Genomic DNA, 57,671 nt, shown 5'->3' with positions numbered 1-57,671 from the left:
TCTAAAGAAAAAACATTCCCTCCACCCGTAAGGATAGGCAAACGAATGAAAAAGGGGTTCCATTATGAGATATAACTATGATATGAAGCGGATAGGATGGATGATCTTTGCCTTTGGGGTATTTGTTTTCGTGCTATTCAAAACCGTTGAGAATTTCCAAGAATATAAAGAGCTGAAGCGTGAGGATGAAAGCGAACCGATGACGGCCGTGGTTTATGAAAAAACGGCGGCACAGGACCTATTGTATGGAAAAACGTATTACATGGTTTTACTCAATGAAAAACTCACAGGTAAGGTTGCTTGGAATTTGGATATTGGACAGAGAGCGTATGTGGAGAAAGAGGAATTTGACAAACTCGAAATCGGAGATACGGTTAGCGGGTTCAAAATCGATGGTACTTTTCATAATCAGGAGGATTTAAAGGGGGAGTATTCTTCCTATTATATTGGCCTGGCTTTCGTCAGCATTTATATCTTTGGTTATATCTCGTATTGGTTGAGTAAAGTTAAGTTTGTGGTAACCTTTTTTCAGCGGATGGAGAGAAAAAAACTTTTCAATTCATTCCTAGGTTTCCTTCTATATGGTTTATTTTACGGAGGCATACTAATAGGTCTATTATTCGGTTTCTATTATATGGGGCAAATGGTGATGAACGCATATGATAAATATTCGGACGAGGGTCGAATCGAAACTACGGCTGTTGTGACCGATCATTTTGCCGACCGGAATTTAGGCCGTTATGCAGATAGTGAGTATTTTTTGGCACTCAGCTTTGAGAATCAAGCAAACGAGACCGTGTACCTGACGAAGGAAGTCACAAGCCATGCCTATTATGCATATAAAGATCAGCGGGTCCCGATTTCTTACAGTGAAGAAACTCCATACAAAATATATCTGCAGGAAACGAGCTGGAAAGACGTTTTTCAAATTATGACCACTAATGAGTTGATGATGTATTATATTGTATTGTTTATTACGGTGGCACTGATTTACGTGTTCATATGCTGGAGACGCTTTAAAAAGACAGGTTCCTATTTTCCTGTAAAGAAGGGAGATCCCCCACTTTCTAAGTGAGGGGATTTTTGGCCTGGTACTTTTTCAAGCGATATTGGAGGCTTTGCCGGCTTATATTCAAGGCTTTGGCTGCTTGGGAGATATTCTGGTTATGTTCTTTTAACACCTTTTCTAAATAGAACTTTTCTGTATGCGCCATATAATCATCAAGAGGGAGGGTCCCTTGATGAGAGGGAGGGGAAGGCGCTTTGGTTTCCATCTCCTCTTCTTCCCTATTCGCTTTCTTTTTGAAGAGAGTGGGAAGGTGCGAGATTTTTATGTGCTTATCGCCAGGTTCTAGCAAATTCATGGCCCCTTCGATGATATGTTCAAGTTCTCTTACGTTGCCATGCCATTCATAATCATAGAAAAGTTCGTAGGCTTCTTCGCTGATTCCTTCGATGTCCAATTCGAAAAGCGCATTGAATTTGTCAATAAACGATTGGGCGAGCAATGGAATATCCTCTTTCCGTTCCCGTAGCGGGGGTATGAATAAAGACACAACGCTTAAACGGTAATAAAGATCTTTACGTAAATGGCCGTTTGATATGGCATCAATCGGATCTTCATTGATGGTTGCGATGACGCGGACGTCGATATTCTTATCTTTCGTATCACCTACGCGACGAATCTTCCTTTCTTGAAGGGCCCGCAATAATTTTGCCTGCAAATTGGGGTTCAGGGAATTGATCTCATCAAGAAGGATCGTGCCGCCTTCTGCTTGTTCGAACAATCCCGGTCTTTCGACGGAGCCGGTGAAGGCACCTTTCTTCGTTCCGAAAAGGATTCCTTCTATTAAACTATCGGGAAGTGCTGCACAGTTCTGGCTGATGAATGGGTGTTTGGAGCGACTGCTTCCATTATGGATGCTTTGTGCAAAAAGTTCCTTTCCCGTTCCAGTTTCCCCAACGATGAGGATGGTGGAAGAGGTTCTTGTCGAACGCTTGCTCTTTTCGATGACCTCCAAGAAATTCGCACTGACACCTAGGATGCTGTCAAAGGTATATTTGGTGTCGCCCTTATTTAATATATTATCCTTGATGATTCGTTCCAGGTTGGTAATATCCTTGGCTACTTCGATGGCCCCGATGATATTTTGCCTGGTGTCGAATATCGGATAGGTATTATTGATGGTCGAGATTTCCTGCCCCAGGCTATTGAAGTAAGTCTGTTTCGAGTTTTCGGTTGCATGGCCGGAGTGAAGGGCCCTGACCAGTGTGCTTTCCGTTTCTTCTTTGAACTTAAAGATGTCGTGAATCTTCTCTCCTAATACATCTTTTGAATCCATTCCCTCAATCTCCGCCATCTTTTTGTTATAGATGACCGTCAAGCCGTTCCTATCTATAATATGTATGCCTATATCAATCACATCCACAAGTGAATGGAGAATCGTTTGAAAACCTTCTATTCTCATAATCTGGTTTAAATCCATGAGGCACCTCCAGGTTTTTCCTTTTGTTGAAGCTAATTGTAAAGTAAATCCAATATTGGTGCAATTATTATTTGCACTGCAAGAATGCATGGCGGAAAGGTGCCAAATATTTTTGCGGATTTTATGAAAAAAATGGGTGAAACCCCTTTCCTGAAATATATTTTTTCTTTGAGTTAGGGTGTTTTTGATAGAGGCCTTTATTTTTGGCATGGAACTTGCTAGTTGATAGATAGGGGGACCTGAACTGATTTTTCAACAATGAAATATGCTACATCTTCATCTACAACGTAAATCATAGCGGAAACGTTTAAATCATAGGGGGAATTTATATGAAAACTGTGACGGAAAAGGTTATTGAACAAACTGAACAATATGGGGCAAACAATTATCATCCACTTCCCATCGTCATATCAAAGGCAGAAGGAGTATGGGTAGAAGATCCAGAAGGAAACAAGTATATGGATATGCTTAGTGCCTATTCAGCCGTGAACCAAGGTCATCGGCACCCAAAAATCATTCAAGCGCTAAAAGACCAAGCGGATCGTGTAACGTTAACGTCCCGAGCGTTTCATAGTGATCAATTGGGTCCGTGGTACGAAAAGGTGGCCCGTCTTACCCAAAAAGACATGGCCCTTCCGATGAACACGGGGGCTGAAGCAGTTGAAACGGCCATCAAGGCTGTTAGACGCTGGGGCTATGATGTAAAAGGAATCGCTGAAGACCAAGCGGAAATCATCGCTTGTATCGGCAACTTCCATGGCCGGACGATGACAGCCGTTTCTTTATCTTCCGATGATGAATATAGAAGGGGGTTCGGGCCGATGTTGCCAGGAATCAAGTTGGTTCCCTATGGTGACCTTGAGGCATTGAAAGCAGCCATCACACCGCAAACGGCTGGATTCCTGATTGAACCGATCCAAGGGGAAGCGGGCATCATCATTCCACCAGCCGGTTTCCTGAAAGCGGCATTTGAACTGTGTAAAGAAAATAGTGTATTGTTCGTTTCGGATGAAATTCAGTCGGGCCTTGGCCGGTCAGGTAAAACATTCGCCTCCGATTGGGATCATGTTGTTCCTGATATGTACATTTTAGGCAAGGCACTTGGTGGTGGGGTTTTCCCAATCTCTTGCGTGGCGGCCAACCGTGACATCCTAGGCGTCTTCAATCCTGGTTCACATGGTTCTACATTTGGGGGCAATCCATTGGCTTGCGCGGTTTCCATCGCTTCCTTAGAGATTCTTGAAGAAGAGAAACTTGCGGAACGCTCGTTGGAATTAGGCGAATACTTTAAAGAAAGCTTGAAGGAAATCAATAATCCGAAGATTAAAGATATACGTGGAAAAGGCTTATTTATCGGAGTGGAATTAACAGTGGAGGCAAGGCCTTATTGTGAAAAATTAAAAGAGGAAAACTTACTGTGCAAGGAAACGCATGATACCGTGATCCGCTTTGCTCCGCCACTTGTGATTACGAAGGAAGAACTAGATTGGGCTATTGCCCGTATTAAAAAAGTTTTAGCTTAATGTCGCTTACTGATTCTGAGTCATGAAAAAAGGGTATTCCAAAAAAAAGCGTAGGCTTATCCATTTTGGAATGCTCTTTTTCGTCTGCAAGGATAAAGGAAATCCAAAATCAAGGCGGTACAAATGAAATGTGTTCATATAGGGGGAGGAGAAAGAATGAATCATGACATCATTTATGTGAACGGAAAAATATTCACAGCCAATCCAACACAACCTTATGCAAGTGCTATGGTCATTCGTGATGGGCGCATACACTGGATTGGGGAAGAAGAAACCAAAGGGATGACTGGAGAGCGCATGAACCTTCAAGGACGCCGGGTGTTGCCGGGGCTCATCGATGCACACTTGCATCCATTGTATCTAGCCGGGTCTTCCAAGCAAATTTCCTGTATGCCGCCTGTTGTCGAATCACTGGAAGATTTAATTGACGAAGTTCGTAAGGCAAGCGAATCACAAGATTCCGGGGGTTGGATAGAAGGATGGGGATATGATGAGGGGAAATTAAAAGAGCGTCGTTCGCCTTCACGCTGGGATTTAGATCAAGCCACGACGAAGGTTCCCGTTATCATTACGCGCACATGCACTCACATGGTTGTGGTCAACAGTAAGGCACTGGAACTCGCCGGCATCACCAAAGATACACCAGACCCAGTGGGTGGAAAGATTGATAGAGATCCGTACGGTGAACCGACGGGCGTTTTACGTGAAAACGCAAAAGGTTTAGTCCAACAAGTAATGCCCGTACAAACTGTTGAGGAAGAAATAGAAGGACTTGTGGAATTAAGCCCAAAATTGCTATCGCACGGAATTACGGCCATTACGGATTTGATGGCAAAGCCTAAACCTGCGGATTATTTAGACATGTATCGTGCTGCTACGGAAAAGGGCATGAAGCAGCGTGCAGTCCTGTATTACATATGGGAAACCATGAAGGACGATCCGATTTTAGCCAAGAACAAAACGAATAGAGACCAGGACAATCATATTGGAGGAATCAAGTTATTCGCCGATGGAAGCGTTTCTGGCCAAACGGCCTGGGTCAATCCGCCATTTTTAGGGGAAGGCGAGAACTATGGCATCCCGATGACCACTAAGGAGGAGTTGCTACTTGCCGGTCAAGCAGCCGAGGAGAATTGTATCCAATTGGTCATACATGCCATGGGTGAGCAGGCGATCGATTTAATCATTGATACCTTTCATGGCAAGAAGGGCTGGATGGAAGATGGCCCTTCCATCAGGATAGAGCATGCGGCCATGCCTTCTAGGAAGGCCCTTCAACAAGCGAGTGAAATGGGAATCGCATTCGTCCCACAACCGATCTTTCTTTACGCCGAAATTGAATCGTATCTTACTAACCTTGGGGCTGAGCGTACGAAGCAAACGTATCCGATTCGTTCCATGTTGGATAAGGGGATCCTGGTGGCCTTCTCATCTGATGCACCTGCAACGGCTTGGGCCGATCCGGTCAATCCATTTATCGGGATGATGGCAGCCGTCACACGTAAGGCCTATGATGGAACGGATACAGGGCAGGAACAACGCATAGACATTGAAACGGCCATCATGCTTTATACAAAAGCGGCACAGGAAGTCACGCGCATCCCGGATGTTGGCCAGCTTGCACCGGGCTTTCATGCCGACTTTATTGTCCTGGATAGGGACATTTTGACCATCAAACCGGAAGAAATAGGGGAAGTGCAGGTTGAAGAAACGTATATGGCCGGTAAGAGGGTCTTTCAAAAAGAAATAGCAGGGTGATGTTCAAAAGCAAGAGAAGGCGCTTGTACAGTGCTCTATATCTGGGGCTTCCTCTCTGGAAGCCCCTTGTTATTAGGCGAGAGGTATCCTAAAATTCTATATAGAATGGATGGGTGCTTTCATCCAAACAGCATTCAATTCTCTGACTGAAATTCCTGAAAGTCACCATTTCCAAAGCCTGCTCAATGGGATAATACCCCACTTCCAAACTCTCTGGTGACGTTGTTACTGTTCCTCCAACTGGTTTAGCTAAAAATAGTGTATTACAGATGGACTCTTCAACATTTTGAAAGATCCCACAAAATTTCAAAACCTCTATATCCATACCTGTTTCCTCTTTCGTTTCTCTTATGGCGGCTTCTTTCAAGGACTCGCCTTCTTCAACTTGTCCCCCATGCATTTCCCAACCTCGCATGGGCCCCTTGATTAATAGAATTTCCCCTTGCTCATTGATTACAATCGTTGCTGCTGAGACGATGTGTTTTGGTGGTGAGAAGATTTTCTGCGTGCCATGTTCCAATCGACTTCCCCATTTCTATTGTTTAGTAGTCTAGCTGTTGCCCGTTCCTCGGACTTCCTGCCTGGTGCTTCCTCCATAATACCACCACATGTAAAAAAATTCCTTTTGGAGCGTAGGACTCAAAAAGAAGGCTTCGAATAAATGAAACGATATACCTATATATACTCTTGGGGATTAAATCTCATCTAAGAACAATTATGGTAGAATAAAATAATAACCCAAATAAAGTAACCTCAGTATGTTTTATGAATTTTATTGGGACATCTTACATATTCATGTAACAGTACTAAGTATTAAGAAGGAGTGTCATTCAACTATGAAAATATCAGAATTAAAAAGAGAAGCAAGGCTTTCATTGAAAGGGAACTGGGGAACGGCATTAGCACTTTCGTTAATCATGTTCTTGGTTAGCATTGTCATACCCACCACATTAGAAATCATGTTAAGTGGAGGGTGGGCAGAATGGTCAAACCAGGAAGTGACGCCGATATGGGCGTCTGCAATGGATATGCTTATATCGATTTTAATAATACCGTTCTCGATAGGTATTTACTGGTTTTATCTTGACCTGGTAAGAATGGAAAGTACATCGTTCGAGAAAACATTTTCGATTTATAAGGATGGGAAAATGTTTTCAAAAGTGATCATTGTATCCATTGTGCAAGGAATATTCGTCTTTTTGTGGTCTTTATTACTACTCATACCCGGGATTATCAAAGCTTTGGCGTATTCCCAAGTGTTTTTCTTATTAAAAGATCATCCGCACTTAACGACGCTTGAAGCGATTACGGAGAGCCGGAGAAGGATGAACGGCCTTAAATGGAAGTACTTTCTCATGTGCTTAAGCTTTATAGGGTGGGGAATTCTTTGTTTATTCACGATAGGAATTGGATTCTTATGGTTGGTTCCTTATATTGGGACAACGATGGCCGCCTTTTATAACGAATGGATAGCCTCTCAGGTTGAAAGTGAAATAGTGGAATGAATTTTTAGCCGGTAGCATAATTGCTGCCGGTTTTTTTATGTAAGGAACTTCATAAAATTATAGAATGGGTGGGTAAAAAGTGGTGGGATGGAAGGTTCATGGTTACTCTTGGGTATTTATCTTATAATGGTGTAGTTTACTATTAAAGGTAAATTTAGAAATTACATAGTGGAACATGACGATTCTAGTAGGAATTTTGAAAAGATAGGGGTCGATATCATGACTGAAGTTATTGCCGTAAAAGAAATCCCACAGTTTAAGACACGTACAGAGGAATTCAGCCCGTACGATTGGTGCAAAAAGATGCTAGAAAATGATTCTGTGATCTATCACAAGGGAACGGATACGTGGAATGCTTTTAAATATGACCATGTTAAACTTGTACTCAGCGATTACAAGCATTTTTCGAGCGTACGAAAACGGACCACGATTTCAGTTGGTGCAGATAGTAAAGAAGGGGCCATCCCTGACAAGATTAACTTGATTGGGGTGGATCCACCCTCACACAGAAAACATCGTTCGCTTTTAGCGGCTGCCTTCACGCCCAGGAGCCTACAAAACTGGGAGCCTCGCATTCAAGAGATCGTGAATGAACTGATCGAGGACATAGGGGACTCCGAAATGGATATTGTCCATTCATTGACAAGCCCCCTTCCTATCATTATTATGTCTGACTTGCTGGGGGTGCCTTCTAAAGATCGATTGCTCTTCAAAAAATGGGTCGATATCTTATTCCTTCCTTTTGAAAAGGAAAAAGAGGAAGAAGTTAATAAAAAGAAGCAAATAGCCGCAAAGGAATACTATGAATATATCTATCCTATCGTTTTGGAAAAGCGCTTGAATCCAGCAGATGATATCATTTCCGATTTATTGAAGGCGGAAGTGGATGGGGAAACGTTCACAGATGATGAAGTGGTACGGACGACGATGCTGATATTGGGAGCAGGAGTGGAAACGACCAGCCACTTGCTGGCCAACTCGTTTTATTCGCTTTTGTATGATGACCCTACCGTTTATGAAGAACTGCACCAAAACCCGGAATTGGTACCACAAGCGGTCGAAGAAATGCTGCGGTACCGGTTCAATTTAGTCAAATTGGATCGCACGGTCAAAGAAGATAACAATCTTTTGGGTGTGGAACTTAAGAAAGGTGACGTCGTGATCGTTTGGATGAGTGCGGCGAACTTGGATGAAGCCATGTTTGAAGATCCTTTCAAGGTAAACATCCACCGACCTAATAATAAGAAACATTTAACGTTTGGGAATGGCGTACATTTCTGTTTAGGGGCACCGCTCGCCCGACTTGAAGCCAAAATTGCCCTCACCACATTCGTGAAGAAATACGCCCGCATCGAACCAGTCGAATCTTTCAATTTAGAAGACAGGCTGACCGATGCCGCGACGGGACAAGCCTTGATGTCGTTACCGATGAAGGGGTATAAAGCCTAAGATAAACCGGGACTGTCGAATAGACAGTCCTTTTTCGTATTCTGGCTTTTTCCATGTTTTATGGAACGGAATGACGTTTCAATCGTATACGTAATTAAATCACTTCTTTAGGAGGCGGATAGGATGAAAATCAAGACGTTTTATGGCTGGACGGAAAAAGGAATGGATAAAAAAGTGAATGAATTCTTAGCGGCGGTCCCATCCATTAATGTTGTGGATATTAAGTTTGGTAGTCCGGTATTTTTTTTTAGTGCGATGGTCATATACAAGGAAGAGTTTCCATCACCTTAACAAATGGAAGATAGGGGGCCCACTTTTATGGAGAAAGAAGTTGTCATCGTAAAAAAAGAAAGAAAAAAGAAGTATTATAAAATAGGGATGGTCCTTCTGATGCTATCTCTGCTCACTTGGCTCATTCCGATAGTGGCTCCATTTACGCCTTTTTCGACAAACATAAAGGCGATGATCATTGGTGGAGCCATCATCATCGCCGAAATCATGTTCTGGGTAGGAGCCATTTTGGTTGGAAAAGAAGTGGCAGCGAGATATAAAAGTTACCTCCATCCAAAGAATTGGAGAAAGAAACGGGAAGGTGAGAATCATCGAAACTGAAATGCTGAAAATATTTAATGAAGACCGAACCCATATCGGTGAAGCAACGAGGGAAGAAGTGCATAGGCTCGGACATTGGCATGAGGTGTTCCATTGCTGGTTCGTCAGTCGGGAAGATGAAGTGGATTATCTCTATCTCCAACATCGCTGTTCTATGAAAAAGGATTATCCGGATTTGTTGGACATCACGGCTGCAGGTCATTTACTGGCTCACGAAACGGTGGAAGATGGTGTAAGAGAAATTAAAGAAGAGTTAGGCATCGCGTTATCTTTTGATGAGTTGGTGTCAGTAGGGGTGATGGAAGACTGTGCGATGATGGAGAATTTCATCGATAAAGAACTGGTCCATCTATTTATATATAAGAGCACGAATCCGCTGAGTGATTTCACCTTGCAAAAGGAAGAAGTGTCGGGAATCGTGAAGGTTAAACTGGAGGATTTCGAAAAGCTATGGTTCGGTCCTATAGAAGAGATACATATTCAGGGATTCGAAATGAATGATCTGGGTCAGCGCGTTACCGTCGATCAATATGTAGGCAGGGATCGATTCGTTCCGCACGAAACTTCCTATTACGAAGGCTTGATCCAGTCGATTAAACGTGAATTAAAATAAGAAAAAAGTCAGGGATTTGATGGTTTTTGTCGAAAAATCGATATATGGAGGTTTTTCGACGAAACAAATCCCCTTTGGGAAGATATCTTTCCATTTTAAGAAGATAAACTCGCTCCTTTGATAGATAAATATCTCAGCTTATATAAGTCCTAGAGGGTAGTCAGTCCCCGTTTTGCGTCTCTAATTGCAGTAAGAATTCCTTCATTTCCAATCCGCCCCGGTATCCGGTGATTGCCCCATTTTTTCCGATGACCCGATGACATGGAACGGTGATTAGCACGGGGTTGGCCCCGATGGCCGTTCCGACCGCACGAACAGCGGTGGGTCTTTGAATCATCATCGCAATTTCGGAGTAAGAAGTGGTTTTTCCGTATGGAATCTGGTTCAATGCTTCCCAAATGGCTACTTGAAAAGCGGTTCCCCTCACATCCACAGGTAATGAAAAAGTCCGTCGTGTTCCCTCGAAATACTCATATAGTTCAGTAAGATAAGGATGTAACGCTTCTTCACTCTCCAAAAGAATCGACTGAGGAAACCGTTTTTGTATCCACTTTTCCAAATCTTCATAAGACTGACCAGGTGAACCGACATAACAGAGGCCTTTCTTCGTTTTCGCTATGTATAGATGCCATTTGTCGTATTCTAAAACCGCCCAATTAATGGTTTCTTTCATATTCCTCCTCCTTTTTTTAGAGATTTCTTCTCTTTTTAGTATACAAGAAAGTGTACTGTAACCAACAGTTCAATGAAAATTTACATACACTTAAAAAACAAATGGTAGTATAGAGACACGAAGAAATTTTGATATTCAGGGGGAAGACACATTGGGTCATAGTAAACAAAACAAATGGAAGGATATCAAAATAGCGGAAGTTCTTCAACTAGCCTTGAATACGGCCTTGATCTTATTGGCTTTATCGTTATGCGTATTACTTGCTAAGGAAATCTTCTATTTCATAAAGATGGCGCTTTATAATCCGGAAATACGGATAGAATTCGAACTCTTGGAACGCATTTTGATGTTCTTTTTGTATTTTGAATTCATCGCGATGATCGTTAAATATTTCAAAGAGGATTATCATTTTCCTATACGATATTTTCTCTATATTGGCATAACGGCCATGATCCGGCTCATCATTGTCTACCATGAAAATCCGGTACATACCCTTCTTTATACGTTATCGATTTTAGTGTTGATTATCGGCTACTATATCATGAGCTCCGCGACGGCACGGAAGGGAAAACTTTAACGAAAAATCTTATAGATGAAAGCGCCGTGGGTCATACCAGGGTGCTTTTTTCTATAATTTCCAATCAATCTAGAAACCTCCTTGACAATTACAAGTTACTAAAATATAATTACTTACATAAAGTAAGTTAATAAGGAGACTAGTCATGTGGTTCTTCCTAGAATGGGTTGCGGGGCAAGAGGTGATACTAGGCTTGAGGTCCGGTAACCGGATACAAAATCAATCTAGCATACGAGCGCAGCCCTTTCACATGGGGTCAATATATATATGGAAAGATAAGGAAGGGGTGTAAGGGTATGAGTAAATTTCATAGAAAACCAGTAACGTTTGTTGGGGAAGTGAGTATCAATGTCCTGAATTTGGCGGATGCCATTGCATTTTATGAAGAAATAATCGGTTTTCGAGTATTGGAAAAGACGAATCGTAAAGCCGTGTTAACGACGGACGGAAAAACGCCTCTATTAACACTGGAGCAGCCGGAAGATGTTATTCCAAAAGAAGGACGGACATCAGGGTTGTATCATTTTGCCCTTTTACTACCCACACGTGCAGACTTATCGGTCTTTTTACGGCATTTGCTTACCACCCAATATCGTTTCGGGGCGGCGGATCATGCTGTGAGCGAAGCACTATACATTACGGATCCGGATGGAAATGGGATTGAAGTGTATTATGACCGTCCATCGTCCGAATGGGAATGGGCGAATGGGGAAGTTAAAATGGTGACAGACCCGTTAGACGGTAATAGTATTCTGGCAGAAAGTGATGCCGCATGGAGTGGTTTGCCCGCCGGAACATTGATGGGGCATATTCATCTGCATGTAGCCAATCTAAAAGACACAGAGAAATTTTATACATCGGGACTTGGATTCAAGGTCGTGACCCGTTACGAAGGGGCACTCTTTACATCAACCGGGGATTATCACCATCATATCGGGTTAAATGTATGGAACGGTGTGGGTGTACCTACTCCTAAGAAAAACAGTGTAGGGCTGAACTGGTTTACTCTTGTTTATGCAGACGAAGAGGCGCGAAATAAAGTGATCGTACAGCTGAAACAAATAGGAGTAGAGGCCATACAAAATGATGAAGGGTATGTCATTACTGATCCATCGGGAAATGAAATCCATTTAGTGATCAATTAGGCCCTCTAGAAGGATACGATCCATTCTTTAGAAAAGGAATTCCACCAATGAAAAGAAAAAAATCACCTTACCTTGAAATCTCAAGATAAGGTGATTTTTCTTTTATGGATTATTTGATTTGGACCTTTGCATCTCCGATTTGGATATACCATTTGCCTTTTGAGAACTTCTCTTTAGATATTTCATAAACCTCAGTATCCGTTACACTAATATCTGGATTTAAGTCGGATAATACCTTAGAATCGTCGACTTTAGCTTCTACAGCATATGCGGTGCTGGCCTCGATATCTGAATCAAACTTTGTTCCTTTTTCATCCACTAATTTTATCGAAGGATAACTGAACATACCAACAGGTTCATCCGAGATATTTTTCATTTTATATTGAATGGCGATGAGTGTTCCACCTTCAGATGCCTTCTTACCAAGAAACTCGGGATCGCCGATTGTATCAAACTCTTCTTGTTTAAGTACTGTGATTTCCAGTTTGTTTTGTTTGATTACGTCTCCAACCTTGTACATGTTTTCTTTGTTAGTAGCTTCTTTAGTTGAACTGGAACTAGTTGAAGGAGATTCGTCCCCTCCTACCGAGTTTGCAATGATAATGATAACAATAATAGCTCCGATAAAAGTTAAAAACTTATGTCTTCTGAACCAATTGCGTTGGTCTTTCCCGCAATTAGGACACTTTTTCACGCCTTTTGCGATTTCTTTATTACATGTCTTACATGATGTTAATCCTGCCATTGTTGAATGTTTCCTCCTAAAGTCATGTTGTCAGTTAGCCTTTATCTTATCCTGGATTCCTTTTATAATCTATAGGATATCGAGAATAACCAATCATTACCTGTTTTGAGGGTATAAATAATGGGTAGGGAAAATTCCTTCATGGGAATAAATGCATAGTAAGGTGGATAAAGGTTTTCTAAGATAGTGAATTGTTTGACTTGCAGTGATAGACAATGGGAAGTCTTTTTAAAACTGACGCAGACAGGTAAGATCGTTCGCTCAGAAAAAGAGAACTATGGTACGATTGAAGAATATGAATACATTCACCACGCACAAAAGTGTATAGGACCTCAGGAAGGAGCAAGGCATTGAATACCAAATTGAACGTGAACATCATAAAAGATATGTGCGGTACGGTCTCCTTCAAAAGAGGGGACGCTTTTTATCGTGCTAATAAAGTATTATTCGACTCATATGGCCCTAGTGGCTGCGAAGCGACGGTTGCAGGAGTGGAGGATTTTCACGTCACCATTGATGTGGATAAAACCGGGGGCTTCCATACGAAGTGCAGTTGCCCTACACTCGCCTCTTTCTCCAAGGATTGTCAGCATATTGCGGCCGTTTTACTTGCGGTATACCATCATCAGCGCCAAGGGACCGTCCCGACTATTCAGTCCGAGTCGGGCAAGGAGCTGACGGATGGATTGCTGAGCCTTTTCAATCATCAGCCGGTGCGTTCAAGCGGACATCAACTTCACTTTGAAAATAGGGAAGTGCTTGATACTGAATTTATATGTAAACCTGTGATGGTATCTAAAGGGCAGTATATGTTCGGGATTGAAATGAAGATTGGATCGATCGATGTGCCAAATATCAGGGATTTCCTGATGAGGATAAAAGAAAGAAGGCGTTCCACCGTCTCCCTATCCTTTCAATATGACCCAAGCCTTCATTGTTTTCAAAAAGAAAATGATGCCGTCATTCAGCAGCTGATCACGGTCATTTCTGATGAAAAGGTCTATCTGGATGCTTCCGGTCAATCGAGCTACACACAGATTCATTCCTTATTGCTTCTTCCGCCCTCTTCTTGGAAAAGGCTATTTCCGCTCCTCATCCAAGCTCCCATGGTGAAGCTTCGGCATGACGGGACAATCGAGGGCGGACTCCAAAAATCGGAAGACTTGCTGCCGCTCCAGTTTGATTTTGCCAAAACTGAAAGCAAGGGATACCAGCTGAATATCAAGGGGTTGGATTCGGTAATCGTGATGAATGCCTATGATGTTGTTTTGGCTGATGGCAAGCTGTTTTCTTTGAAAAAAGAAGAATGCCAACGCCTTATCGAATTGAAATCGATGCTGGAGACTTCCGGGACGAATCGAATTCCGATTGCTTGGGATCAATTGGATGTATTCCTTGAAAAAGTGGTTCCGGGGTTGAAGAAAATAGGAATTGTCCATATTTCGGATTCGATTACCGAGCAGTTTGTTAAAACTCCCCTGATTGCCAAATTATACTTGGATCGTGTAAATAACAAATTGCTTGCCGGGCTCGAATTCCACTATGGCAATATTGTGATGAATCCCTTGGAAAGCCGGGAAAACAAAGCGGTCTCCATGCTCATAAGGGATGTGGAGAAGGAAAAGGTGATTCTAACGTTGATGGAAGAAAGTCAGTTTGCCAAGAATGAGGGCGGCTACTTCTTACATAATGAAGAACTGGAATACGAGTTTTTGTACCACAGTGTGCCAAAACTGCAAAAGCTCGTCCAACTTTATGCGACGACTGCCGTAAGAAGTCGGATTGCCAGAGGGAATCCACCTCCGCAGGTGCGGATAAAAATAAAAAAAGAACGGACCAACTGGCTCGAATTCAAGTTTGAAATGGACGGGATCCCTGACAAGCAAATACGGGAGATCCTAGAAGCCCTAGAAGAAAAACGGAAGTATTATCGTCTTCGGAATGGTTCGCTACTGTCATTGGAAACAAGGGAATTCGAAGAAATTAATCGATTCTTGAATGCCCTTCCGGTTCAACATGAAGATCTGGAAAGCGGCTTGAATGTACCAATCGTGAAAGGACTTCAGCTTCTTGACTCCGCAGATGATGGCACATTCACGATGGAGGAGTCGTTCCGTCAGTTCTTGGAGAATATCCGCAACCCAAGTAATCTGGAGTTCGAGTTGCCGGAGCGTTTGCAGCCGATACTGCGGGACTATCAAAGAAACGGCTATAAGTGGATGAAGAGTCTTGCAGGATACGGATTTGGAGGGATTTTGGCAGATGATATGGGATTGGGTAAAACGTTGCAAAGCATCGCGTTCATCCTTTCTGAATTATTCGCCATTCGACAAAGGAAGCTTCCGGTCCTCATCGTTTGCCCCTCTTCTTTGACGTATAACTGGCTGAGTGAATTCATGAAATTCGCCCCGGAGATACAAGCCGTTGTCATGGATGGCAATCAAAAGGAGCGATCCAAGATGCAGAAGGAACTGGGCGAGGTGGATGCCCTAATCACGTCTTATCCGTTATTGCGCAAAGATATTCTCTGGTATGAAAAGCAGGAGTTCCACACGGTGTTTTTCGATGAAGCCCAGGCTTTCAAGAACCCTGTGACACAAACGGCACGCTCCGTGAAGAAAATCAAGGCGGACCACCGTTTCGCTCTCACTGGTACGCCAGTCGAAAACTCTTTGGAGGAACTATGGTCGATTTTTCACGTCGTCTTTCCAGAGCTCTTCATGGGCTTGAAGGAATATAGTCATCTTTCCCGAAAACAGATTGCTCGCAGAATCCGGCCGTTTTTGTTACGCCGGTTGAAGGAAGATGTGCTGGAGGAGCTTCCGGAAAAAATCGAGACATTGGAATCGGTGGAATTGCTTCCAGACCAAAAGAGACTGTATGCGGCCTACTTAGCGAAACTGCGTGAAGATACGTTGAAGCATTTGGACAAAAACACGCTTCGGAAAAACCGGATTAGGATTCTGGCCGGTTTGACCCGATTACGGCAAATTTGTTGTCACCCTTCTCTATTTGTGGATGGCTATAAGGGGAGTTCGTCAAAATTCGAACAGCTGATGAAGATTATGGACGAATCGAGACTTTCCGGTAGAAGGGTCCTGATTTTCTCTCAATTCACGAAAATGCTTCAAATCATCGGCAAGGATTTAGCTATACAAGGGCAATCCTTTTTCTACTTGGATGGACAGACCCCATCAAAAGAACGGGTTGAAATTTGCAATCGGTTCAACGCGGGCGACCGTGACGTCTTTCTCATTTCCTTGAAGGCAGGCGGCACGGGACTCAATCTGACGGGTGCCGATACCGTGATTTTATATGATCTATGGTGGAACCCAGCCGTCGAGGAACAAGCGGCGGACCGAGCACACCGCATGGGCCAGAAGAATGTGGTCCAGGTCATCAAGCTTGTGGCCCGTGGCACGATTGAAGAAAAAATGAATGAACTGCAGGAGAAAAAAAGGCATCTGATCGAGGAAATCATCGACCCTGAAAATTCATCGTCATCTGCCCTAACTGAGGAAGACATTAGGGAAATATTGAAGATATAGATAAAAGAGGTAGTAGCTTTTGCCCTCATAAAAAAACGGCCGTCAGAAGTAAAGAACTTCTACGACCGTTTTTTATTTGAAGTGTTTCTATTTTTAAAACTAAAACCTTGGAAAATTAGATAAATCGAACTTGAAATGCATCCAATTGTTAGACACAACTACTTTTGGGTACAGTTATTTTAAACTAAAACTAAAGTTAAAGTTTTGCTTCAAATGTATTAGTACGACCAACTAGTTGCCTGCCGAAACATTGTGCCTAACCCTTAATATTAGGGTTTCTTCACTTTTATAGTTTTTATCTTCCCTTTATTTCCGGCTACATCCTTGGCATAAATTTTTAGGGTGGTATCTTTCTTTTGTTTTGGGATTTTCACAGAATATGTGCCAGAACTTGATGCGGTTGCTTGACCAAGTTTTGTCTGGCCTCTATATACATAAACAGTAGCACCTTTTTCCGCTTTACCTGTCACTTTTGTAGATTTCGTTGTTACTTTATTGACTGTTGGAGTGGCGGGTGGCGTAGTATCTCTTTGTATAACTTTTAAAGTATAAGGAATTTTATTGGATTCACCATCGTATCTTCGAAGTTTAATATAATAAATCCCTTTTTTTAGATTGAGGTTTTTTATCGTTTTAAGCTTTCCATTTCCGTAATTGGTATATAAACTTTCGTAAACGGAATTATCTTGATTAAATATTTGTACATCATAACTTGTATCCTTTGAGGCTGTTAATTGTACAGCGATATTCATATTTTTGGTCAAGTTCAAGCTATAATAATCTGAATCACTTCTTGAACTGATTACACCATTCATAGCTTTGCTAACTTTCAGAGTATCTGCTAGAGACATTGAATCATTGTCTTCCGTTTCAAATAAAGAGTTCGCCTTAAAGTTCACTTTAAAGCGGTAAGGAATATTATCTCTATCCCCATCAGTTGTTCTGATTTTTATGTAATAGGTACCTTGAGGCAATCCTGTATGTATAACAGGAATCATAGAATCCTTACCGTAGTATGTATACCAACTTTCCATTTCACTTCCTGCACTATTGTACAAAGAAATTTCGTAGCTCGTTTTCAAGGTTCTATTCATTTCGACTTTCACTTCACCACTTGATGGTACCTCAATCACATAGTAATCACTATCGTAATCTGCCCATCCGTTATACTGCTTATTTAGATTAATTAGGTTAGCGGTTGAACGATCATTATTAAATTCCTTTTCGTAAACACTACTTTGCGTATAATCGACCTGCAGTTTATATGGAACGCTTTCACCGTTACCGTCATAATGTTCAACTTTTACATAGTAAGTCCCCGCATCTAAACCTTGTGAAAAGAGCTCTTTTACTCCCTTATTTACATTATACGTAGTAGTATAATCCTCTAACGTTTCTTGTTGCGCATTTATAAGCCTTACTTCGTACCTTGTATTCAGATTATGATTAATTTTCAATACAACTTTTCCTGGTTCAGTTAAAGTGAAACTAAAATAATCATCGTCATACCTGTCGCTCAGTATGCCGTCAACATCTGCTTTACTACCCTTAAAACTAATTGGCGTAGCTGTAGAAAGTGAGTCATTCGACTCATATTCCGTTGCAGCCTCTGCAATAGGTACATGTAAGAAAATTGTAGCAATAAATAAAAATGCCGTGAATAAAAACGAGTTTTTAACCATAATAAATATCTCCTCTTTCTCTATTTATCAACCTAAAGTCACATAAATTTTAACATAAAAAGGAACGGTTAGTATATATGGCTTATTTTATTTAATTTTTTTATTTTTCTATAGAAGAACTTTTAAATGTTAACGATGGGTGAAGAATCTCTTGCGGCTAATGGGGATTTTCGATTGGACGAGTTCTTTTTTTCTCTACAAGAAGGGAGAAAAAGAGAAAACCATTTTGGAGGATCCCATGATAAAAAAGCTCCTGTTCCTTTTAACAGCTTTATCCCTTTTGCCTGCCCCTGCTGTTGCTAGCGGCCAGTCCGGACAATTTTATCCGCCATCCCATTCAGATTTCTATAACAAGAAATTTTCATGGCAGCTTTTCTTATCACACGGTGTGAAAAGAGTGGAGTTTACGCAATACGATGTAAAGATGAAGAAGCGATCTGTCATCTACCATAATTCGGTGAAGGAGAATTCTTTTCTATGAGTGGACTTCTATTGTCAAGGGACGGTGAGTGTGGAGTTATTTGATAAGCATGGCACAAGGTAGTCGAGTCGTTCATTAGACGCACGGCTGAGAAGTACTTGGATAATTCTTCTTGTTCCTATCCATATGCCGTCGCATTTTCCGATTATGATGATAAGAAGGGAAATATATAAGCGATACGTTCAAGAGGAAAAAGAAAAAGTGAACAAACAAAAACCCTATCGTTAAATAGGGTCAAATCGATTTCTTCATGCCGCATTCTCTGCATGTACGAATATATACATAATCCTTAACGGAACTTTTGAACTGAGCATTGCCGCAATTATCACAACGACCACTGACTATGTCAGGAAACTCTGCATAATCATAAATGATTGTGGTGTCATATACCTTTTTTTCTTTTGGAGTTTCTTCAGACAAAGTAAATCACCTTCATTATGTTATTTAACACATTTATCATACCAAAAAATGAGGGCAGTAGGAAATCAATCAGGAAATAAACCTAGCCATTATATATTTTTGCCCTGTTAAAAATATCCCCCAGGCCACGAGTCCGAGGGGGATGGCCAGCCCTACATGAATGGATTGCTTTAATGCCATATAAATCACAACTAGCATGGCCACTGTAGCGGGAAAACCTGCCAGAACGCCCAGTGTGAATGTATGGATATTCTGAGTGGGCTCTCCCTGAACCGTTAGCCAAATTATACTGAGGATACTGATTAATGGCAGAGCAGCCACAATCCCGCCATATAAAGGGAATCGTCGGGCCATTTCCGTTACAAGTCCAATGATGACCGCGGAACTGGCTATTTTAATGAACAAATACATTAAGTAGATACCTCACTTAATAACCGGAATGCTTCTCTTATTTGATCCCTTTCAGAAACGGATAACTTGCTAAGCGCCTGTTGTAGTTTTTCTTCATCCAATTCCGTGTTCTTTTTTAAAATGGTTGCACCGCCATCCGTTAAATGTAAATACACCTTACGCTGGTCATCTTCCGGCCGCTCCTTAAGCACCCATCCGTTTTGTACCAATTTTTTGACATGCTCAGAAGCGGTATTGTGGGAAATCGATAATTGTTCGGCAATATCCCGGATCATAACATCTTTCTTTTTTTGAATCGTTTGCAAGACTCGTACGCTTTGATGGGAAATGGCTTCTTGTTGTTGCGGATGTAAATGAAAATAGATATCCGTGAAGTAGTCATTGATTTTCTGTATCATGATTACCTCTCCTTTTTAAATCGCCTAAAACGAATATATCGTATTATACGATATAACGTCAACAGGAAAATGCCCATTTTTACCAACTATCCGCATTCGCCCTGAACCTTTCTAGCATCCATTACTTAGAATATCAAAGGAACTAGGATAGATGACCATCTAGAAAAGGGGTATACCCATGACACTTGAGTATAAAGTGAGGAAAAATGTTCTACACCTTACGGATAAGGAAAAAAAGAAATACATCACTGCCGTTTTAGCCTTAAAGGAAAAAGGGATCTATGATCGATATGTCGCCTGGCATTTGGCAGGAGGGGCCTTTCAAACTCCGCCGGGAGGAAATCCAACCACTGAAAGCCCTGCACACAATCATGCTAATCCAAGCGCAAGGAGTGTCGCGGAGAATTTACATGGAACTCATAGAGACCATAGAAGTGCCGCACATATGGGGCCAGCATTCTTGCCATGGCATCGCGATTTCCTTTGGCGCTTTGAACGTGATCTCCAAAAGATTGACCCAAGTGTGACCATTCCATATTGGGATTGGGCGGCGGATTCGGAACTGGAAGATCCGTCTTCATCCCCAGTTTGGGACGATGATTTTATGGGGGGTAACGGAAACAGGAGAAATGACTTTCTTGTCACAGAGGGACCTTTTGCAGCGGGACAGTGGGAAGTCATCGACGAACAGGGGAATCCTGCAGGGGGATTAAGGCGAAACTTTGCTGCAAATGAACCGGTAGCGACCTTACCAACGAAAGCGGATGTGAAGGAAGTGCTGAAGGTCACTCCATATGACTCGCCTCCTTGGAATACGACGAGCACCCCGAGTTTTCGCAATCAACTTGAAGGGTTCATAGATGGACCTCAACTTCATAATCGTGTCCATGGCTGGGTTGGGGGCCATATGGGCTCTGTCCCTACCTCACCGAATGATCCTGTTTTCTTTTTGCATCATGCAAATGTAGACCGGATATGGGTAATGTGGAAAATCCTTAACCGGCAGGAAAGATATTTGCCAAGAAAAGGGGGACCATTCGGCCACAATTTACATGATCCCATGTTTCCATGGGACACGACGCCTAAAGATATGATCAACCATCGGAAGCTTGGGTATATTTATGATATGGAGAGAAAGGTTGTCAAAGGAGAGCATTGATACGAAAAGCGGTAACAAAAAAAACGCGGTGAATACAATCACTGCGTTTTTATAGTGATCAAGCGCTCTCGGAAGAAGGATCCGCTCTCTTTTCTCTCGTGTGTGAAACGTAGCTATGCAGGATCATTCCAAGAATCACGATGAAGATTCCTAACCAGGAAAGGGCGGAAGGAATTGGGAGCGATAAAAATACCAGTTCACCAGCTAAGGCGAATAGGACCTCCATTGATTGTGTCGCTTCAACGGAAGCTAGTTTCTGCATGTTCCCCCGCACCATATCGGTGGCCTTGAAAAACAGGACCGTTGCAATCACACCTGAAAAGAGGGCAACCAAAAGTGATTGGAAACTCTGCATCATCGTTGGCGCCCCAACGGTGAAAAAACCATACAACGAAAGTAAAAGCCAAAACGGCAGGCTTGCCAATGTCATGCCCAACACCCGTTGGTAGGCATCCAAACGTCCCCGAGAAACGTCCATCATTTTACGATTCCCTAGTGGGTAAGCAAAGGAAGCAAGCAGGACCGGAACGATACCCAACAAGAGATTGCTGAATGTAATATGCTTGGTATGCTCCACCTGCATCAATATAATTCCCAACAGAATGATCAAGGACATGCTAAGCCCTTTCAAGGAGATTTTGCCCCTTTGCCTTAGGAGCCCATCCTTTGTTTCAACCATTTCAAAAAATAGCGGGGCGAGTAAAGCACCGGATATGATCGTGACTTGCCAGGTCCCGGCGATTAACCAGCCAGGTGAGTATGCCGAAGCATAGCATAATGGTGCATAAAATAACCCGAACCCAACAAAACTCCAAAGTAGCCAAGTTCCGGGTTGTTCTTTCATCACAAGGAGAAGAGGGCGAAGGTTTTTCCTGCTCAAAACGATACATAGCAGAAAAGGAACCATAAAGATATATCTTAAGGAAGCGCTCCAAATCCAACTGCCACCAGACAATTCCATCGACTGATTGAGAACGAAGGTAAACGCAAAGAAGAGAGCGGAACAAACCCCTATTAAAATCGGTCGCAATCGACTCACCTCTATCTGTTTTTTTGCCACCAACCACATCAAATCGGACGCATGATTCAATGGGTACCATAAAGATGTATACCCAGTTCGGAATAATTATCAGAATATTGAAACCTGATTCTTTGTTAAATTGTCTACCAGTTACCAAATAAAATCAACAACGTTTTCACTAAAATCATGAATCTACCTATTTTCGACAAAATACGACAATGTGTAATTGTTGGTATTTTTGAAGATAATTTGAATAAAAATATATTAATATATAAGAAAAGATAAAAAATACCCTCTTGAAACCTATAAAAATGCCATTATATCAGTGTTTATTCCGTATTTTTCGAATCTTCTAATAGAAGGTAGATAATATATTAAGATACGGTAATTGACGAAATTGGGAAGGGGTGGTATCTTTAATAAGAGAAAAGAATGTCGAATTTTGACGAATATAATAATGCATAATAAATAGTGAGGTAATGACAAATGAAATCTACAGGTATTGTACGTAAAGTTGACGAATTAGGCCGGGTGGTAATTCCAATCGAATTACGCCGTACATTAGGAATTAAAGAGAAGGACGCTTTGGAAATCTATGTAGAACAAGAGCGTATCATTCTTCAAAAATATAAACCGAACATGACTTGTCAAGTAACGGGTGAAACATCTGATGACAATATGAAACTTGCTGGTGGTAAGTTAATCCTTAGCCAAGAAGGCGCTGAACTTCTAATTAAAGAAATTCAAGCTAGCCTTGAAACAGCAAAATAATAGTTTTCAAGTAAAAAAAGTGCAACGGGAAGAAATTACCCGTTGCGCTTTTTTTCTTCTATTAATCTCCTATCATTCTTACTCGAACATAAAAAATGATGTTACCCATAAGAAGAATTCACATTGATAGTTTGCCCGACTTTCGGATTAATCATTTGGATTGATTATGGCTAATATCTGGTGATCTTCCCAGCGCCCCTGTATTTTTACACTTTGTTTTGCGATTCCTTCTTTGTGAAAACCGACCTTTTCCAAAACGCGTATGGAACCTATGTTATGTGGCATAACCCCAGCCTCAATCCTATGTAAACCAATCGTTTCAAAAGCATAATCCACCACCATTTTGGCAGCTTCTGTAGTGTAACCATTCCCATTGTTTTTTTGGTCTAAGTAATAACCCATGGTGGCACTTTGAAGGGGCCCGCGAATAATATGAAACAGGCTGATCGTTCCTATTAACCTATGATTAGTATTCAGGAAGATTCCAAACTCGTAACTACTATTTCCTTTTGACTTATGTCCCGAAGTTATGATTTCCTTTTGTTTTTCTAAAGAATAGTAGTTAGCTGGTTGGTCTGTCGAAAATGGTTCAAAGAACGGCCTATTTTCCACTAGCAATTGTAGTAAATTTTCAGCATCTGATAGTATAAGTTGTCTTACATATATATTTTTACTGGATAACACGATTGACCCCCTTCAGTTAATGGAATATATTTCATTATACACTATCGCTCGGTATACCATAGCAAAGACAAAGATAACCACGGCACGTATCACAGAGGCAATATTACGACCATGCTACGCCAGTTGGGCCACTTATCCACCATGAACGACTACTCCTTTTTTGGAATCAGGAACTTGCGGAACTAATATAATTAGGGATGAAGGAAGAAAAGTACTTCCTGGAAGTAAGATGGAGATAGCTGCTTCAACAATCCGAAAAAAGGAGCGTGTTATAGTGGCAAAGAAACGTTTTGAGGACATTTATACAGAAGGAAAAATGGCTGTTACTAAAATAATTCGTGATAATGAAACAGGAGTCCTATATATGTTTCATTATGGCGGTCCTATTTCTGGGTTAACGGTTATGGTTGATAAAGATGGAAAACCTTTAGTTGATAAAGACTTTATAGCTGAGTCTGGGACTTCAGTTGAGTAATGGGTCGGCCACTTCCATATGGAGGTGGCTTTTTTCACACATGTCACAAAGAAATATTTAACAGGTGGCTAGATCCATTTATAACGAACACTAAGAAAATAAAATGTACGGGCATTGGAAACTCACTTTCTAAGAATGTAGAAGAGACTTTAGGTAATCCACATGTTCCCGGTCTTTATCAAGAATTCTATGGACTAGATTTAGACTTTCTTCATCTAATTTATCCCTTACTAGGTCCTCACTCATTCTTATTCCATATAGGTTTTCCCCTTTAATGGCATGTTTAATAATCTCTTCCTCTGAATTGTAATTTTCCACTACATTTACAATGCCTGCCTCGATCTTTCCAATGATCCCCTCACTCGTTACAGGTGTACCACCTAGATGCTGAATTCTCTCTGAAATGAGGGTCGCATGATTTTTTTGGTCTTTCTGAATTGAAATGAACGAGTCTTTTAAAGAAGAATGTTGCAGTTTTTCTATAAAACGTTCATAGGCGTGAATGCCCATGTATGTTCCCTGTAAGAATTTATTCAGTATCTTAATCGTTTGTTCTTGATCCAATCGTATCACTCCCTATAGATAATGATCTTAGTATGCGCTGTACAAATGAAAATTATCTGCATACTAAAAGGGGCCTGAAATTGGCCCCTTTTAGTAGATCACTCGAAATGTTAGATGGAATAATGATAAAAAAAGTTCGATTCTTTTACGAATCCAAATCTCTCATAAAGCCTTTGCGCAGTAACATTCTCCTTACCGGTCTCAAGGGATACCCCATTTGCTCCCGATTCTTTTGCAAAATCGACGGCGGCTTGTAATAAATTCTCACCAATTCCTCTCTTGCGGGCGCTTTCCTTTACGAATAAATCGTTCAAGATCCATGACCGTTTCATGCTTATCGATGAAAAGGAAGGATATAATTGAACAAAACCCAATGAATCGTTACCATCCCTTGCAATGAAGACGACCGATTCCTCGTTCTCTAGTCTTTCTCTTAAAAAATGCTGAGCCCCTTCAAGATTAGAGGGTTGCTCATAGAAAACCCTGTATGAATCAAATAACTCGCTAAGTGAATCAAGCTCTGCCATTGTGGCTTTTTTGATGACCATGCATGAAACCTCCAATTATATTCCGAATAATCCAATAATACCATTCAGGAACGCCTATTGTTCATTTTATTACTAGTCAAATGAATTCAGTTTCCCAAAAAAAGTGCTCTATGAGATCGCGAAGTTTTCTTTTATGAAGTCTCGGAATTTTGGATTGGTTAGGATTTGAAGTTGGAAATCATTTAGACTTCGGGTAAGCTTTTCTTGGTTCATGGAGGATAGATTATTTGAAAAAAGGGCGAGCTCTGTCCTATTTCCGTCTCTATCTGTTGCGTACATGGCCACCGTTAGAACGAAAGCGGTCGATCCTCCCTTTTGACCAGCATGTAAAAGCCATTTGCGATTACTGGGATTCTTCATCAATTGCTCCATGATGGGATCAAGGTGTTCATGAACATGTTGATCAAGATCCATCTTATTGTTTAATATCTTCATGATTGATACATAGTCTTTTGTAGTGGATCGTGACAAACGATCAGACCAAATTTTTTGAAAATCAAGAGACAGCAGTTTCGTTGCTTCTTTCTTCTCTTGTTCTGTAGGTGGTTTGCTTTTCCATCGCTCATTTATGGCAAGTGCCCAACTTCGGTACTCTGTCATTTCCATCTTTTCCATCGCATGAAGTGTCTCTTTTCTTGTGAATTTCTTTTCTTTCATGAGAGTGCTGGGTATGAAAAGGGAAGCGCTAATCGGATACAGGGGTTCGTGGTTCGGGATTCCTAAGCTTTTTGGGACGGAATTGATGCTATCCAGCCCTAGAAGGTTCATTAAATAATCTGTATTCGCATTAGAACTGTAGGCAATCATTCCATTCACGACCTCGCATAAAGGAACGTTCCCGCTCGTTCCTACCTGTGAAAGCCAGGCTTCATGTGCACCACCATCTGTTTTGGGTATGTAAAATTTCTCGATGTCCGCTATTTGCACTTTTTGATCAGGATCCATTAATCCTTCCGCAGCCTGTTGAGCGTATTCAATGGCCATGATGATTTTAACGGTGCTTGCTAATGGAAGCTGCACGGTTGAGTTAACCTCGGCAATCTTCTCATCATTATGATGGATGAATAAAGAAATATCTTTGCTCTCAGCATACTTTTTAATGAAATGAACGATATAGTCAGGGTTTGCCTCATATCTAGCCTTCATAAACTTCCAGAATCCAATTCCTGCAACCAGGCTGGGAAGTAGTAATTTTCCCCTATTAAATAGAATATTCCTCTTCAAAGAATCACGCCCCTACCTCGATTTCCTTTTTCTGTATATACGATTGTTAAAAGGGAAGGTTTCAAGTTTTCTGAATAAATTTACCATATATATCCTTTTTGGAATTAAAAGATGATAGATTACACGATTTTCATTTTAATTCCGTTTTCCTTTAAGATATAGACTATATAACTATAAAAAAGAGTTGTATTTGTCATTGACAATATTATTTTGGGTATATAGTATTGTTATGTGGAAAAATTAGGTGCCTGCTATAATCAATCATGTTGCTTATCCTAAATGGCGATTTACTTTAAGGGACAATCAAGCCAACACGTAATCAAAAAGGGGAAATCATAATGGGGAATTCACCAACTGTTAAAAGGGAAAAAAAGCACAGAAGAATCTCGATCCGGGTAAAGTGGATGTTTTTTATTTGTCTATCCATTTTTCTGGCGATGGGTGTTTCTGTTTCAATAATGGCCTTCCAGGTTTCCAATGTGTTCAAGGAAGATAGTGTTGCCACAAATCAAAGCGCAGCCCAAAATGCTGTATCACAGATTAGCGCGGATTTGAAAGTCTATGAAGATTCAATAAATCAATTATCACAATTGGTATCGATCCATCTAAAGGATGGGGATTCACTGAAAGATATTCAGAGAACCATTGAATCTTTTCAACTGAACAATGAACACTTGCTATCGGCTTATTATATGGACGGTACGGACGGATCATTATACGCATCTCCTAAAATGGAATTTAAGGGAGATGCTCGAGAAACCGTAACGTATACGCAGCTATCGGAAAACCCGAAAACAAAATGGATGGATGTGTACCAAGATATCGTGAATGGCAGTATCATGACTTCAGTGGTCACGCCTGTTTTGGAAAATGGGAAAATGGTAGGGGTGTTAGGCTATGATATTGATTTATCTACCATCGGAAAGATGCGTACGGAAATTGAGAGGCATTCTGATGGTAACCTTGTGATCCTTGATTCGCAAGGCATTATCGTAAGTTCGTTCATGAAGGAAATGGACGGCAAGAATATGAATCCAAATCAAAGTGGGAAGGTCGAAGGAGTGGGGGACCTAGTAACGGATGCGGATCAATTCAATTCCAAGTTCAAGTGGGTTTCGGACATGTACGATGGGTCGAAGCAAACAGCCCAGACGTTAGAGTGGAAAGACCAACAGTATACGGGTGAAGTGAATTCGGTTCCTGACGTGAACTGGAAAGTGGTGGCCTTGACATCGGATGAAGTTTTGCAAGGTAAGTTGCTTGATATTAATCGGACTGTATTCGTCTCTTTGGTTTTTGGTGTATTGATGGGTATCGTATGTGCCATTTATTTATCAGGAAAGTTGAAAAAGCTGATATCGGATCTTCGACATGTCATGAAGAAGACAGCGAGCGGGGATTTAGTAACCGAATTTCACCATGCCTCGAATGATGAGATGGGCGACTTATCCAAAAGTTATAATATCATGTTAAGTAAATTAAGAGAATTGATTAACGATGTGAAAGGAAATACGAATGCTGTAACGGAGGCAACTGCAGGATTGAGCCAGATTGCGATGGAAAATAGTACATCCATTACTGAGGTTTCACGTTCCGTGGAAGAAATTGCAGCAGGGGCAGCCAGTCAATCCGAATCGGTAGAAGAAGGAGCCCATACGATTCAATTGCTCAGTGATGAAATCGATGGACTATCCAAGTTATCGGATAGGACACAAAACGTTTTGGAGACGGCTTCGGAAAAAATCGAGTCAGGTAAGGAACAAGTCAACGAGTTGGAAACGTCTTATCAAAAATTGGAGACAGCTTTTTCAGCCGTGACAAGCATGAGTTTGAGTCTTGTGGAGAAATCAAAAACCATTTCGAATGTGACGAATACGATTTCCCAGATTTCAGAGCAAACCAACTTATTATCCTTGAATGCCTCCATAGAAGCTGCAAGGGCGGGCGAATCCGGAAAAGGGTTTGCGGTCGTGGCGAATGAGGTTCGCAGCTTAGCCGAGGAATCGAAAGAAGCAACAAATAACATCCAGGACATCATACACAGCATTTTTTCAGACACGGAAATGCTACTGAAGACGACCAATGAAACGAATCAAATTAGTGCGAACCAAAAAAGTGCAGTCATGACGGTAAGCAAGGCCATGAAGGAACTTGAGGACTCAGTTCGTAAAATATCCTATTCATTTGTTGAAGAAACCCAGTCCATTTCATCGATTAATCAACAAAAAGAAACAGTTGTGAAAATGATGGAGGAAATAACTGCGGTCTCTCAGCAAACATCTGCTTCTTCAGAAGAAATTGCATCATCCATGGAGGAACAAGCCGCTTCGTCCAATGAGCTTGCAAAATATACAGAACATGTCACGCAATTGATTGTTGACCTAGAGCATACATTGAAAGGGTTTCATATAAAGGTATAAACAAAAAGGGAAACCATCCATCTGGTTTCCCTTTTTGTTTAGTTACTGTAGCGGTGATACTAATGGATTTGGATTATTGATTAAAAAGCCATTGTCTTGAAAATCAATTTCGGTTTGATCCGTGAAACGGGCATCCGAAGGGTTCATTAAAAGCTTTATCCAATCTATAACTAGTACTTCCTCTAATTCGGTCTTATGACGCACAAGGTTCAAATAATAGTTCATCTGGTTGCAGCAAGAACTGGTTACCCCAAATCGTAAATATGTTTCCTCTTCCATATTCCGTTGCATCTCTTTAATGACTTCCTGGGCCTTTTTAGTGATGGTTATCAAGTTGTTCACTCCCAATGTTTAGACACTGCCTCATAAGTTAAGCGCAGTCATATATTCACTCTATCATGTTCGTGGCAAGAGTAATAACATTTTCTCTTGGATAACAATATTTCACAGCCCTTTTTTAGAATCCTTCCTTTTTCAAGGCCATTCTTACTGTTTTGAGGACATGTCCATCGAAGTCATCATCAAACTGAGAAACAACTTCAAAGCCTTTTGCCCGGTAAAAGGCTGTCCCCGATTCATTTTTTTCCTCAACGTTTATAAAAAGCTCATTCCAACCTTTGGAGTGGTCGATTCCTGTTTGCAATAAGGCTGTACCCATACCTTTTCCTTGAAACTCCGGATGAAAGTAAATCGCCACCAGTTCGACTTCTCCACCTTCCTTTACAGGAGAAAAGTCGGCAAATCCCACAATCCTTTCAGCCACTTCGACCACGAAAACAAAAGAGTGTTCAACCCTCTTTTTCATCATCTCGTCACTATAGGCCACATCTAAAAAACGTTCTTGGATTGTAAGGGGGATAATCCCTTCGTACGTACTATGCCAACTTGTCTTCGCGACATGCTGGACTTGTGGGATGTCGCCGACTTGCATGCTACGGATGGTGAATTCCATGTCAATCAACCTTTCTGGTTTCCAGTTTTTTCTGAAAATTATAGCAGATTTCTCTTTTTAAACAAGGAAATTCAAAAACATGGTGGGCATGAGTCCTGGAAGTATTTCGTTAGGCCCTTTTCCATAGGAGACATATTCACTAAAGTGGCAAAGGCACAATTTAGTGGACGTGGTTACTTGTCCCGCTCCTTATACCTAATGACGAATATATATATAAGAATCGGACAAGTCGGGTCCAATGGCACAAGGCCCAAAAAGGGGAGAACATCATGCATTTTGAAATCGGGGTGACCATTTTTGTCTTCGTCATGACAATGGTTGTCATACTATGGAGACCACGAGGGCTAAACGAAGCTTGGCCAGCTTCATTTGGCGCGGCAATCATATTGCTTACTGGCATAGTATCACGTGGGGATGTAATGGATATCATCGGTAAAATCGGGGGTGCCTCCATCACCATCATGGCAACGCTTGTCATGGCAGTCATACTGGAGAGTTTCGGATTCTTTCATTGGGCTGCTGCGAGACTTGTAACCCTTGCAAAAGGCTCCGGATATCGTTTGTATTGGTACATTCAATTATTATGTTTTTTAATGACGCTTTTATTTAATAACGATGGGAGCATCATGATCACGACACCCATCCTCATATTACTTTTAAAAAATCTTCGAATGAAGAAACACGAAACTATTTCATATCTCTTGAGTGGGGCCTTGATAGCCACTGCATCCAGCGCACCCATTGGAGTTAGTAACATCGTCAATTTGATTGCCTTGAAAATCGTCGATATGACGCTTTATATGCATACAGCCATGATGTTCGTACCTGCAACATTGGGGCTGTTATTCATGTCATGGTTGATGTTCATGGTCATCAAGAAAGATTTGCCTAAAAAATTGCCCTCCCATTCCTATGACATTGAGGAACGATTTTTCACTAAAAATTTTCATCCGTTAAAAGAGAATACGACGGTGGAAACAAAGAGGCAACGTACAAAGTTCATGTTCAAGATCCTGACCTATGTCTTCATTGTCCGCTGTTTATTATTCGTGGCTTCTTATCTATCGATACCTATAGAGTGGGTTGCGGTAATGGGTTCATTATCATTGCTTATTTGGAGATGGTATCATCTACGTACGAGTCCCGTAGATATTTTGAAGAAGACTCCATGGCATATTCTTATCTTTGCGTTCTCTATGTATATCATCATTTTTGGTCTTCAGAATGCAGGGCTTACAGCCATCCTTGTTCAAATCTGTGAACCGATTGTCAACAAAGGATTATTAAGTGCGAGTTTGGTGATGGGAGGGCTTGTTTCGGTCCTATCGAACATTTTCAATAATCATCCAGCCCTAATGATCGGGACCATTACGTTGACGGAAATGGGGTTAGATCCCATCACATTAAAAACCATTTATCTTGCCAATATAATAGGGAGTGATATGGGCTCCTTGCTATTGCCCATCGGTACACTTGCCTCCTTGATCTGGATGCATATCCTGAAACAAAATAAAGTGAAAATCACATGGAAAGAGTATGTGAATGTTACCGTACGAGTCATCCCGTTGGCTACAGTGGTGACATTGCTTTTACTATTTTATTGGGTCCATTTGGTCTTTTACTAATGAAACCCCTTTTCCTCCATCATCTTAAATGGCTAACCCCCTATACGCAAGGGGAAAGACCATACTCGCTCGCTCATGAACAATTCCCCATAAACGCAACCTCATTCCCGTTCTATCGATCCTTGGAAGAACAGCTGAAAACGATCGAAGGAAAGCTCGTTGTTTTTGATGGAGGAGAGGAACCTTAGAGAATGGGGTTACTCAAAAAGTCGGAAAATAGCATGGTTGAATTGGTTACGGCCAAAGGAGAACGTATATACTTAAACCTGACGCAACTTCAAACGGTGGATGTTCCATAAAAAGGATTGCTTTGAAAAGGAGAAGCCAGAAAACCGGCTTCTTCCTTTTTTTGTTTATAAAAAGGGTTGGCCGCTCCTTCAAAAAATAAGCTCATTTTTTGTTCTTTCGCCGTTATATTAGGAAAACTTTCCATACTGGTAAAACGTATTAACCGGGCACTAAGTCCTTTATTGGTTTGATAAATAAATATATGAGTATAATATACTATTTAAATGTGTCATTTTTGTTAAAAAAGGATTAATATATATAGATTTTTTGTCATATATAGTCTAAAGGATATATAAGTATCACCGATATTATTGGAGAAAGTAAGTAAAAAGTCTCATTCTAATAAACTGATATATAGGATTACCAATAATCTGGAACTGCTCTATGTATGTATTTCCAGTCATAAAGGAAGGGTTCAAAATGAGAAGAAAATTATTAGTCAGCATGCTGCTTTTATTACTAGTCTTGGTTGGAGTGACCTTTACACCTGGTACAAAAGTTGATGCAGCAGATCGGATTCATACAGTTTCCTCGCAAGAAACGGTAGAATCCATTGCATCGATTTATAATATAACGCCAGAACAATTGATGAATATCAATGGCTTACCGGATACCCAGTTATATGTAGGACAAAAACTTAAAATCATACAGACAGCATATACTCCTTCCATCTATCAGTGGGCGGAGAGAGGGAAACGAATTGCCAACTATGCAAAAACATTTGTTGGATTCAAAAAAACAGCAGGAGAAGAGACCCCTTCTAAAGGCTTTGATTCGAGTGGATTGGTTCATTGGGCCCTTTCTCAGCAGAATGTGGCTGTGGATCGTTTAACCGTAGACGGCTTTTATAAACTTGGGATGGAAACGGCTGTTCCTAAGGCGGGAGACATCATCTTTTTCCTTGAAAAAGACACATCAAAAGTGGTGACGGCAGGGATTTATCTAGGAAAAGACAAATTCGTCAATTCTGGATATGGTGCAGAAACAGTTCAAATAAGAAATAGTACGGAAAAGTACTTTGCTAAATATCAAGTTATCTATAAAACGTATACACCTAAAGGGGAACATATCGTACAACCGGGTGAAACGCTAAGTAGCATTTCAAACAATTACAGCATTCACATGAACTCCATTAAAAAACGTAATGCTTTACCGACTAATGAAGTGATGGAAGGTCAATACCTTCAAATATACAGTGATCTTCTATTCCCGTTCTATGAAGGACAAGAAACAGCATATGACAATGCATACGATGTAATCAGATATGCTTATACTTTACGAGGGTTCACGTATGTTTTCAGTGGGGCTGATCCTCTAACGGGAATGGATTGCAGTGGATTTATTTACTGGGCCATGAAGGAGCAGGGGATTTCTATAAAACGTAGCTCTGCTGCTGACTACTATGAGTGGTTGCCGGCTATATCAGAACCAAAAGCGGGCGATTTAGTCTTCTTTAGGGATACAGGTACAAGACAAGGTGTAACCCATGTAGGGATTTATCTTGGGAATGGGCGTTTTATCCATACAACCGAGAAAGCCGGTGTCCATATATCTGACCTTTCTTCCGGGTATTTTGCCCAGAAGTTCGAAAGCTATGGCCAAGTACAACTTATCATGAATTAAATGCAAGAGACAGGATAGAGGGGGCTAGAAACTGGCCCTATCTATCTTCTTTTTTATATCCTCTTTTTCAATGAAGTTTTTCAGAGTTGAATGACCTTTAAATGAGGCTTGTGCGATAAGTTTCTTTTGTGTAGAAGTCACAGAATACTCAAAGGATGTGGGTATCATATTTTATCGAAAAAGAAGTAGTGGAGGGAGGGGACTTGAAACAATCTTTTAGACCCCCAAGAAGGCTTCTCTGAGGGTTGAAAGATTGTTTTAATCATAAGTGTGGAAGATGCAGGACAAGCTCCTGATAAGTGATCAAGCCATTCCAATCGTTGCACTAGAATTGCTTTTTATTCAGATTGAGCATGTAGTGAATGGTGGCTTTCTCTAAAGCGCTAATGAATTGATTCAACACTTCGGTCTGGTTATGCCTGTTTGTCCTCTTAAGGTCACTGTCTAGGAAAAAATGTTTTCGTAAGGTCCTGGATATTTCCAATTGTACGCCAGCGCCGGTTTTGCAACGGTTGGTAATATTGTTTTCATTCATCCCCAATAAATGCTTCGGTGCTTCAGCTGTTTGAAATCCAGATTCCTTTAAGGCTACTTGTATCACATGTTTATAGGTCTCGTTCCTGCCACCCATATAGATTAACGCTTCATTGGAATCGCGATAACCGTGTATGGAGAGGATTGTTTTTGCGTTATTTGCCATCAGTATGGCGGTTGGCTCATCGAAGGAGGTGGAGGTGATGTGCAGTTTGCTGTTATCCCTTCGTTTATGTCCTTCAAATAGATACGTACTTGAATGGAGTCTTTCTCCAAGGGCAAAGGCTACTTCACTAGTTCCCGGTTCTATATTGCCGCCATGGATCGCAAAAATCGCTATTTCTGGATTACGATGAAAAGCCGTAATGCTATAATCGGTGTTTTCTTTTTCATTCTGTTGCAGTTCCGCAAAACTTGAGTATCCATTCTCCATCCTATATGCCTCCTCGTCCTGCAATCTCCTTGTATTGTATAACCATTGAAAAACAGGTTGAACCCTCATGAGGTTCAACCTGTTTTTTTACTCTTGGATATTTGTATACTGTTCTATTTTCTTTTGTTCATCGGGAGTCAGTGTTTCAGACCGTTTGAACGTATTCATTGTTACAAGCAGGACTGCTATCAGAACAACAGGGATAACCCAGCTTACTACTTTTTTTAATATCTTCATTTTCTCGTCCCCTTATAGATCTATAAAAATTTAGATGTTTTCAAGATGTATAGGCGTTTTCTTTATTGCTGTGCTTGCCAACTGCCATTTCTCCGAGGATCGGCTGCTCCTGATAACCTACCGTTCTTTTCATTTCTAACGAGTACCTGTACGCCACCATAGAACACAGGGGCGACTTTTTGTACAACATTGTAACCGGCTCTTTCTAATGCAGAGGCTGTTTCAGGCGAAGGGCGGTATTCTGTATAGATGGTATTACCATCAAATACGAATCGATTGCGATCTATGATATTTTGGAAAGTATCCTCACCTTCTGTATATGAATACAGGACCTGCATGAGCACTTGCGGTATCCTATCACCACCAGGCGAACCGATTCCGATTGTCTTTTCCCCTTGTTTTTTAAGAATGGTAGGAGCGGTAAAGGTCCTTGAGCGTTTATGCTCATCGATTTTATTCAGGCCAGTGCGGAAGTTTTTCAATTGGTCATTCAAGAAAAAGCCGTTCGTATAGGCACCGGAACCAAAAAAGTTACTGAGTGTATTGGTCGTAGAAACGACTGTGCCATACTTATCCATGACGACGAAATGAGTCGTGCTTTCATGTTCTTCAGACTGGAACTCTACATTTGACCAATCACCTTTATTTATCTCTTTTTTCAGGTTGTCCAAATGAAGGGGAGATACTAATTGTTCAGCTTTGTCTGCGCTGATTCCGTCCCCGGTATAGTTAATTCGATCTTTATAGGAGGCGTTGGTAATGGCTCCCAGTAACTCCATATAATCTGCCTTATTTGAAGCATTGCTTAAGTCGACTTCTTCAGCGAGATTTAACATTTCAAGGACGGTTATCCCTGAAAAGGGAGGGGGAGCGGTCCAAACATCATATCCGGCGAATTTGCCTTGGACTGGCTCTCGTTCTTTTACTTCATAATGCTTTAAGTCCATTAAGTCTACATCTGTTCTTTTTTTGATATTCCGTGCGATGTTCCCTTTATAAAACCCATCGGGCCCTTTTCGCTGAATCAGTTTCAATGTGTCAGCAAGATCTTCTTGTTTCAAAACCTTTCCTGGTTCAATCGAATCGTCATCAGGATAAAACAAGAGAGTTTTCTCTGAATAAATTCTTGCTTTGGCTGCCTTTAGGCGGGAGGCCAACATTTTATCGACTTCAAATCCTTCTTCAGCCAGGTCGATGGCCGGCTGAAGAAGGTCTTCCATCGGAATGGTTCCGTATTTATCATGGACAGCTTGCATCCCGGCTACAAAGCCAGGGACACCGGTATTATGTTTTAACTTTGAACGTTCAGGAGCCGTTTCACGATAATCAATAAAATTAGGTTTCTCAGATTCGGATACAATCAGCATTCCGCCGCCGCCGCCAATTCCAGATCCAAAGGGTTCAGTTACACCCAATGCATAAGAAACGGCAATCGACGCATCGGCCGCTGTTCCACCGTTATCTAATATATTCATCCCCACTTCTACGGCGATAGGGTTGGAAGAGCTAACTCCATATGATTTATCATTTAAAGATTCATTGGTATCATGCGTGTCAGAAAGAGGGTCAGTTTTTGAACATCCTGCTATAAAAATGAGCAAACAAAGGGAAAGGAGTACTTTCCGTGTGAAAGGATAAAACACTGATTGATCGCCTCTTTTCGGTGTGATCTTCTAAGATGTGTGTCTTCTAGCATACCTGCTAGTAGACTCTTATTCACGTATTATCTAGTTGTATGATGGTGCTTCATGTTTCTATTCTTCAGTAGTTGTCTCTTCTTGGGTTACTTTCTTTTCTTTAGCAGCTTTCTTTTCTTGGGCTGCTTTTTCCTCTTGTTCACGCTGTTCTTTATGGTCTATTACACGTGTATGATCCAATTTAATCTCTATCTTATTATCTTTTTTAGACCATTGCACGTTGTCACTTGTTTCTTTCGTCAACCAACGGAAAACTCGCGATACATCGCTAGAAGATGTAGCGGGTCTTGGTGTAGCTTCCTTGATTTGCAAGGGAACCACATCAACGGTTGCTTGTCCGTCATCAGTTAAATGGTATTGTACCATCGCAGAATCTTTTGTACGTGTCCAGCCTTGGTCGAATACAAAGTTTCCTAAGCTGTAAAAGATAAGTCCATCTTTATACACATCGAATGATTGGACGACATGGGGGTGATGGCCAATGATGATATCTGCACCAGCATCGATCACCGCTTTCGCTAATTCTGTTTGACGACCTGTCGCAGAAGTAGCATATTCTTGGCCCCAGTGCATATTGACGACAACTAAGTCTGCGTTTCCTTTTTTCGCATCCTTGGCGTCACCGATCATTTCAAATAATAAGTCAGGATTGGAATTCAATAACCCAGCTTGAGTATTTTTGGCTACCGCATTTTTACCATATACATCGGTAAAGCCAAGAGTAGCGATACGTACGCCTTTAACATCTTGGTAATTGATGTTTTCTTTCGCTTCTGTAATATTCCGACCTACACCAACATAATCCATTTTGGCATTCTCGAATTCATCGATTGTGTCGAGCAATCCTTGTTCTTCAAAGTCCATCATATGGTTATTCGCAAGAGTCATGACAGAAAATCCAGCATTTTTAACAGCTTCCACGCCATCTGCATACGAATTTAGACGAATGGCTGTATCAGCTTCTTCATATTTCGATACATCTTTTGCTAGAGCAGGATGTTCATAGTTTCCACTTACATAATCCGAAGCGTTAAAATAGGGCTTCATGTAACGGAAGAGGTAATCAAAACCATGGCTGTCTGTCACTTCCTCGACATAACGGCCCATCATGATATCTCCGACCATTGACATTGTAAGGGTATCGTTTGGTTTGGATGCAACAACTTCCACGTCTTTCGTGCGTCCCAACCAAGATGTTACGACTAAGACGATGATCAATATCGGTAGAACGATTGCAGTGTATTTGAGATTCTTTTTCTTCGTCCGCTTTGTAAAGATAAGTGTTTTTTCTTTTGCGTTTAAAGTACGTTTCATTTTATCCACCTCAGAATAGGTAATACACGTTCATTAGACCGAAAGTTACTCCGGATAATAAAAGCGTGCTGCCGAGTGTTAATGGCATTCCTTGTCTTTGAATGGCATTAGCGATCAAGCCAGGGACGATTATACCAATACCACGGAATTCATAGATTTCAAAAGGCATGACGGGGTAGACGAAATCCAATACGAGTTTTAGACAAATCCCCGTTATCATCATTGCGGCAAACTTTCTTCTTCCATATAAGATTACCCATCTTGAAAGACCGTGAGCGACAATGAAATAAGTTAAGATACTTACTATAATAATTACCAGCATGACTTGCCATTGATCAAAAACTAATGCCAAATAACCTGGCACGATAAGTCCGGCGGGCACAACACCCGTTTTTTCTGAAAAAATAAGGCTCAGTGTTACCCCTAGTACTAGGGCTACGTATAAATCCGATCCAAACATTAAGGTTCCTCCTACTTAACTCGCTTTTTGCTTCGTTTTAGTTTTCATGATTGCGTCAATTAAGGGTTCTGCTGCTCCGTGAATGTTACCGACCCCATAAACGATTCGGTTTTTCATGACTGGGCGCAGTTTGGCAACGATTTCTTCCGTTGACCATTCTTCTAAATCCCAATACTCTACTGTATCCAATTTTCCTTGCTCAAATGCTTTCGTTATTGGTGAAGTAGTTTCACCGATGGCAATGACGATTTCGGACTTTATGTAAGGCAATACATCTCTTGCAAATTGCTCTGTACGGTCCACACGGTCAGGACGGCAGTTCATGATTACGATAGGGGCTTCCGTGCTGTATCCGAAGGTACTTACCCTGTCCCAAATATTCAATGTAGATGACGCATCATTGGCGGCAAATCCATTAACGAAGAAAGTCGGTTGCCTAGCATCTCCAAATTTAGTGATACGCATGGCCCCTGGATCTGGATGTGCATTTAACATGCCACGGAATGCCGTTTTCTCATCGATACCCAATGCTTCTGCAACAGCCAAGGCAAGGGAGGCGTTATCAGGGAATACCATATAGTCGAATTCACGTAGAAATTCTTCTGAGATCCTTGAGTTATCGGCTACGATTACCTTCGTATTACGTTGTTTGGCAATTTCTTTGTAATATTCTAAATGTTCGCCCTCGATGGTTATTAAATGCCCATTGTAGGGTATGGTTGCAGTGAATGCTTCTGCAACTTGATCCAATGTTGGTCCCATGACATCCATGTGATCTTCAAGAACATTTACGATAACCCCAATATTTGCCTGAATCATTTTATTTTGGAAGATTAGTTGATAGTCAGGCTGCACGGCCATGCACTCACAAACTAATGCTTCAGTTCCTAAGTCAGCTACTTCTTTAACTACGCGACGTTGTTCCCCGATATTCGGTCCTTCTGGACGACGTATGATCGGTTTTTCTTTGTCCGTAAACCAATAAATCATTCTTGCGGAAGTTCCGGTTGTTTTTCCTATTGTCTTGTACTCCGCTTCCTTGATCACACCTGTAATCAGACGTGTTACAGTGGATTTCCCTCGGATCCCATTTACGTTGACACGTACGGGAATGGAGTCGAGACGCTTTTGATGGCGTTTTTGTTCGACTATGCCATAGCCAAGCAAAAATAATGCACAAATAAATATCGGTGCCATTTTTTAACCTCTCTTTTTTTATATATTTGATTTACTGAATACACACTACATGATTTTAAACTTATTAAGCAAGGGTCGTTTTTCTATAGCAAGATAGCTTATTTTGATAATTTCCAAATTAAACTATAAATGAGTGTAATAGTAACTAATGACTATAATATTCATGTAAGGACAAATACTCTATGGATTCCCCATTTCATGATGATTCTATTATGAGATGGAGAATAAAAAATAATTTTTATAGGATAATGAATTCTTTTTATAAGGATAAAAACCCAATTCCTAGTATCTACTGTAGGAGTTTAATGTAGACGATCCTTCCTGTTTTATAATTGTTTATACCTATTTGTGCATTTATTTTCTAATCTACTAGTTTGTTTTTTCTTTATTCCTGTATTTTGATTCTAATGACTCATTTAGTGCTACTTTTTTGGATTTGGATAAAGATGAGTAAAATCACCCCCCATATTTTTTGGGTTTTTTTAATATGAAATACCCGAGGGGCTATGAGGTGACATCAATAAATTGTCAAAATCCTTCCCTTAAAAGTTTTGGAAACGAGGGTTTTTAAAAAAAAGACTAGTTTCTTCTATTAATATAGTGTTAATAGTAGAACTAAAAAAAACCCAGAATAAATTCTGAGTTTTTGGAGTATTTTTACATTCATTTATAATAAGGGATTAAATGAAATGTTATTTATAGATGAGAGTATTTTTTGTAAATTGATAGTCTCGAATCAATTTTAAGATGATGCTATCTTTAGCTAGATTTTATTCTATTTAAAAGCTCAGGATGTGAGTCCTTTTTACCGCCATCTATAACATAAAGCATAGGGGCTAATCTTCTGTTTCCTTTATCGGCAGAATTCATCTTCAAGTAATTTTCGTATTCGTTGCGAAAGAATTCGTCTTGGGCTTTCCCTTCGTTTAACTTTGCTATGAATTTGAAAAATCGTTTCATATGAATTCCTCCTTGTTTGGTTAAAAAGTATTAGGTTAATAGTAACATACTTTAGGTGGAAATTAACCACTTATTATAAAATAGGAAATAAAAAATAGTAAAGGTGATTATATAGACTTAGTTCTCTGGATTTGGAATACGATATTGATGTAAGACCATCTCGTCTGTTTAGAGAGTCTCCTGTTGATCGGGTTTCAAATGAGAGTAATTAAGAGTTGGTTCAAATGCTTTTTAAAAGTGTGCTGACACTTCTAGAGAGGAAGTAGTAATTCTACTATTTACTGATGTAAATATTACTGGAGTAATATTAATTATACATTGAATATTCAGAAAATAATAGTGTAAGTTGAATTATTTCTCTCTGTATAAGATTCATGGTGAATTTTTTATTATAGTTTGTTTTGTGTTGTTATTAGTTTATTCCCCGTATTCACTATATTGAAACAATTTTAATGAAGAGGATATATTTGTTATTAACTTCATAGGAATAGCTAAATGCAAGGAAAAGCTTCCCACAAGGTAGGTGTGGGAAGCGGCTTTCATCATAATTGAAATCTTTTAACCTGATCTGTTAACTGTTCAGCCGATGATGCAAGTTCACTGGCGTGATTGGTGATTTCATCCATTGAAGAGCTGGATTGCTGTGCTGAGGCGGATACTTGTTCAATGCCTGCTGCTGACTCTTCGGAAACGGCTGCAATGTCTTCGACAGCCTGGTTGATTTTTATGCTATTGGTAGAGATATAGTGTAAGTCATTGGTTATGTGTTGTAATTTTGTGCTCATGGCTCCCACTGAATGATTGATGGTTTCAAAGGTTTGGCCGGTAATGGTAATTTGTTGGGTGCCTTCATCTACTTGTGTATATCCATCTTCCAAGGAGTGAACGACGGTTTTTGAACCTGTTTGAATGGCTGTAACAATTCCAGTAATGTCACCCACAGAATCTGTAACTTGTTCCGCGAGTTTCCGAACTTCTTCGGCGACGACGGCAAATCCTTTTCCATGTTCGCCGGCGCGTGCCGCCTCGATGGCTGCGTTTAAAGCGAGTAAGTTGGTTTGATTGGAAATGTCCTGTATGACCTGAACGAGCTTTGAAATTTCCTGGGATTGTGAATCAAGGCCTTTTACCTCATCGACTGCCTGTTTCACAATCCTATCAATCGTTTGCATTTGCTGCACGGATTTGTTCATCAAGACTGTCCCTTCCTTAGTTAGGGATAGAATCTCTGTGGAGGTTTGGGAAATTTCTTCTCCTTCACTGTGTGCCTTTTGGATCTTTCCTGAGAATTCTTCCACCATACGGACGATTTCCGTTGCTTGGTTGGCTTGTGACTCAGAGCCTTCTGACAGCTCGTACATAGTGGTTGCAATTTGACTGCTTCCTTGTTGCACTTCATTTGCCGATTGGGTCAGCTCTTCGCTTTTGCTTGTAACGGATTCGGATACATTCAGCATGTTTTCGATGATATCGCGAAGGTTTCTCTGCATCTCGTTTGTAGAAAACGTCAATTCCCCGAGTTCATCGTTTGATGTCTGCTTAAGTGGTTCATGGTTCAGTTCACCTTTTTCCACTAGCTTCATCCTGTCTCGGATCCTTAGGATCGGTTTGGTAATGAGGTTGGCTGTCACAAGGGCAAGGCCAATTCCTGCTATGACTGTAATGATGGATAAAATGATACTCGTCGTTTTAACGGATTTTCCACTGCTGATGACGGTCTCTCCGGAAGCGACGATCAGTTTTTCGCGCTCGGAAGCGAGCTCTTTGAAGCCATCCATTATTTCCGTGCTTATGGGCGCTACTTCATTTAGCAATATTTCTTTCGCCTGTTTTTCATCTCCTTGCTCATACTGGGTAAAGACGCGTTCTTCAATCATGGTTCTCCAATCAATGCTTGTTTCAATGATTTCTTTCGTTCTCTCAGAGTCGGATAAGGCTAATAGCTCTTCTTGTAGGTGTTTGCTTTCTTCGGTATAAGCTAGGAAATCCTCTTTATATTGTTCATCTCCAAATAGGATATACCCTCTAACAAATGCCATTCTTTGCGAAAGGTTATAGAGTAATTGTTCATCTTTAATAAGAAGAGGCAATTCATGGTCGATGATATCTCTAGAATGTTTAAGAGACTTATTGCTGCTGTAAATACTATAGGCTCCTAATATGATGCATAAAGATATGACTAGCATAAATGCTAACAATACCTTTGTTTTAATCTTTTTCAAGTGTACGGCCCCTTTTTCGGTAGATTAGTTTACCTTCTGTTTATCGGAAATGGGGACCGATATTTAAAGAGGAAAGGAGAAATTGAGCTGAAAAGACAGGGAATCTCTTTGTTTTTATGGAATATATTGATATGATTCCATATATTGCGTTATGATTATAGAGAAAAGATTATAAGCCGCTTTAGGCGGAAGAGGTTCTAGCTACCCTCTCAAAAAAACTAAGGAAAAGCAGCACTCTATTCTTAGGGTGCTGCTTTTTTCCGTAAAAAAGGAGTTTTTCATAATGTTGAAGAAAGAAAAGGCAGTAGTGGTGTTTAGTGGGGGACAAGACAGTACGACGTGTTTATTCTGGGCCATGAAGCATTTTTCGGAAGTGGAGGCAGTGACGTTTGATTATAATCAGCGTCATAGCTTGGAAATTGATTGTGCGCGGAATATTGCAAAGGAACTGGACATCCCGCATCATGTTCTGGATATGTCGTTGTTGAACCAGTTGGCGCCGAATGCGTTGACGAGAAGTGACATTGCTGTGGCGGATGGGGAAGAAGGGGAGTTACCGTCTACATTCGTACCGGGAAGGAATTTACTGTTCTTGTCATTCGCAGGAGTGCTTGCAAGCCAAATTGGGGCGAAGCATATTGTAACCGGTGTTTGTGAGACGGACTTTAGCGGATATCCAGACTGCCGGGATGTGTTCATTAAATCGTTGAATGTCACTTTGAATCTCTCGATGGATCAGTCTTTTGTTATAGATACGCCGCTTATGTGGCTGAATAAAGAAGAAACATGGGAAATGGCGGATCAACTGGGTGCCTTTGATTTCGTTCGTGAAAAGACGCTGACTTGTTATAACGGAATCATAGCCGATGGCTGTGGGGAGTGTCCGGCATGCAAGCTTCGAAAAAGGGGTCTGGATGACTATGTGATTAGACGGCAGGTGAACCTATAATGTATGGGTTCAAGATTGTCGATAAGCTTCAAAAAATAGAACAGGACATTCATCGTAATCAATTGAACTATCATCAAAGACGGGTGCTCGTGAGCAAGGAATTCACGTTTGATGCAGCTCATCATCTTCATGATTATGAAGGGAAATGCAAGAATCTGCATGGCCATACGTATAAAGTCATTTTTGGCATAAGCGGCTATAATGATTCCCGTGGGTTGATGATCGACTTTGGCGACATCAAAGAGATCTGGAAAAAAGAAATCGACATTCATCTTGACCACCGCTATTTGAATGAAACGCTGCCACTTATGAATACAACAGCTGAAAATATCGTCGTCTGGATTTATGAAAAGATGGCTGATGCCCTGCAAAACAAGGACTATAAAGGGGCTAGGGTTGAATTTGTCCGTCTTTATGAAACGCCGACGAGTTATGCTGAAGCAAGACGGGAGTGGATGGACTGTGAGTAAGCTGCCCGTCATGGAAATCTTCGGGCCGACCATTCAAGGGGAAGGCATGGTCATCGGGCAAAAGACGATGTTCGTCCGGACAGCTGGGTGCGACTATTCATGTGCTTGGTGTGATTCCGCCTTCACTTGGGATGGGACAGGAAAGGAAGATATCGTCCACATGACAGCTGAAGAAATATGGGAGGAGCTAAAACTCAAGGGAGGCAAGGGTTTCTCCTTCGTGACGATATCCGGGGGCAATCCCGGCCTCTTGAAGAATATGGCTGAGTTAATCACCCTTTTAAAAGAGAAGAACATCAGAATTGGCGTGGAGACACAAGGTAGCCGGTGGCAGGATTGGTTTCTCGATATTGATGAACTGACGATATCACCAAAACCGCCAAGTTCAAGGATGAAGACCGATTTTGAAGTGCTTGATGATATCCTATCTAAGCTTTCCAATAGAAGGGATGAAAATCAAATCTCTTTGAAGATTGTCGTATTTGATGAAGCTGATTATCAATATGCGAAGAATGTACATGCCCGCTATCCAGGCATTCCTTATTACCTGCAGGTAGGCAATGATGACAGCGTGACGACGGACGATCGGCAGCTGGTCAGTGAACTGTTGGGAAAATATGAACAGTTAATTAATCGGGTGATTGCCGATGACGAACTGAATGATGTGAAGGTGCTCCCCCAGCTGCACACGTATATCTGGGGAAATAAACGGGGCGTGTAAGGAAAAGGATGGGGAGGTCATACTTTCTATTAAATGCCGTTTCTCTTCTATTATATGTTCTTTACTTTTAGATACGCGAGGGGGTACTTTTATCCTTGATTTACTTCCGTATCCAAGATAAGATGAAAAAGGAAAAAAGATAATCCGCTTGAGGCGGAAGAGGTTCTAGCTACCCTCTCAAAAAAACTAAGGAGAACAGCACTCTTTCTTAGGGTGCTGTTTTTTCCTATAAAAGGAGATTGTAAGGAATGTTTAGAGTTCTATTGTATTTATTGTCCATTGTAACCGCGAATGTGGTCACAGCCGCTTTTATGCCACTGCAATTAGGTATGTTCATCATCCCGATGGGGACATTGTTGATCGGAGGGACCTTCATCTTCCGTGATTTAGTTCAAAATAAGTTTGGCAGGGCAAGGACTTATCTGTGCATTATTCTGGCATTAATTTTATCAGCAAGTGTATCATTCTTGTTAGGGGATACATTATTAATCGTATTTGCTTCCGCCCTTTCATTCGTGGTGGCGGAAACGGCAGATACGGAAATATATACTCGATTGAAGCTACCATTAAGTTGGAGGGTATTTTACTCAGGGGTAGTTGGAGGCTTTTTCGATTCCGCAATATTTGTGGTGATTGGGCTTAGTCCACTGGGGGCGAACATCTTGCCGTGGTCCTCTGTACCAGCCGCGATTGTTGGTCAAATCATTGTCAAAACGGTCATTCAGTCAATAGGGGCCATTTTATTGGGGAAAATCCATGTAAGGCTTGATAAGCGGATCAATAATGGAGGGAATGCGCTTGATGGATGATACTAAAGAAGAAGATAAGTGCTATTGCTTGGAGGCTTTTCGCGAGAAATATGGTCCGCAAGTCCAAGGAGAATGCTTGAAGCTTTCTTGTGCCAACTACAGAAAGCATAACCTTGATAAGCTAGAATCGAGAGAATGCGAGTAAACAAAACCCGTTGTTAAACGGGTTTTTCTTATAGAAAATTAGATTCCTATCCTGCGTAGTCAAACAAGGTTATCGATAATAAGAAGGGAAAAGGTACGGTATGATTACGTACCTTTTTATTAACATGATGTACCTCGAAATATAAGGTACATCATTGCTAAACTAAAAAAGGAAAATTTAGATTGCTAAATAAAACCAGTCATAGTAAAATGTCCTTCGGACCGCATCACTTGTCCTAAGTAAGGCATAGGTACTATAATCGGGGTAAAGAGGGTTACTTTAAATAGTTAATGATTTTATCAGAAATTTCAATATATACAACTTGAGGAAAAGGAGCAGATAGTATGAAAGTCATTGCACCTGAGTCATTCACATACAAAGGTGGAGAGAGAGCAGTTCTCTTACTTCACGGATTTACTGGAAGCACAGCAGATATGAAGAAGTTGGGTCGTTATCTCAATGACCGCGGCTATACCTGCCACGCACCTCTATATAAAGGTCATGGATTGCCAGCTGAGGAGCTCATCCATACAGGTCCAAAGGAATGGTGGAAAAACGTAGTGGATGGGTACCGTTTCCTTAAAGAAGAAGGGTACGAGGATATCGCCGTGGTCGGGATTTCCCTCGGTGGGGTCTTCTCTTTAAAAGTGGGAACGGAATTCCCTGTGAAAGGTGTCGTTTCCATGTGTGCCCCGATGAAAGGGAGAGACGTGAGTCGATTACATAATCGTATGATCAGTTATGCCAAGGCCTACAAAAAATTCGAAGGCAAAGACCCAGACCAAATCGATGCAGAAATTAAACGGTTAGAAAAAGAGCCTATGCACTCGTTGAAAGACGTTTTGCATATCATAGAAGATACAAGCGAAAATTTAGATTTGATTACAGCACCGACTCTTGTTCAACAGGGCCGGTTGGATGATTCCGACTATACGGAAAGTGCACCCATGATCTTCAATGATGTCGGTACGCAACATAGGCAATTGATATGGTATGAGCAATCAGGGCATATCATCACATTGGGGAAAGAGCGGGAGCAAGTTTATGAAGATGTTCATCGGTTTTTAAATAACTTGATTTGGTAAAGTGGGAAGGCTGCCGGTTAAATTGGGCGGCCTTTTTCTAAATGTAAATCTTCTGTCTGATGAAATTCAGCTGTATAAGAACACTTTCACGTTCCCGTTAGTATCGATAGTTGCCAATAAGATATCGGTTATGTCCGCATTGTACATGGTTACTTTCCTTTTCAGCCATCCTTCATCTATACCCACTCGGTTTAATTCGTGAAAATCAATCTTTCCCTCCTTAATAATGGTTATAGGAAAAGAAAATGGCTTTGTGGTCAACTTTATATCACCAGGGGTCACTGATTGGTATTGGGGAAGTAAGAAGAACGAAATAGTCCCATCCGGTTCCCAAAATGCCAAAGCAACTTTTTGAATCTCTTCAATTTTTGCCTTTCTTAATTCGGATAAAATGATATCGATAGAAATTCGCGCTTTGACTAAGTTTTTGTGGATGACTTGTCCGTTTTCTATAAGAGGCAAAGGAGGACTTTCAAAAAAATTTCGGAGTCTGCCCCAATGAAGACTCACAAATACACTGATTATATATAAAATAACTAGTACGACTGACGTGATCATCGGTCCCTTTAAGCCTAACTGTTCATCAGATAATGGGTGGGCAAGAATATTTCCAATGATCAGTGCCATTAAAAAGTCAATCAACCTTAACTGAGAAATGGCCCGGCGCCCCATCAATTTAACTGCAAAGAGTAAAAAAAGGAATGATATGATGGCTCTCAAAATCCACTGAATTGTAGTAAGTGTGTCTTGGCTGTAGAAAAAATCCATCTAAGCTCACGTCCTTGTTTTTTGTTATCTAAGAATTAGTATGAGCGTTTGACTGGTTTAGATGTAAAAATGAAAAAAAAAGGGCTGTCCCAAAAGGGGTAATTACACCGAAATTGAATATGTAAAAAGCAGAAACGTTGATTTAACAACATTTCTGCCTCTTTATTTTTGCGAAGTTCACTGGAGTAAGGACTTATTAGACAGCCCCTTTTTAACGTATTTTTTGTGCAGGCTCGTCACTTGAGTTCTTCTCGATGAATTTTTTGACCTGTTCTATCGTTAGGCCAATTCTTTTGGCTTCCATTATAAGTGCCAGCCATATTTTATCGAGTTGCTCCTGTTTCAATCTGTTCCTGGATTCCATGATCACCCTCCCAATCTACCTCTTGTATTTTTTATTCACCCAGAGCAGCGCAAGTTAGAGAGTAAAATGACTTCTTGGGTTTTAGTGCTGTTCCGTACTTTTCAATTTCTTCTATTTGACTTTCCGGATGTTTTTTGTCAGGGCTCCCTTATATTCATTAGGCTTTTCGTAAATGGGGCCTTTATTCGTGAGTGTCATTACTCATTTTCCTATGTAGTGATGCGGCTGTTATCCTGTCTTTTTTCCATGTTATTACTCTTTTGTATTATCTTACAGTGATAAAGTAGGAGTCAAGTTAAAATGCTAAATTAACAGAATATTAAAGAAAATAAAAAAGCCGATCAGGCTTTTCCTGATTACGGCATGTAAAGTGGCTTATCTTTTTAAATAGTTTTCTGTGTAATACGGTTTTTCATCTTCCTCAAAGGCGACGCCCACTCCCAGTGAAGAAAAGTCTTTTTGTAATTTATTTTCCCTGTGACCGATGGAATTCATTAAGCCTTCGTGGGCGAAGATACTGCTGTTCTGACCAGCGGCAAGGTTCTCTCCGGCCATGCGGAAAGTGATTTTGTCACTTTCCATCCGATCGAAGGGAGATTCCCCATCAAGATTAGTATGGTTAAAGTATTGGTTGACGGCCATGTCTTTACTGTGATCTTGGGCCGTCACTTTCACCTGCTTATCCCATGACAGGACGGAAAGATCATGATTGACCCTTGAGGCATTGGTCAAGTCGAATAGTTGATATTCAAAGCCCTTTTTAAGCTCCGGGCTGGAGGGGGCAAAATAGGTGCTTTTTTGCTGTTCAAGACCTGCACTGATGATTTGGATCGATGTGACTGTATTATCCTCATGTTTATCATAAAAAATCGTGACGAAGCTGTTATCCATTTTGAACGTATCATATTCGCCATTGCTTTGAATCTGGTAATATACATTTCCTTTAAGCAGTTTTGTTATTGGTTTACCCAATTTTTCCGTCACGGTTTCCTTGGGTGTATTTCGTTTGATTCCTTGCTTGGATGAAATCAAATCCTGGTTTGTATAGAGACCGACGACTCTATTCTTGCTGTCGTAGGCCACCATGAAGAAATTTTGATAATTTTCATGATAGGCAAACCACTCTACTCCATATTCGTTCAGGGAATGGCGTTTGGCCTCACCTGCCTGCTTTTCGACGGATTCCTTTGTGTCGCCAAGCTCGATATTACGGACCGAAAAGGAGGATTCAGCAGGGGCCTTCAAGTCAGGTTTATCCACCCTTTTCGTTTCGGTTTGTTCCTCATCTCTTGCTTGATCGACTGTATCCTTCAATTTGCCGATCAACTGGTTGACTCCGGTATTCAGTTTTTCAATGGCATTTGATACTTCAGGTTTGGTTAAGAGGGAGCGAACATCCGTCGTGAAAGATCCGATTCCCGCCTTTAATCCCGACTCCTGAATGTCTTTTCCATACCCATACCAAAATCCGCCGAGAAGAAGAAAGAGAATCAATAGATTAATCACACTCCGCACATCGTTCACCCCAACTCACATATAATTACGTTCCCAATGATTAGCTCATAAACTGTAATAGGGGAGGTAAAGATAACAATACGATGGAGAATAAGAAAAGGACCTGGGTAACCCTTTTTGGCAGCTTTTCTTTTTTTCCTTTGTACCACCCACTGAATTGCAACTTGTTTCTATATAAAACAAACAATAATATAAGTATGGCCACAGAACCGAAGTAGCTATACTGATTATAATCTATTCCGAAACTCTGATACACATTCTCTAACAGAACGGAACACAATGCCCCGACAATACCGAATAATAAAAGAATCCGGATTAACTCAAATAGTACTTTCATGTTTTCCTCCTATTAATCATTTCCTAATGTTCCCCCGCTGTATATAGTTTTCTACACGGGACATAAGGGTTCCTTCCTTTGTCAATTTTCAGTTTCTCGCTCAACATACCCGGTGCTGAAAATCACCATACGCCTTATCCTTTAAAGTACATTACTGTATTTTACTACTAAAATATATCATAATGGATGGTGAGGTGGATGATGCCTCAAAAGCAGTAGACATTTCTTATAGTGGATAATAAAAATTGGAGGTTTCTGATTATGGTCAATAGTTTACAAGCAACAACAACATTACATAATGGCGTCGAAATGCCTTGGTTCGGTTTAGGCGTATTTAAAGTGGAGGAAGGTCCAGAGTTGGTGAATGCAGTCAAAGTAGCCATTAAACACGGGTATCGTAGCATTGATACTGCAGCCATTTATGCGAATGAAGAGGGAGTAGGGCAAGGAATCCGCGAAGGGCTAGAGGTAGCGGGCATTGCAAGGGAGGATTTGTTTGTAACGTCAAAAGTTTGGAATTCCGAACTTGGCTATGAATCGACACTCGCTGCTTACGAGACTAGCTTAAAGAAGCTAGGTTTGGATTATCTTGATCTTTACTTGATTCATTGGCCAGTCGAAGGGAAATATAAAGAAGCTTGGAGAGCAATGGAGACTCTTTATAAAGAAGGAAAGGTAAAAGCGATCGGGGTAAGTAATTTCCAAATCCACCATCTGAAGGATTTATTGAATGAAGCAGAAGTGAAGCCAATGGTCAATCAAGTTGAATGTCATCCACGTCTAACTCAAAGGGAATTGCTGGAATTTTGCCGACAAGAAGGCATTCAATTGGAAGCTTGGTCTCCATTAATGCAAGGTGAATTATTAGATAATAAGGACCTTCAACAGATTGCATCCAAGTATGGAAAATCCGTGGCCCAGGTCATCTTACGTTGGGATTTACAAAATGGGATCGTGACGATTCCAAAGTCGACAAAAGAGCATCGAATCGTGGAGAACTCCTCGGTATTTGATTTTGAACTAACGGAAGAAGATATGGCGCGAATGAATGAAATGAATCAGAATCATCGAGTCGGACCAGATCCTGACAACTTCGATTTTTAAGGAAAGGCAGAGATAGACGAGCTTGCAGTCTATCTCTTTTTTTCATTCAATCGTCCTTACTCGATGATTGACCATTCATGAAAAAAGCAAGGGCTGTACCCATGTCACTGTTGGATAATGATGTGTTAAGCGTTTCGTTAACCGTTTCCAACATTTCGCGAAGGCGCTGCTCACCCTTATCCGTGATGAGGGCACATACGCCACGTCGGTCATCTTCATATCCGAGCCGTTTTATTACCCCGCAACTTTTGTTTTCCATCCTGACGGAAAGCCTGGACATGGCACTTTGGCTTAACCCGACAAGCCGCTGTAATTCCAAAAGCCTCAATTTTTTTTCAGGTGCCTGAGATAAGTACAATAAAACGTAAAACTCATTCAAGGGCATTTGGTGCTTTTCCTGCAAGGCTCTATCAAGGTCATTGGAGAGCTCGGCATGTATATGTGTAAAGGATAACCAAGTATTTATAAGGGATTGTTCATGGGACATATCTTTTTGCCTCCCTCTGTTTACCTATTTTACATGTACCATTCGTTAAATTAAATGTACCAATAGGATGGATCAATGACAATAGCCGATTTGAGCATCGGTCGATTTGAATTAGTTGACACTACTTTTTGTGCATGATATAAATGCATGTGCATGCATTATAATACTTTGAGAAGGAGTTAGATACTATGAAAGATTTATTTTCCCCTTATTCTATAAAAAATCTCGATCTTAAAAATAGAGTCGTCATGCCACCTATGTGTCAGTATTCAGTCATGGCTGAAGATGGCGTACCGACAAGCTGGCACCAACATCATTATGTAAGCAGAGCGATTGGCGGCACAGGTTTGATTATCGTGGAAATGACCGATGTGGAACCGGATGGCCGGATTTCCAATCGCGACCTTGGTCTATGGTCTGACGATCAAGTTGGGGCTTTCACTAAGATTGTCGATGAAGTGCATCAATATGGAGCAAAAATCGGCATCCAAATCGCCCATGCAGGACGCAAAGCCGAAGATGCAGAGACACCTGTTGCCCCATCGGCGATTGCCTTTGATGAAACGTATAAAACGCCGAGAGCCTTGGAAACGGAAGAAGTGAAGGGAATGGTCGAGAAGTTCCGTCTATCTGTCAGAAGAGCGGTACAAGCTGAATTCGACGTCATTGAGTTGCATGGTGCACATGGCTATTTAATTCACCAATTCACCTCTCCACTTACGAATAAGCGGGAAGACGAATACGGGAAAGACCTGACCAAGTTCGGAGTGGAAGTCATTAAAGCGGCGAAAAGTGAAATGCCTGCCGATATGCCTTTGATCATGCGCATCTCTGCTAAAGAGTATGTGGATGGAGGATATGGAATTGAAGAGAGCATCGAGTTTTCGAAAGTCTTTAAAGAAGCGGGAGTGGATATGTTCCATGTCAGCTCCGGTGGAGAAGGACCGATTGGCGCTGATGGAAGACCGGGCACGCATGCCAATTATCAAACGCCATTAGCGAGAGAAATCAAAAAAGCGCTGGACGTCCCAGTAATTGCTGTAGGCCGATTGGAAGACCCGATCCTTGCCAACTCGATCATTGGTAACGAAGAAGCCGACTTGGTGGCAGTGGGAAGAGGGATGCTCCGTCATCCTTACTGGACATTAGAGGCTTCTAAAACGCTGAATAAACAGATTGAGCTTCCAAAGCAATATCAACGAGCATTCAAACATTAAAAGTATGGACCGGTGGCCGCAGCATTTGCTTGCGGTCATTTTTTTGTATGCACCAACATTGGGACATTTTTGTAAAATAAGTGCTTGTAGGTAACGTTACGTAACCTTATAAACTGAAGATAACGTTTAGAGGGGGAATGGTCTTGCATACATATTTCGAAAGTAGAGCATGGTCCTGGAGGGAACTTGTTTCCATCCTTGTACTTGTTTTAGTCCTGGTACCGTTTTTTATCGAGTTTTTATTGGCGAATTTCTTATTGGAATTATTTCATGACGATTTGTATTCCGGAACATTGGTCGGTTTCATCATGTCAATCATCTTTATGCTGGCCGTCTATTCACTTGCTTTACAACCGAAAAGCCTAAGATGGAATGAAGTGGGGTTACGTAAGTTTCAGAGAAGCTATTGGAAGAATATCATCGGCTGGTCATTTGTATTGATTGTGGTCAGCATCCTGATTCTCATCGTGATGGATATAGTGGGGATAGGCTATGAAAATAGCAAAACGGAAAGTGTTCAGGCTCATTTGACCCCCATCCATTTCGTTCTCGGTTTCGTGTCGGCGGCAATCATTTCACCTATTTACGAAGAAATCTTATATCGGGGTTTTCTTTATAGGTGGCTAAGGAGTAAATACGGCTTGAAGGCTGGATTGATTCTCAGTTCCTTCATCTTCATGATCGTCCATATCCCAAACTATAATGTCTTGCCGGTCACTTTTATATCGGGCCTCCTCTTTGCTTGGACTTATGAAAAAACCAAATCAGTCGTTCCCGGCATGATCATCCACGGTACATTCAATGCCATTGCCCTGGTCCTTACCGCATTTGGTTGAGAAATGGTAAATGAAGTGCTGTGTTCACAAGTGAATGGAAAAATAAAGAGACTTTCAATGGAAGTCCCTTTTTTTTATTTTGATTACATTTTACCAATTGTTGTGATTTGGCAAGTTTTCATGTGAAATGTAAAGCATTTTACTTTATTGTTAAAAATGGATTCGAAGCCAATGTATGGGTTTTCCTGCCTGTTCATTGGTTTTGTTTGTGTCGTTATTTATGGGTTATGAATGAAAGGGGATAAGCGTAGATGTTTACAGCTAGATTCAATCATGCAACCGAGTGTAATGAAATGGTAGGTGGAAAAGCGCTAAATCTAATCAAAATGTCGAAATTGGGCATGCCTGTACCTGATGGTTTCGTCATCACAAGTGTGGCCTTTTCACACTTCCTCGAAAAGAATCAATTAGATATAAAGAGCGAATCCATCCAAACGGAGGTTATGGAGGCGGTCATCCCGGATGATTTAGTAAGGGATGTATTGACCGCTTTCCAGGAATTGAGGAAACGTTATCCTGCCGTGGCCGTTCGTTCTTCTTCTGGTGCGGAAGATTTGGAAGGGGCCTCCTTTGCGGGTCAATATGAAACCTATTTGAATGTAAAAACGGAAGAGGATTTCTTAGGTAAAGTAAAATCATGCTGGGCATCTTGCTTTGAGAACAGGGTACAGCAATATACCGAGAATATTTTTGAAGGGTCAGATAGCATTTCAATGGGGATTGTCGTTCAAGGTCAAATCTATTCAGATATTTCAGGGGTGATTTTCAGTCAAGATCCTGTTACATATAACCCGGAGTGTATCTTGATCAATGCCAGTTATGGATTGGGTGAGGCCGTCGTATCGGGCTTGGTCACACCGGATACCTATTTGGTCAGTCGAGATGGTACGAAAATGGAAAGAACCAAGGGCAGTAAAGAAATGAAAATTATTTCCGACTCCTCTGGAACAATGGAAGTGGCGACGGACCGGACTGAACGGAATGCCTATTGCTTATCAGATAAGTTGATTCATAGATTAATAGAAATGACCTTGAAAGTGGAAAACTATTATAACCATCCTGTAGATTTGGAGTTTGGCATTCATGACCAACAAGTCTACCTTTTACAAGCAAGGCCGATTACGACTGAAGTGAAGAAAAAGGAATCCGTGCCAGAAGCCAGGAAAGGTTACCTGTTGGAACGGAAAGACGAGGATGAATTCTGGTTTTTGCTTGATACGTTTTTCCCGAACCCAATCTCGCCATTGTTCACTTCCATCGTCACCCAGCCTTTTTATGAAGGCATGGCCATGGCCGTTGATGCATTGAAGGAACCTACGGGGTATACCAATATGAAAGCTCATAACGGATACTATTATGGGAAACAGACTTTCTTTGAAACCGACCCAAACCAATTGTTAGCAGAACAAGAGAAACTAATGGAGGAAATGTATCCGCGAATGAGGGATCGGATGTATGAAATCATCTATGATCAATTGATTCCCATCTATCGGTATTTAGATGGGGAAAGGGCTCAAGCATTTACGGTCGACAAAGTGAAAAAGGGATTAGTAGAGTTAGAGGCCTTTTATAAGGATGTGTATTTCTGGCACTTCATGATTGTCTTCCCGAGCAATCATATCAACAGGAAATTGGAGACCATTTATCTAAAAGCAACGGGAGATGCACCTTTACATGAACTCTATCAATCTTTGGCTGGCGTCATGAATAAGTCACTGGAATCCGACCATTTGCTTTGGGAGTTATCATTGAAAGTAAAAGCGGAACCTTCTTTGATGAAGGTGTTCATGGAATCGGAAGAAGGAAGCCTGTTGCAGAACCTCAACACCGTCGGCAGGGGCAAGGACTTCCTGAACCGTGTGGAGAGCTTCGTCAGCGTGTACGGATACCGTTCCACCAAGTCACATGACTTTATAGAAGATACATGGATTGAGAACCATGAGCATGTGTTACAAATCATCAAGAACTTAATACTGAATGAACATGATTTTGACAAAGAATTCGAGTCGGCTGTCACGGCCAGAAAACAGATGTATCAAAAAATCATCAACGGAATCAAGGATCCCAACGATCTGGAAGCATTTGAAGAACAGTATAAATTGGCTTTAGATGCGGCTGTTATCACGGATGATCATCACTTTTATATCGATGCCATGTTTGACGCGAAGGCCCGGTTATATTTATTGAAAGTGAGTGAGCTTCTAGTGCAGCAGCAAGTGCTGGACGATAAGAAAGATATCTGGTTTGTATATAAAGATGAGATCCTCGCTGCACTGGATGAACCTCACTCCTTGATGGAAGTCGTGAAGGAACGAAAGAAACAATATGAGATTCAAGGTAAAATAAAAGCTCCTTCTTATTTTGGGAAACCGTCGGAAAAAGAGCGGAACTTCGTGGAAATGGTATTCGGCTCACTCGAAGAAGATAAGGAGAATACGGGGAATGTGATGAAAGGTATCGCGGCTTCCGGAGGTATTAGCGAAGGCCCGGTCCGAGTGATCTCCAGCATGCAGGAAGCATCCAAGTTTCAAAAGGGGGATATATTGGTCTGTAAAAACACGACTCCCGTCTGGACGACTTTCTTCCAGGATGCAGAAGCGATCGTTACGGATACAGGGGGCATGCTATCTCATTCCGCAATTATTGCAAGGGAGTATCAGATTCCCGCCGTTTTAGGAACGAAAGTGGGAACGGAACGATTACATGATGGGGATTGGGTCATTGTCGACGGCAATACAGGAACCGTTACGATGATTGGCTAATTACCCTTTTGGATAGAGAATGTAAGAGGTGAAAGTATGAGTAAACAAAAAGAATTCCTGATGATAGCACTAACATTGATGGGGGCGTTCCTCGTGCCCATCAATTCAACGATGATATCCATTGCGCTCGGTTCCATATCGGGATTTTATGGATTGGATATACATAGTACGACCTGGGTGGTTACGATTTATCTGATTGTCATGGCCGTCACTCAGCCGATTGCCGGCAAATTGGGTGATATTTATGGAAACCGCAAGATCTATATAGTCGGTGCAGCCCTATTTCTTGTGGCTTCCATAGGATGCGCATTGGCTCCAAATATGATCATGCTTGTTGTCTTTCGATCTCTTCAAGCGATCGGTGGAGGATTGCTGATACCGAATGTGGTCGCCTTGATTCGACATACGGTGTCACGTGAACGTTTATCTAGCGTCATGGGACTATTCGGGATGGGGATGGGTCTGGGCGCAGCTGTCGGTCCTCTCGTAGGATCGTTGTTAATCGCGGTACTTAGTTGGAAAGCGATCTTTTGGGTCAATGTCCCCTTTTTAGTCGGTGCCCTTGCTGGCGGTATGTTCCTCATACCTAAGCTTGAGAAAAAGTCATCCAATAAACCGTTGGACGTACTCGGTTCCATCTATTTGGCCATATCAATAACCTTATTAATATCGTTGACGCATACAAACTCGACAAGGGTGTCTATCATTCTTGCAATCGTGAGCCTTTTATTCATTGTGCTATTCGTGAAGCGCGAGCGTTCCGTTCCGTCGCCGATCATCGATTTCCAATTGTTTAAGAGTCCTATCTTTGCGAATGCCAACATATCGGTCTTGCTAAACAATTTCATCATGTATGCAATCTTGCTTGTCATGCCGTTGATCATGACGACAAAAATGAACATGTCAACATCCATGAGCGGAATCATGCTATCCCTGTTCTCGATTTCCATGGCACTCAGCAATATGATGGGTGGGCAACTAAACCGAAAATTCGTATCGGCAAAAGTCATCTTCTTTTCTTTCGCCGTAACGGTGGTAACGAATTTCTTATTATTTTTCGTGATTTCCTCCCAGTCTTTTATCTACTTGGCCATTACACTCGTGTTAAATGGGTTGGCTATAGGGTTGGGACTGACCAGTATGCAGGTTGCCTCGCTTGAAGCGGTGGATGAGTCAGTCTCCGGTTCGGCTTCAGGCATCTTCTCGACGTTCCGATATTTCGGAAGCATCGCCTCTTCCACGCTCATAGGGATTGTTGCGAGTTATTCCATCCTATTTGGCATTCTCATGATAGCAGCCTTGTTAGGTGCACTTTTGGCCAGGATGGTGTACAGGAATAAAGCAGTAAGTACGGTATAATTAAGGTTGAAACCTTTATATCAATGAAGGGGGAGTCCGTATCGTTTTGAATAAAAAAAAGTATATGGTATTAGCTGGTGTTTTAATATTTTTCTTGATTATGTCGATGCTTTTTGCCCGTACATATTTTACACATCGAGAATTCATGGAAGCAACCAATCAATGTTACGATAACGATGGCAGGCCAGAGGTAGAGAGAAATACTTTTTCGAATGATTGGTCTGTTATATGCCATCCATAATAGTCATGTTTTCCTGAAAGTTTTGTTATAATATACAAGACAAATTAAACGATAACTTGGGGTGCTTA

Annotated in this window: 58 protein-coding genes, 1 pseudogene and 2 riboswitches; of the genes and pseudogenes, 31 read left to right on the top strand and 28 right to left on the bottom strand. The window is 41.2% G+C overall.

Features of this window, described 5'->3' with window-relative positions:
• The first annotated feature begins 64 nt into the window (after positions 1-64).
• The gene (locus ACQKIC_RS00595; protein WP_427590704.1) at positions 65-1,075 is read left to right on the top strand and encodes a hypothetical protein; all 1,011 of its coding nucleotides are present in this window, start codon (positions 65-67) and stop codon (positions 1,073-1,075) included.
• Here the strand turns inward: ACQKIC_RS00595 and ACQKIC_RS00590 are convergent.
• Positions 1,068-2,486: a sigma-54 interaction domain-containing protein gene (locus ACQKIC_RS00590; protein WP_402986778.1), complete on the bottom strand. Its 1,419-nt coding sequence runs from the start codon at positions 2,484-2,486 to the stop codon at positions 1,068-1,070. The two genes, ACQKIC_RS00595 and ACQKIC_RS00590, sit on opposite strands and share 8 nt — an antisense overlap.
• A 329-nt stretch (positions 2,487-2,815) precedes the next feature.
• Between ACQKIC_RS00590 and ACQKIC_RS00585 the strand changes: the two genes are divergently transcribed.
• Both ACQKIC_RS00585 and ACQKIC_RS00580 read left to right on the top strand, forming a co-directional pair.
• Entirely contained in the window at positions 2,816-4,009 is a 1,194-nt protein-coding gene (locus ACQKIC_RS00585; RefSeq protein WP_402957927.1) for an ornithine--oxo-acid transaminase, read from the top strand.
• 156 nt (positions 4,010-4,165) lie between these two features.
• Complete coding sequence (locus ACQKIC_RS00580) at positions 4,166-5,767, top strand: amidohydrolase (RefSeq protein WP_427590703.1); 1,602 nt, start codon at positions 4,166-4,168, stop codon at positions 5,765-5,767.
• An 88-nt stretch (positions 5,768-5,855) separates the two neighbouring features.
• On the opposite strand, the gene ACQKIC_RS00575 is transcribed toward ACQKIC_RS00580, so the two are convergent.
• Positions 5,856-6,287 (bottom strand): NUDIX hydrolase, encoded by a 432-nt coding sequence (locus ACQKIC_RS00575; protein WP_427590702.1) that lies wholly within the window; start codon positions 6,285-6,287, stop codon positions 5,856-5,858.
• Positions 6,288-6,603: 316 nt separating this feature from the next.
• Here ACQKIC_RS00575 and ACQKIC_RS00570 point away from each other — a divergent pair, with 316 nt between their 5' ends.
• The 5 genes from ACQKIC_RS00570 to ACQKIC_RS00550 all read left to right on the top strand — a co-directional run bounded on the left by ACQKIC_RS00570 (position 6,604) and on the right by ACQKIC_RS00550 (position 9,946).
• On the top strand, positions 6,604-7,272 hold the full coding sequence (locus tag ACQKIC_RS00570; protein WP_407408263.1) for a DUF975 family protein: 669 nt from the start codon (positions 6,604-6,606) through the stop codon (positions 7,270-7,272).
• A 216-nt stretch (positions 7,273-7,488) separates the two neighbouring features.
• The gene (locus ACQKIC_RS00565; RefSeq protein WP_402873937.1) at positions 7,489-8,721 is read left to right on the top strand and encodes a cytochrome P450; all 1,233 of its coding nucleotides are present in this window, start codon (positions 7,489-7,491) and stop codon (positions 8,719-8,721) included.
• Positions 8,722-8,844: 123 nt separating this feature from the next.
• Positions 8,845-9,012, top strand: a complete 168-nt coding sequence (locus ACQKIC_RS00560; RefSeq protein WP_402957920.1) for a sporulation protein Cse60 — start codon at positions 8,845-8,847, stop codon at positions 9,010-9,012.
• A 27-nt stretch (positions 9,013-9,039) separates the two neighbouring features.
• Positions 9,040-9,333 (top strand): transporter suffix domain-containing protein, encoded by a 294-nt coding sequence (locus tag ACQKIC_RS00555; RefSeq protein ID WP_427590701.1) that lies wholly within the window; start codon positions 9,040-9,042, stop codon positions 9,331-9,333.
• 1 nt (position 9,334) lies between these two features.
• Positions 9,335-9,946 (top strand): NUDIX hydrolase, encoded by a 612-nt coding sequence (locus tag ACQKIC_RS00550; RefSeq protein WP_427668490.1) that lies wholly within the window; start codon positions 9,335-9,337, stop codon positions 9,944-9,946.
• Between the two features lie 160 nt (positions 9,947-10,106).
• On the opposite strand, the gene ACQKIC_RS00545 is transcribed toward ACQKIC_RS00550, so the two are convergent.
• Positions 10,107-10,619: a methylated-DNA--[protein]-cysteine S-methyltransferase gene (locus ACQKIC_RS00545; RefSeq protein WP_402873819.1), complete on the bottom strand. Its 513-nt coding sequence runs from the start codon at positions 10,617-10,619 to the stop codon at positions 10,107-10,109.
• A 151-nt stretch (positions 10,620-10,770) separates the two neighbouring features.
• Between ACQKIC_RS00545 and psiE the strand changes: the two genes are divergently transcribed.
• Together psiE and ACQKIC_RS00535 are read left to right on the top strand one after the other, a co-directional pair.
• Positions 10,771-11,196, top strand: a complete 426-nt coding sequence (psiE, locus tag ACQKIC_RS00540; RefSeq protein ID WP_402873822.1) for a phosphate-starvation-inducible protein PsiE — start codon at positions 10,771-10,773, stop codon at positions 11,194-11,196.
• A gap of 296 nt (positions 11,197-11,492) precedes the next feature.
• Entirely contained in the window at positions 11,493-12,341 is an 849-nt protein-coding gene (locus tag ACQKIC_RS00535) for a VOC family protein (protein WP_427590699.1), read from the top strand.
• A gap of 109 nt (positions 12,342-12,450) precedes the next feature.
• On the opposite strand, the gene ACQKIC_RS00530 is transcribed toward ACQKIC_RS00535, so the two are convergent.
• Positions 12,451-13,086: a DUF4352 domain-containing protein gene (locus tag ACQKIC_RS00530; protein ID WP_427590698.1), complete on the bottom strand. Its 636-nt coding sequence runs from the start codon at positions 13,084-13,086 to the stop codon at positions 12,451-12,453.
• Positions 13,087-13,272: 186 nt separating this feature from the next.
• Here ACQKIC_RS00530 and ACQKIC_RS00525 point away from each other — a divergent pair, with 186 nt between their 5' ends.
• Positions 13,273-13,440: a hypothetical protein gene (locus tag ACQKIC_RS00525; protein WP_427668488.1), complete on the top strand. Its 168-nt coding sequence runs from the start codon at positions 13,273-13,275 to the stop codon at positions 13,438-13,440.
• Positions 13,437-16,634, top strand: a complete 3,198-nt coding sequence (locus tag ACQKIC_RS00520) for an SNF2 helicase associated domain-containing protein (protein WP_427590697.1) — start codon at positions 13,437-13,439, stop codon at positions 16,632-16,634. The genes ACQKIC_RS00525 and ACQKIC_RS00520 overlap by 4 nt, the downstream gene beginning before the upstream one ends.
• A 269-nt stretch (positions 16,635-16,903) precedes the next feature.
• On the opposite strand, the gene ACQKIC_RS00515 is transcribed toward ACQKIC_RS00520, so the two are convergent.
• A complete protein-coding gene (locus ACQKIC_RS00515) occupies positions 16,904-18,316 on the bottom strand; it encodes an Ig-like domain-containing protein (protein WP_402986765.1) in 1,413 nt (470 codons plus the stop codon).
• A gap of 238 nt (positions 18,317-18,554) precedes the next feature.
• Between ACQKIC_RS00515 and ACQKIC_RS00510 the strand changes: the two genes are divergently transcribed.
• The gene (locus tag ACQKIC_RS00510; protein WP_402957903.1) at positions 18,555-18,797 is read left to right on the top strand and encodes a hypothetical protein; all 243 of its coding nucleotides are present in this window, start codon (positions 18,555-18,557) and stop codon (positions 18,795-18,797) included.
• A gap of 234 nt (positions 18,798-19,031) precedes the next feature.
• On the opposite strand, the gene ACQKIC_RS00505 is transcribed toward ACQKIC_RS00510, so the two are convergent.
• The 3 genes from ACQKIC_RS00505 to ACQKIC_RS00495 all read right to left on the bottom strand — a co-directional run bounded on the left by ACQKIC_RS00505 (position 19,032) and on the right by ACQKIC_RS00495 (position 20,026).
• Positions 19,032-19,217 (bottom strand): hypothetical protein, encoded by a 186-nt coding sequence (locus tag ACQKIC_RS00505; protein WP_402873837.1) that lies wholly within the window; start codon positions 19,215-19,217, stop codon positions 19,032-19,034.
• 69 nt (positions 19,218-19,286) lie between these two features.
• A complete protein-coding gene (locus ACQKIC_RS00500) occupies positions 19,287-19,628 on the bottom strand; it encodes a DUF3147 family protein (RefSeq protein ID WP_402986764.1) in 342 nt (113 codons plus the stop codon).
• The gene (locus ACQKIC_RS00495) at positions 19,628-20,026 is read right to left on the bottom strand and encodes a MarR family winged helix-turn-helix transcriptional regulator (RefSeq protein ID WP_402986763.1); all 399 of its coding nucleotides are present in this window, start codon (positions 20,024-20,026) and stop codon (positions 19,628-19,630) included. Before ACQKIC_RS00495 ends, ACQKIC_RS00500 begins: the two co-directional genes overlap by 1 nt.
• Positions 20,027-20,204: 178 nt before the next feature.
• Here ACQKIC_RS00495 and ACQKIC_RS00490 point away from each other — a divergent pair, with 178 nt between their 5' ends.
• Positions 20,205-21,185 (top strand): tyrosinase family protein, encoded by a 981-nt coding sequence (locus ACQKIC_RS00490; RefSeq protein WP_427590696.1) that lies wholly within the window; start codon positions 20,205-20,207, stop codon positions 21,183-21,185.
• Positions 21,186-21,243: 58 nt separating this feature from the next.
• Here the strand turns inward: ACQKIC_RS00490 and ACQKIC_RS00485 are convergent, their stop codons facing one another.
• On the bottom strand, positions 21,244-22,215 hold the full coding sequence (locus ACQKIC_RS00485; protein WP_427590695.1) for a DMT family transporter: 972 nt from the start codon (positions 22,213-22,215) through the stop codon (positions 21,244-21,246).
• A 477-nt stretch (positions 22,216-22,692) separates the two neighbouring features.
• Here ACQKIC_RS00485 and ACQKIC_RS00480 point away from each other — a divergent pair, with 477 nt between their 5' ends.
• Positions 22,693-22,977 carry an AbrB/MazE/SpoVT family DNA-binding domain-containing protein gene (locus ACQKIC_RS00480; protein WP_402873851.1) on the top strand — a complete coding sequence of 95 codons (285 nt, stop codon included), beginning with the start codon at positions 22,693-22,695 and terminating at the stop codon, positions 22,975-22,977.
• A 147-nt stretch (positions 22,978-23,124) separates the two neighbouring features.
• On the opposite strand, the gene ACQKIC_RS00475 is transcribed toward ACQKIC_RS00480, so the two are convergent.
• A complete protein-coding gene (locus ACQKIC_RS00475; protein ID WP_402873854.1) occupies positions 23,125-23,661 on the bottom strand; it encodes a GNAT family N-acetyltransferase in 537 nt (178 codons plus the stop codon).
• A 75-nt stretch (positions 23,662-23,736) separates the two neighbouring features.
• Here ACQKIC_RS00475 and ACQKIC_RS00470 point away from each other — a divergent pair.
• A pseudogene (locus tag ACQKIC_RS00470) lies at positions 23,737-23,847 on the top strand (DinB family protein); the annotation flags it as partial.
• A 43-nt stretch (positions 23,848-23,890) separates the two neighbouring features.
• A complete protein-coding gene (locus tag ACQKIC_RS00465) occupies positions 23,891-24,136 on the top strand; it encodes a DUF6440 family protein (RefSeq protein WP_427668486.1) in 246 nt (81 codons plus the stop codon).
• Between the two features lie 129 nt (positions 24,137-24,265).
• Here ACQKIC_RS00465 and ACQKIC_RS00460 read toward each other — a convergent pair whose 3' ends face one another.
• From ACQKIC_RS00460 to ACQKIC_RS00450, 3 genes are all read right to left on the bottom strand, one after another.
• Positions 24,266-24,700, bottom strand: coding sequence for a DUF2383 domain-containing protein (locus ACQKIC_RS00460; RefSeq protein WP_402957894.1), 435 nt, complete (start codon positions 24,698-24,700; stop codon positions 24,266-24,268).
• A gap of 110 nt (positions 24,701-24,810) precedes the next feature.
• Positions 24,811-25,248, bottom strand: coding sequence for a GNAT family N-acetyltransferase (locus ACQKIC_RS00455; protein ID WP_407406793.1), 438 nt, complete (start codon positions 25,246-25,248; stop codon positions 24,811-24,813).
• A 108-nt stretch (positions 25,249-25,356) separates the two neighbouring features.
• Entirely contained in the window at positions 25,357-26,472 is a 1,116-nt protein-coding gene (locus tag ACQKIC_RS00450) for a serine hydrolase (RefSeq protein WP_427590692.1), read from the bottom strand.
• A 404-nt stretch (positions 26,473-26,876) separates the two neighbouring features.
• Here ACQKIC_RS00450 and ACQKIC_RS00445 point away from each other — a divergent pair, with 404 nt between their 5' ends.
• Positions 26,877-28,892: a methyl-accepting chemotaxis protein gene (locus tag ACQKIC_RS00445; protein WP_427668484.1), complete on the top strand. Its 2,016-nt coding sequence runs from the start codon at positions 26,877-26,879 to the stop codon at positions 28,890-28,892.
• A 42-nt stretch (positions 28,893-28,934) separates the two neighbouring features.
• Here ACQKIC_RS00445 and ACQKIC_RS00440 read toward each other — a convergent pair whose 3' ends face one another.
• Positions 28,935-29,225: a HesB/IscA family protein gene (locus ACQKIC_RS00440; RefSeq protein ID WP_427590690.1), complete on the bottom strand. Its 291-nt coding sequence runs from the start codon at positions 29,223-29,225 to the stop codon at positions 28,935-28,937.
• 124 nt (positions 29,226-29,349) lie between these two features.
• Complete coding sequence (locus ACQKIC_RS00435; RefSeq protein WP_427590689.1) at positions 29,350-29,844, bottom strand: N-acetyltransferase family protein; 495 nt, start codon at positions 29,842-29,844, stop codon at positions 29,350-29,352.
• 269 nt (positions 29,845-30,113) lie between these two features.
• On the opposite strand from ACQKIC_RS00435, the gene ACQKIC_RS00430 reads away from it, so the two are divergent.
• A complete protein-coding gene (locus tag ACQKIC_RS00430; RefSeq protein WP_402957884.1) occupies positions 30,114-31,469 on the top strand; it encodes an arsenic transporter in 1,356 nt (451 codons plus the stop codon).
• A gap of 708 nt (positions 31,470-32,177) precedes the next feature.
• Positions 32,178-33,380 carry an NlpC/P60 family protein gene (locus ACQKIC_RS00425; RefSeq protein ID WP_427590688.1) on the top strand — a complete coding sequence of 401 codons (1,203 nt, stop codon included), beginning with the start codon at positions 32,178-32,180 and terminating at the stop codon, positions 33,378-33,380.
• Between the two features lie 325 nt (positions 33,381-33,705).
• On the opposite strand, the gene ACQKIC_RS00420 is transcribed toward ACQKIC_RS00425, so the two are convergent.
• The 8 genes from ACQKIC_RS00420 to ACQKIC_RS00385 form a co-directional block, all read right to left on the bottom strand.
• Positions 33,706-34,347 (bottom strand): poly-gamma-glutamate hydrolase family protein, encoded by a 642-nt coding sequence (locus ACQKIC_RS00420; RefSeq protein ID WP_427590687.1) that lies wholly within the window; start codon positions 34,345-34,347, stop codon positions 33,706-33,708.
• Positions 34,348-34,434: 87 nt separating this feature from the next.
• Positions 34,435-34,584 carry a CapE family protein gene (locus ACQKIC_RS00415; protein ID WP_402957878.1) on the bottom strand — a complete coding sequence of 50 codons (150 nt, stop codon included), beginning with the start codon at positions 34,582-34,584 and terminating at the stop codon, positions 34,435-34,437.
• Between the two features lie 62 nt (positions 34,585-34,646).
• A complete protein-coding gene (locus tag ACQKIC_RS00410) occupies positions 34,647-36,227 on the bottom strand; it encodes a gamma-glutamyltransferase family protein (protein ID WP_402957876.1) in 1,581 nt (526 codons plus the stop codon).
• A 111-nt stretch (positions 36,228-36,338) separates the two neighbouring features.
• Positions 36,339-37,595, bottom strand: a complete 1,257-nt coding sequence (locus ACQKIC_RS00405; protein WP_402957874.1) for a CapA family protein — start codon at positions 37,593-37,595, stop codon at positions 36,339-36,341.
• A gap of 10 nt (positions 37,596-37,605) precedes the next feature.
• Entirely contained in the window at positions 37,606-38,055 is a 450-nt protein-coding gene (gene pgsC / locus ACQKIC_RS00400; RefSeq protein WP_402957872.1) for a poly-gamma-glutamate biosynthesis protein PgsC, read from the bottom strand.
• Positions 38,056-38,070: 15 nt separating this feature from the next.
• On the bottom strand, positions 38,071-39,252 hold the full coding sequence (gene pgsB, locus ACQKIC_RS00395; protein ID WP_402873896.1) for a poly-gamma-glutamate synthase PgsB: 1,182 nt from the start codon (positions 39,250-39,252) through the stop codon (positions 38,071-38,073).
• A 759-nt stretch (positions 39,253-40,011) separates the two neighbouring features.
• A complete protein-coding gene (locus tag ACQKIC_RS00390; protein ID WP_402957870.1) occupies positions 40,012-40,212 on the bottom strand; it encodes a hypothetical protein in 201 nt (66 codons plus the stop codon).
• Positions 40,213-40,754: 542 nt separating this feature from the next.
• Complete coding sequence (locus ACQKIC_RS00385; protein WP_403122251.1) at positions 40,755-42,434, bottom strand: methyl-accepting chemotaxis protein; 1,680 nt, start codon at positions 42,432-42,434, stop codon at positions 40,755-40,757.
• Between the two features lie 185 nt (positions 42,435-42,619).
• Positions 42,620-42,662: riboswitch (PreQ1 riboswitch) on the top strand.
• Between the two features lie 58 nt (positions 42,663-42,720).
• On the opposite strand from ACQKIC_RS00385, the gene queC reads away from it, so the two are divergent.
• From queC to ACQKIC_RS00355, 6 genes are all read left to right on the top strand, one after another.
• Entirely contained in the window at positions 42,721-43,383 is a 663-nt protein-coding gene (gene queC / locus ACQKIC_RS00380; protein ID WP_403122615.1) for a 7-cyano-7-deazaguanine synthase QueC, read from the top strand.
• Positions 43,383-43,853 carry a 6-carboxytetrahydropterin synthase QueD gene (gene queD / locus ACQKIC_RS00375; RefSeq protein ID WP_403080312.1) on the top strand — a complete coding sequence of 157 codons (471 nt, stop codon included), beginning with the start codon at positions 43,383-43,385 and terminating at the stop codon, positions 43,851-43,853. The genes queC and queD overlap by 1 nt, the downstream gene beginning before the upstream one ends.
• Positions 43,846-44,574 carry a 7-carboxy-7-deazaguanine synthase QueE gene (queE, locus tag ACQKIC_RS00370; protein WP_403080314.1) on the top strand — a complete coding sequence of 243 codons (729 nt, stop codon included), beginning with the start codon at positions 43,846-43,848 and terminating at the stop codon, positions 44,572-44,574. Before queD ends, queE begins: the two co-directional genes overlap by 8 nt.
• 153 nt (positions 44,575-44,727) lie before the next feature.
• Positions 44,728-44,770, top strand: a riboswitch (PreQ1 riboswitch).
• Between the two features lie 52 nt (positions 44,771-44,822).
• Positions 44,823-45,383 (top strand): VUT family protein, encoded by a 561-nt coding sequence (locus ACQKIC_RS00365; RefSeq protein ID WP_427590686.1) that lies wholly within the window; start codon positions 44,823-44,825, stop codon positions 45,381-45,383.
• A complete protein-coding gene (locus tag ACQKIC_RS00360) occupies positions 45,373-45,528 on the top strand; it encodes a hypothetical protein (RefSeq protein WP_403122245.1) in 156 nt (51 codons plus the stop codon). The genes ACQKIC_RS00365 and ACQKIC_RS00360 overlap by 11 nt, the downstream gene beginning before the upstream one ends.
• 344 nt (positions 45,529-45,872) lie before the next feature.
• Complete coding sequence (locus ACQKIC_RS00355; protein ID WP_427590685.1) at positions 45,873-46,613, top strand: alpha/beta hydrolase; 741 nt, start codon at positions 45,873-45,875, stop codon at positions 46,611-46,613.
• 66 nt (positions 46,614-46,679) lie between these two features.
• Here the strand turns inward: ACQKIC_RS00355 and ACQKIC_RS00350 are convergent, their stop codons facing one another.
• The 4 genes from ACQKIC_RS00350 to ACQKIC_RS00335 all read right to left on the bottom strand — a co-directional run bounded on the left by ACQKIC_RS00350 (position 46,680) and on the right by ACQKIC_RS00335 (position 49,597).
• Positions 46,680-47,381, bottom strand: a complete 702-nt coding sequence (locus tag ACQKIC_RS00350) for a DUF421 domain-containing protein (protein WP_427590684.1) — start codon at positions 47,379-47,381, stop codon at positions 46,680-46,682.
• Between the two features lie 211 nt (positions 47,382-47,592).
• Positions 47,593-47,745: an anti-repressor SinI family protein gene (locus tag ACQKIC_RS00345; protein WP_427590683.1), complete on the bottom strand. Its 153-nt coding sequence runs from the start codon at positions 47,743-47,745 to the stop codon at positions 47,593-47,595.
• A gap of 375 nt (positions 47,746-48,120) precedes the next feature.
• Entirely contained in the window at positions 48,121-49,260 is a 1,140-nt protein-coding gene (locus ACQKIC_RS00340) for a CAP domain-containing protein (protein WP_427590682.1), read from the bottom strand.
• Between the two features lie 40 nt (positions 49,261-49,300).
• Positions 49,301-49,597: a hypothetical protein gene (locus tag ACQKIC_RS00335; protein ID WP_427590681.1), complete on the bottom strand. Its 297-nt coding sequence runs from the start codon at positions 49,595-49,597 to the stop codon at positions 49,301-49,303.
• Positions 49,598-49,858: 261 nt separating this feature from the next.
• Here ACQKIC_RS00335 and ACQKIC_RS00330 point away from each other — a divergent pair, with 261 nt between their 5' ends.
• On the top strand, positions 49,859-50,701 hold the full coding sequence (locus ACQKIC_RS00330) for an aldo/keto reductase (protein ID WP_427590680.1): 843 nt from the start codon (positions 49,859-49,861) through the stop codon (positions 50,699-50,701).
• Positions 50,702-50,747: 46 nt separating this feature from the next.
• On the opposite strand, the gene ACQKIC_RS00325 is transcribed toward ACQKIC_RS00330, so the two are convergent.
• A complete protein-coding gene (locus ACQKIC_RS00325) occupies positions 50,748-51,188 on the bottom strand; it encodes a MarR family winged helix-turn-helix transcriptional regulator (RefSeq protein WP_402874668.1) in 441 nt (146 codons plus the stop codon).
• 188 nt (positions 51,189-51,376) lie between these two features.
• Between ACQKIC_RS00325 and ACQKIC_RS00320 the strand changes: the two genes are divergently transcribed.
• The 4 genes from ACQKIC_RS00320 to ACQKIC_RS00305 all read left to right on the top strand — a co-directional run bounded on the left by ACQKIC_RS00320 (position 51,377) and on the right by ACQKIC_RS00305 (position 57,362).
• Positions 51,377-52,405 (top strand): NADH:flavin oxidoreductase/NADH oxidase, encoded by a 1,029-nt coding sequence (locus ACQKIC_RS00320; RefSeq protein ID WP_427590679.1) that lies wholly within the window; start codon positions 51,377-51,379, stop codon positions 52,403-52,405.
• A gap of 137 nt (positions 52,406-52,542) precedes the next feature.
• Positions 52,543-53,241 (top strand): CPBP family intramembrane glutamic endopeptidase, encoded by a 699-nt coding sequence (locus ACQKIC_RS00315; protein ID WP_427590678.1) that lies wholly within the window; start codon positions 52,543-52,545, stop codon positions 53,239-53,241.
• A gap of 251 nt (positions 53,242-53,492) precedes the next feature.
• Positions 53,493-56,003, top strand: a complete 2,511-nt coding sequence (locus tag ACQKIC_RS00310) for a PEP/pyruvate-binding domain-containing protein (RefSeq protein WP_427590677.1) — start codon at positions 53,493-53,495, stop codon at positions 56,001-56,003.
• 36 nt (positions 56,004-56,039) lie between these two features.
• The gene (locus ACQKIC_RS00305; RefSeq protein WP_427590676.1) at positions 56,040-57,362 is read left to right on the top strand and encodes an MFS transporter; all 1,323 of its coding nucleotides are present in this window, start codon (positions 56,040-56,042) and stop codon (positions 57,360-57,362) included.
• Positions 57,363-57,671 lie beyond the last annotated feature (309 nt).

It is taken from the genome of Peribacillus sp. NPDC046944 (assembly GCF_050272735.1).
Taxonomy (GTDB): Bacteria; Bacillota; Bacilli; order Bacillales; family DSM-1321; genus Peribacillus.
The sequence above is the reverse complement of the archived record's forward strand: the minus strand, read 5'-3'. Positions and strand labels throughout refer to the sequence as shown.

Bases quoted from the DNA above. Each gene is read 5' to 3' on its own strand.
- ACQKIC_RS00595 (WP_427590704.1), top strand. From the start codon at position 65: ATGAGATATAACTATGATATGAAGCGGATAGGATGGATGATCTTTGCC.
- ACQKIC_RS00590 (WP_402986778.1), bottom strand. From the start codon at position 2,486: ATGGATTTAAACCAGATTATGAGAATAGAAGGTTTTCAAACGATTCTC.
- ACQKIC_RS00585 (WP_402957927.1), top strand. From the start codon at position 2,816: ATGAAAACTGTGACGGAAAAGGTTATTGAACAAACTGAACAATATGGG.
- ACQKIC_RS00580 (WP_427590703.1), top strand. From the start codon at position 4,166: ATGAATCATGACATCATTTATGTGAACGGAAAAATATTCACAGCCAAT.
- ACQKIC_RS00570 (WP_407408263.1), top strand. From the start codon at position 6,604: ATGAAAATATCAGAATTAAAAAGAGAAGCAAGGCTTTCATTGAAAGGG.
- ACQKIC_RS00560 (WP_402957920.1), top strand. From the start codon at position 8,845: ATGAAAATCAAGACGTTTTATGGCTGGACGGAAAAAGGAATGGATAAA.
- ACQKIC_RS00555 (WP_427590701.1), top strand. From the start codon at position 9,040: ATGGAGAAAGAAGTTGTCATCGTAAAAAAAGAAAGAAAAAAGAAGTAT.
- ACQKIC_RS00550 (WP_427668490.1), top strand. From the start codon at position 9,335: ATGCTGAAAATATTTAATGAAGACCGAACCCATATCGGTGAAGCAACG.
- ACQKIC_RS00545 (WP_402873819.1), bottom strand. From the start codon at position 10,619: ATGAAAGAAACCATTAATTGGGCGGTTTTAGAATACGACAAATGGCAT.
- ACQKIC_RS00535 (WP_427590699.1), top strand. From the start codon at position 11,493: ATGAGTAAATTTCATAGAAAACCAGTAACGTTTGTTGGGGAAGTGAGT.
- ACQKIC_RS00530 (WP_427590698.1), bottom strand. From the start codon at position 13,086: ATGGCAGGATTAACATCATGTAAGACATGTAATAAAGAAATCGCAAAA.
- ACQKIC_RS00515 (WP_402986765.1), bottom strand. From the start codon at position 18,316: ATGGTTAAAAACTCGTTTTTATTCACGGCATTTTTATTTATTGCTACA.
- ACQKIC_RS00510 (WP_402957903.1), top strand. From the start codon at position 18,555: ATGATAAAAAAGCTCCTGTTCCTTTTAACAGCTTTATCCCTTTTGCCT.
- ACQKIC_RS00500 (WP_402986764.1), bottom strand. From the start codon at position 19,628: ATGTATTTGTTCATTAAAATAGCCAGTTCCGCGGTCATCATTGGACTT.
- ACQKIC_RS00495 (WP_402986763.1), bottom strand. From the start codon at position 20,026: ATGATACAGAAAATCAATGACTACTTCACGGATATCTATTTTCATTTA.
- ACQKIC_RS00490 (WP_427590696.1), top strand. From the start codon at position 20,205: ATGACACTTGAGTATAAAGTGAGGAAAAATGTTCTACACCTTACGGAT.
- ACQKIC_RS00480 (WP_402873851.1), top strand. From the start codon at position 22,693: ATGAAATCTACAGGTATTGTACGTAAAGTTGACGAATTAGGCCGGGTG.
- ACQKIC_RS00465 (WP_427668486.1), top strand. From the start codon at position 23,891: ATGGAGATAGCTGCTTCAACAATCCGAAAAAAGGAGCGTGTTATAGTG.
- ACQKIC_RS00455 (WP_407406793.1), bottom strand. From the start codon at position 25,248: ATGGTCATCAAAAAAGCCACAATGGCAGAGCTTGATTCACTTAGCGAG.
- ACQKIC_RS00445 (WP_427668484.1), top strand. From the start codon at position 26,877: ATGTTTTTTATTTGTCTATCCATTTTTCTGGCGATGGGTGTTTCTGTT.
- ACQKIC_RS00435 (WP_427590689.1), bottom strand. From the start codon at position 29,844: ATGGAATTCACCATCCGTAGCATGCAAGTCGGCGACATCCCACAAGTC.
- ACQKIC_RS00430 (WP_402957884.1), top strand. From the start codon at position 30,114: ATGCATTTTGAAATCGGGGTGACCATTTTTGTCTTCGTCATGACAATG.
- ACQKIC_RS00425 (WP_427590688.1), top strand. From the start codon at position 32,178: ATGAGAAGAAAATTATTAGTCAGCATGCTGCTTTTATTACTAGTCTTG.
- ACQKIC_RS00420 (WP_427590687.1), bottom strand. From the start codon at position 34,347: ATGGAGAATGGATACTCAAGTTTTGCGGAACTGCAACAGAATGAAAAA.
- ACQKIC_RS00415 (WP_402957878.1), bottom strand. From the start codon at position 34,584: ATGAAGATATTAAAAAAAGTAGTAAGCTGGGTTATCCCTGTTGTTCTG.
- ACQKIC_RS00405 (WP_402957874.1), bottom strand. From the start codon at position 37,595: ATGAAACGTACTTTAAACGCAAAAGAAAAAACACTTATCTTTACAAAG.
- pgsC (WP_402957872.1), bottom strand. From the start codon at position 38,055: ATGTTTGGATCGGATTTATACGTAGCCCTAGTACTAGGGGTAACACTG.
- pgsB (WP_402873896.1), bottom strand. From the start codon at position 39,252: ATGGCACCGATATTTATTTGTGCATTATTTTTGCTTGGCTATGGCATA.
- ACQKIC_RS00390 (WP_402957870.1), bottom strand. From the start codon at position 40,212: ATGAAACGATTTTTCAAATTCATAGCAAAGTTAAACGAAGGGAAAGCC.
- queD (WP_403080312.1), top strand. From the start codon at position 43,383: ATGTATGGGTTCAAGATTGTCGATAAGCTTCAAAAAATAGAACAGGAC.
- ACQKIC_RS00365 (WP_427590686.1), top strand. From the start codon at position 44,823: ATGTTTAGAGTTCTATTGTATTTATTGTCCATTGTAACCGCGAATGTG.
- ACQKIC_RS00355 (WP_427590685.1), top strand. From the start codon at position 45,873: ATGAAAGTCATTGCACCTGAGTCATTCACATACAAAGGTGGAGAGAGA.
- ACQKIC_RS00350 (WP_427590684.1), bottom strand. From the start codon at position 47,381: ATGGATTTTTTCTACAGCCAAGACACACTTACTACAATTCAGTGGATT.
- ACQKIC_RS00345 (WP_427590683.1), bottom strand. From the start codon at position 47,745: ATGGAATCCAGGAACAGATTGAAACAGGAGCAACTCGATAAAATATGG.
- ACQKIC_RS00335 (WP_427590681.1), bottom strand. From the start codon at position 49,597: ATGAAAGTACTATTTGAGTTAATCCGGATTCTTTTATTATTCGGTATT.
- ACQKIC_RS00330 (WP_427590680.1), top strand. From the start codon at position 49,859: ATGGTCAATAGTTTACAAGCAACAACAACATTACATAATGGCGTCGAA.
- ACQKIC_RS00325 (WP_402874668.1), bottom strand. From the start codon at position 51,188: ATGTCCCATGAACAATCCCTTATAAATACTTGGTTATCCTTTACACAT.
- ACQKIC_RS00320 (WP_427590679.1), top strand. From the start codon at position 51,377: ATGAAAGATTTATTTTCCCCTTATTCTATAAAAAATCTCGATCTTAAA.
- ACQKIC_RS00315 (WP_427590678.1), top strand. From the start codon at position 52,543: ATGGTCTTGCATACATATTTCGAAAGTAGAGCATGGTCCTGGAGGGAA.
- ACQKIC_RS00310 (WP_427590677.1), top strand. From the start codon at position 53,493: ATGTTTACAGCTAGATTCAATCATGCAACCGAGTGTAATGAAATGGTA.
- ACQKIC_RS00305 (WP_427590676.1), top strand. From the start codon at position 56,040: ATGAGTAAACAAAAAGAATTCCTGATGATAGCACTAACATTGATGGGG.